Origin of the sequence: Sphingobium fluviale, from assembly GCF_004122115.1 — a bacterium.
In the GTDB taxonomy this organism is placed as follows: domain Bacteria; phylum Pseudomonadota; class Alphaproteobacteria; order Sphingomonadales; family Sphingomonadaceae; genus Sphingobium; species Sphingobium fluviale.
The window spans coordinates 388,376-445,702 of record NZ_SBKP01000001.1 but is presented as its reverse complement, the minus strand read 5'-3'; the positions used below and the strand labels follow the sequence as shown (position 1 = coordinate 445,702).

Below are 57,327 nucleotides of genomic sequence, written 5' to 3'. Positions count from 1 at the left end.
CGCGCCCTTGATGACCTTGCCGCCCTCCCGGATCGTATCGAGATGGTCGCTCCACCATTGCGCCATGCGGACGCGCTCATCCCAGTGTTTGCCGCGGTGATAAACGCCGCGAACGGCATTGCTGTCACCGTGGGCCAAACCGCGTTCAATCGCGTCTGGATTCCAGAGGCCGCTTTCGTTCAGCATGGTGGAGGCCGTAGCCCGAAGACCATGCGCGGTGACTTCGTCCTTCGTGAAACCCATCCGCCGGAAAGCGGCGTTCAAGGTGTTTTCGCTCATCGGGCGGACGGACGCGCGGGCTGACGGAAACACGTACCCTTCAGTGCCGACCATCTCGGCAAGCTCTTTGAGATACCCGACTACCTGTTTGGACAAAGGCACGGCATGAGGGCGGCGGGCCTTCATCTTTCCCTCTGGGATGCGCCAGACGCCTTCTTCTAGGTCGATCTCTTTCCAATCGGCATGCCGCAGCTCGCCAGGGCGTACAAAGACATGGGGTGCGATGAGCAGGGCGTACCGGGTGATGAAGTTGCCAGTGTAGTCCTGGATTGCGCGCAGCAGTCCACCGAGATCCTTCGGCTCAAGGATCGCTGCATAGTGCTTTGCCTTAGGCGTGATCAGCGCCCCGCGAAGCATGCTCGTTGGGTCGCCTTTGCAGCGCGTCGTAGCAACCCCATAGCGGAACACGCGGCTCGCAAAGGACCGGGTCTTTTTGGCGGTCTCATGCTTCCCCTTCGCCTCGAGGCGCTTGAGGGGAGCCAGCACTTCGAACGGCTCAATCTCGTCGATCGGACGGCTGCCGATGGCGGCCGTCAGCTGGTCGAGGAAGAAGTTGGCCTTGATGATGGTCGCATCCGCGCGACCGTTCTGCACCATCATCTCATCGATGTACTCGCGTGCCACCGCCTCGAACGTCTGGGCGGAAAGGAATTCCGAACGGATCTTCTGCTTTCGCTTCTCCATCGCCGGGTCACCGCCCGCCGCGACTTTGACCCGCGCCTCATAGGCCGCTTGGCGTGCGTCCTTGATATTGATTTCGGGATAGGAGCCGATTGAGAGCTTCTTTTCGACGGCGCCGATTCGATAGCGGAATCGCCAGAGTTTTCCGCCCGATGGGGACACCTCGATGTACAATCCGCGGTCGTCGGCGACCTTGTACGGTTTGTCCTTTGGCTTGAGTGCGCGAAGCCGGGTTTCGGTCAGAGGCATGGGCGGGCCTTTTCCCAATGTGGTTTTCGCAAAGGCCCGTAAAAGGCCCGCAAAAATGTGCGGAACCCCCGAGAAAAGGCGGGACGATCCGGCACGATCCAAGGGCCAATTCCCTTGGATTTCTGCGGGTTTAATACACTTGCTGGGTTCTTCTGAGAAGAACAAATGGTGCCCAGAAGAGGACTCGAACCTCCACGCCCTTGCGAGCGCCAGCACCTGAAGCTGGTGCGTCTACCAATTCCGCCATCTGGGCACGGGGTAGGCGGCGCGCTTAGCCTTTCGGGCCGCCGCTTGTCAATCGCGCATCCCATAAAATTATCCCTTTCGCGCCATGTCTGCACACTGGGCCATTGTCTCGCGCGCGGCCATGGTGCATTGGCAGGGCAGGCATTTGCAAAGAGCAGGGTGATTTCATGCTGGTAACGGTTTTCGGCGGGGGCGGCTTTCTGGGGCGCTATGTGGCGCAGGAGCTGCTGGGCAGGGGTTTTCGCGTGCGCGTGGCAGAGCGCGATCCCGCCAACGCGCTGCGGGTAAAGCCGCTCGGCAATCTCGGCCAGAGCCAGCTTGTTCATGCGGATGTGCGCAATCCCGCCAGCGTGGCGCGCGCGGTCGCGGGTGCGGATGCGGTGGTCAATCTCGTCGCGGTGCTCAAGGGCGATATGGATGGCATCAACCACAAGGGCGCGGCCAATGTGGCGAAGGCGGCGGCGGAAGCGGGCGTGAAGACGCTGGTGCACATCTCGGCCATCGGGTCTGATGCGCAGAGCCAGTCTGCTTATGGTCGCTCGAAAGGGCAGGGCGAGCAGGCGGTGCGCGCGGCGTTCCCTGCGGCAACGCTCATCCGCCCGTCTATCCTGTTTGGGCGGGAGGATCAGTTCACCAACCGCTTCGCCAACCTCATCCGCATGGCGCCAGTGCTGCCGATCATCGCGGGGGAAACGAAATTTCAGCCGGTTTATGTTGTCGATGTTGCGCGCGGCATAGCGACGGCGGTGGCGGATGCGGCCGCGCATGCGGGCAAGACCTATGAGCTGGGTGGGCCGCAGGTGATGAGCATGGCGCAGATCAATGCTTGGCTGGCGGACGCCATTGGCCACAAGCCCACGATGCTCGCGATGCCGGCCTGTGCATCGGAATGGCTGGCGCGCCTCACCGGCTGGCTGCCCGCCGCGCCGATCACGCTCGATCAGTGGCGCATGCTGCAATCGGACAATGTGGTCGCGCCCAAGGCGAAAGGGCTGACCGATCTGGGCGTATCGCCCACGCCGCTTGCCGCCGTGGCGGACCAGTGGCTGGTGCAATATCGCAAGCACGGCCGCTTCACCGCGCGCTCCAAGGCCTGAACCGCATGGCCGAGGATATTGCGACGCCCATCATATTGGGCATTGTCGAGGGTGTGACGGAATATCTTCCCGTCTCCTCTACCGGGCACCTGATCCTCGCGACCGAGTTGCTGGGATATAACGCCGAGAAATGGGCGCTGTTCAACATAGCGATCCAGCCGGGCGCGATTTTGGCGATTTTGGTGCTCTATTGGCGCACCTTCTGGGCAGTGTTGATCGGCATGATGAAGGCGGAGCGGCATGCCTTCGCGTTCGTCATCAACCTGCTGCTCGCCTTCATCCCGGCGGTGGTGCTGGGGCTGGCCTTTGGCGATGTGATTGAGCTGTTGCTCGAAAATGCCGTGGTGGTGGCGTGGGCGCTCATTATTGGCGGTTTCGCAATCCTGTGGGTGGAGCGGATCGCCAGGCCCAGGCATGCGGGCGGCATCGCGGATGTGGGCGCGCGCACGTCGCTGCTGATCGGGCTGGTGCAGTGCATCGCGATGATTCCGGGCGTCAGCCGTTCGGGCGCGACGATATTGGGCGCGATGGCCTTTGGCGTGGAGCGCAGGACTGCGGCGGAGTTCAGCTTCTTCCTCGCGGTGCCAACGCTCAGCGGCGCGACCGCGCTCCAGCTCTACAAGCATGGCGCAGAGCTGACGAACGACGATATGCAGGCGATCGGCATCGGTTTCGTTGTGTCGTTCATCGTCGCGCTGCTGGTGGTGAAGGGGTTCGTTGCGGTGGTGAGCCGCATCGGCTTTGCGCCGTTCGCCTGGTATCGGATAGTGGCGGGCGCGGCGGCTTTGGTGTGGCTGGGGATGCGATAGATCCGAAACGGTCTTATTATCCCACTGCGATGCGACGGGATGTGGTGCGTAGCCGCTGGCAGAATCGCAAATAGGTAATAATAACTTACCTAAATCGCATTTTTCGCGTGACTTTCGCGGAAAACATGCCTATGTGCGCGGCTCCACCCGAAAGGTAAGCAGGAGCTTGAGTGTTATGGGCGACAATCCCATGCTGAAATTCGTCGGCACCGCGCAGGATTATCCCTCCAAGCGCACGGCCAGCGAGCGCGCCCATGATTTCACCGAGATTTCCAGGTCTTTCCACGTGGAAAAAGCCGAGGAGCAAGCCTCGCGCTGCTCGCAGTGCGGCGTGCCTTATTGCTCCACCCATTGCCCGCTGCACAATCATATCCCGGACTGGCTGCGCCTCACCGCCGAAGGGCGGCTGCGCGAAGCCTATGAGCTGAGCAACGCCACCTCGACCATGCCGGAAATCTGCGGACGCATCTGCCCGCAGGACCGGCTGTGCGAAGGCAACTGCGTCATCGAGTTTTCGGGCCACGGTTCCGTCACCATCGGCTCGGTCGAAAAGTTCATCACCGATACCGCGTGGAAGGAAGGCTGGGTCGAGCCGCTGGTTCCCGGCAAGCCCACCGGCCAGTCCGTCGGCATCATCGGCGCGGGTCCGGCCGGGCTGACCACGGCGGAATATCTGCGCGCGGCGGGGCATGAGGTTCACGTCTATGACCGGCATGACCGCGCGGGCGGCCTGCTGACTTATGGCATCCCCGGCTTCAAGCTGGAGAAGGACGTCGTCATGCGCCGCGTCCAGCGCCTCAAGGACGGCGGCATCGTGTTTCACGAGGGCTTCGAGGTCGGCCGCGATGTCACGCTGGAGGAGCTGCGGCAAAGGCACGACGCGATCCTCATCGCCACCGGCGTCTACAAGGCGCGCGATATCAAGGCGCCGGGCGTGGGCGCGCCGGGCGTTGTCGCCGCGCTGGACTATCTGATCGCCTCCAACCGCGCGAGCTTTGGTGATGATGTGCCGGGCCATGCGGACGGCAGCCTGCTGGCGAAGGACAAGCATGTCGTCGTCATCGGCGGCGGCGACACGGCGATGGACTGCGTGCGCACGGCTGTCCGGCAAGGCGCGAAGTCGGTCAAGTGCCTCTACCGGCGGGATCGGGACAATATGCCCGGCTCGCAGCGCGAGGTGCAGAACGCCGAAGAAGAAGGCGTCGAGTTCGTATGGCTCTCCGCGCCGGTGGCGTTCGAGGGGGTCGATCATGTGTCCGGCGTCAAAGCGGTGAGGATGCGCCTCGGCCAACCGGATGCCAGCGGACGCCGCGCGCCGGAGCCGGAGCCGGGCAGCGAGTTCACGCTGGAGGCGGACCTCGTCATCAAGGCGCTGGGTTATGACCCCGAAGAGCTGCCCAAGCTGTTCGGATCGCAGGACCTCTCCGTTACCCGCTGGGGCACGCTGCGCGTCGATCACAAGAGCATGATGACTTCAGTTGACGGCGTGTTCGCGGCAGGAGACATCGTGCGTGGCGCAAGCCTCGTCGTCTGGGCCATCCGCGACGGCCGCGATGTGACCGAGCATATGCATCGCTATCTCAAGGCGAAGGCCAAGGCGGGGGTACATGCGCAGGAAAGGGAGCTGGCGTGAGACATATCTTTCTTTGGTCGCTACTGGGCTGTTTCTTCACGCAAGCACCTTTATATGCCCAATCTTTGTCCGCCACCGTGCCAAGCGAAAATGCGAAAGAATTAGCAAGACTGGTCAATCCAGACTCTCTCGTGCCTCCGGCGCGTTCTGACAAAGACTGGTCAAGGTTGGCGCAGGAAACGCTGTACAACCATCACATTGCCACTGATGGGGCAGATAACGAAATTCTCGCCTCTCAGCCCTGTGACCACAGTGTGCCGGAATGTGAAAATGTTGAAAAAGAAGTAGCGGCTAAGTTTATCAAAGATCGAAAGGCGTTTGACCAACGTGTGGCTCAACACTTTTATGCGCTGCATTTTGAACGAACGATGTCTCAAGATCAAATCAGCGCTGGTATAAAGTTCTTAAGAACAGTTGAAGGTAAGGCGTTGGCTTCAGCAATGTTGAGCGTTTTATCCGAGCTGACATACCTCGACTTGGCCAGCAATCCAGTTGGGCAATGGGATGACGCTCCATACATTAAAGAGTTTCGACAACGCACTTTGAACCTACCTAGAGATCCAATGCGCGGTCGCATCACACCTCCACCTCCGCCACCCTATCCCGTGCGCTAGGAGACCTATAAAATGACCAACGAATCCGAACGCCTCCGCCTCGCCGAAGTCGGCATGTATCGCCCGGAGTTCGAGTCCGATGCCTGCGGTGTCGGCCTTGTCGCCGCGACGGATGGCAAGCCCAGCCGCCGGGTCGTCGTCTCGGCCATCGATGCGCTCAAGGCAGTGTGGCATCGCGGCGCGGTCGATGCCGATGGCAAGACCGGCGACGGTGCGGGCATCCATGTCGATCTGCCGGTGCGCTTCTTTGACGACGCCATCGCCGCATCCGGCCACAAGCCGCTGCCCAATCGCCTTGCCGTCGGCATGATCTTTCTGCCGCGCACCGATCTGGGCGCGCAAGAAATGTGCCGCACCATCGTCGAGAGCGAGATCATTGCTGCGGGCTATACCATTTATGGCTGGCGTCAGGTGCCGGTCGATGTCTCCGTCATAGGCGAGAAGGCGCAGCGTACCCGCCCCGAAATCGAGCAGATCATGATCGCCGGGCCGATGCCCGAAGCGCAGGATATGGCGGAGTTTGAGAAGGAGCTGTATCTCATCCGCCGCAGGATCGAGAAGCAGGTCGTCGCCGCGCAGATCAACGACTTCTATGTCTGCAGCCTGTCGTGCCGCTCGATCATCTACAAGGGTCTGTTCCTCGCGGAGAGCCTGTCGGTCTTTTACCCGGACCTGACGGATGTGCGGTTCGAGAGCAGGGTGGCGATCTTTCATCAGCGCTATTCTACCAACACATTTCCGCAGTGGTGGCTGGCCCAGCCATTCCGCACGCTCGCCCACAATGGCGAGATAAATACCATTCGCGGCAACAAGAACTGGATGAAAAGCCACGAGATCAAGATGGCGGCACTGGCTTTTGGCGAGCGGTCCGAGGACATCAAGCCGGTGATCCCGGCGGGCGCGTCTGACACCGCCGCGCTCGATGCCGTGTTCGAAGCGATCTGCCGCGCCGGGCGCGATGCGCCGACGACCAAGCTGATGCTGGTGCCCGAAGCCTGGCAGGCGGGAGATGACCTGCCGCAGCCGCATAAGGATATGTATAATTACCTCGCCTCCGTGATGGAGCCGTGGGATGGCCCCGCCGCACTCGCCATGACGGATGGCCGCTGGGCCGTGGCAGGCGTGGACCGCAATGCACTGCGCCCGCTGCGCTATACTCTAACGTCCGACAACCTGCTGATCGTGGGTTCCGAGACCGGCATGGTCGTCGTGCCGGAATCGAGCGTGATCGAGAAGGGCCGTATGGGTCCGGGCCAGATGCTGGCGGTCGATCTGGCCGAGGGTAAGGTCTATACCGACCGCGCGATCAAGGATCGCATCGCGGCGGAGCGGCCCTATGGCGAGATGGTGAAGGGCTTCCGCGGACTAGCGGACCTGCCCGGCCCGGCAGATGATGCGCGCCCGGTCTATGACAGGGCTGACCTCGTCAAGCGCCAGATCGCGGCTAACATGACGCTGGAGGATATGGAGCTCCTTCTCTCGCCTATGGTGGAAGATGCGAAGGAAGCGGTCGGCTCGATGGGCGATGACACTCCCCTTGCCGTGATTTCCGACAAGCCGCGCACCGTCAGCCACTTCTTCCGCCAGAATTTCAGTCAAGTCACGAACCCGCCGATCGACTCATTGCGTGAACGCCATGTGATGAGTCTCAGAACGCGTTTCTCCAACCTCGCCAACATATTGGAGGAAGGTTCGCAAAACGCGCATGTGCTTGTGCTGGATTCTCCGGTGTTGTCTTGCGCGGATTGGAGCCGATTGAAGGCTGCGTTCGGCAAGGCGGTGGCAGAGATCGACTGCACCTATCCGGCGGACAGCGGCGCTGACGGGCTGCGAGCCGCCATTGCGCGCATTCGCGATGAGGCGGAGCAAGCCGTGCGCGCTGGGCAGAGCGAGCTGTTCCTGACGGACGAAGCAATAGGGCCAGAGCGGATCGGCATCGCTATGGTGCTGGCTGCCGCCGCTGTGCATACACATCTGGTGCGCAAGGGCTTGCGCTCCTATGCGTCAGTCAATGTCCGCTCGGCAGAGTGCCTTGATACGCATTATTTCGCGGTGTTGATCGGCGTTGGTGCCACCACGGTGAACGCGTATCTCGCGGAAGCCTCGATAGCGGATCGTCATGCGCGTGGCCTGTTTGGCGACATGAACCTCGACGCCTGCGTCGCCCGCTATCGCACTGCTGTGGATGAAGGCCTGCTCAAGATCATGTCGAAAATGGGCATCGCCGTCATCAGCAGCTATCGCGGCGGCTATAATTTCGAGGCCGTGGGTCTCTCCCGCGCGCTGGTGAATGATCTGTTCCCCGGCATGCCCTCGAAAATATCCGGTGAGGGGTATGCCTCGCTGCATTTCAGCGCGATGCTGAAGCACAAGGCGGCTTATGACAGTGCCGTGGCGCGCCTGCCTGTAGGTGGCTTCTATCGTCAGCGCGCTGGCGGCGAGGCGCATGCCTACAGTGCGCAACTCATGCACCTGCTCCAGACGGCGGTGGCGACGGATAGCTATTCCACCTACCTGCAATTTGCACGCGGGGTGAAGGATCTGCCTGCCGTGTATCTGCGCGATCTGCTGGAGTTCAACTACTCTAGCGAAGCCGTTCCGATCGACGAAGTCGAGGCGATCACCGAGATTCGCAAGCGCTTCGTGACGCCCGGCATGTCGCTGGGCGCACTCTCGCCAGAGGCGCACGAGACACTCGCCATTGCGATGAACCGCATCGGCGCGAAGGCGGTGTCCGGCGAGGGCGGCGAGGATTCGGCGCGCTTTAAGCCCTACGCCAATGGCGACAACGCCAATAGCAACATCAAGCAGATCGCCTCAGGCCGCTTTGGCGTAACGGCGGAGTATCTGGGTGCTTGCGAGGAGGTCGAGATCAAGGTCGCGCAGGGGGCAAAGCCCGGCGAGGGCGGCCAACTCCCCGGCTTCAAGGTGACTGAGTTCATCGCCCGCCTGCGTCATTCGACGCCGGGTGTGACGCTGATCTCGCCGCCGCCGCATCATGACATCTATTCAATCGAGGATCTGGCGCAGCTCATCTATGACCTGAAGCAGATCAACCCGCGCGCACGGGTCTGCGTCAAGCTTGTCAGCCAGTCCGGCATCGGCACGGTGGCAGCGGGTGTTGCGAAGGCGCATGCGGATGTGATCCTCGTCTCCGGCAACGTTGGCGGCACAGGCGCATCCCCGCAGACGAGCATCAAGTTCGCCGGCCTGCCGTGGGAGATGGGTCTTGCCGAGGCCAATCAGGTGCTCACCCTGAATGGCCTGCGCCATCGGGTCAAACTGCGTACAGACGGCGGCCTCAAGACGGGGCGGGACATTGTCATTGCCGCGATCCTCGGCGCAGAGGAGTTCGGTATCGGCACGCTGGCGCTGGTCGCTATGGGCTGCATCATGGTGCGCCAGTGCCACAGCAACACCTGCCCGGTCGGTGTGTGCGTGCAAGACGAGCGCCTGCGTGCCAAGTTCACCGGCACGCCGGAGAAGGTTATCAACCTCATGACCTTCATTGCTGAGGAAGTGCGTGAGATTTTGGCCCGGCTGGGTGTACGCAGCCTTGATGAGGTGGTCGGCCGCACAGAGCTGCTCCGGCAGGTTAATCGTGGTGCGGATCATCTGGACGACCTCGATCTCAACCCGATCCTCGCCAAAGTCGATGCGCCGGATGCTCATCGCCGGTTCAATATCCCTACCCATCGCAACGAGGTGCCGGACAGTCTCGATGCCCAGATTCTTGGCGATGCCAAGGCGGTGTTTGACCGGGGCGAGAAGATGCAACTCACCTACACGGTGCGCAACACGCATCGCGCGGTGGGCACGCGTTTCTCCGCGCGCATTACAGAGACGTTCGGCATGAACGCGCTGGCCGATGGTCATGTTCATATCCGTCTGCGCGGCTCTGCGGGGCAATCGCTGGGCGCGTTCCTGTGCAAGGGCGTGACGCTGGAGGTGTTCGGCGATGCCAATGACTATGTCGGCAAGGGGCTGTCAGGCGGTATCATCGCGGTGCGACCGATGGTCAGCTCGCCGCTCGAAAGCCAGAACAACACCATCATCGGCAATACTGTGCTCTATGGCGCAACGGCAGGCAAGCTGTTTGCGGCGGGGCAGGCGGGCGAGCGCTTCGCCGTGCGCAACTCTGGCGCGCAGGTGGTGGTAGAGGGCTGCGGCGCCAATGGCTGTGAGTACATGACCGGCGGCACTGCCGTGATCCTGGGCAAGGTTGGCGCGAATTTCGGCGCTGGCATGACCGGCGGCATGGCCTTCGTGCTGGATGATGACGGCAGCTTCGCCGCGCATGCCAACCCGGAAAGCATCGTCTGGCAGAGGCTGGACAGCGCCCATTGGGGAGGCGTGCTGCGAGATTTGATTGAAGAGCATGTCGAGAGGACGGGCAGCAAATGGTCTGCCGCGCTGTTGGAGGACTGGGAGCGCCGTCGCGGGCAGTTCTGGCAGGTTTGCCCCAAGGAGATGATTGCGCGGCTTGCTCAGCCACTGAGCGACCGGCCAGAGGTTGAGGCGGCGGAGTAGGCCTCGCTCCTCTCGCCGTTGCGCGTACCATATAAATGACCCGCCGCAGCCTGTTCAAGGCTGCGACGGGTCAAGACTTTCCTCCCCAGGAAAGATCGTGTCCGAGAGGGTCTGCGTGATTAGCTCAGGCGGCCCAGGCGGTGATAGAGGTTGGCGAACTTGGAAGAACGCGGATCGTCCTGAATTTTCTTGATGTAGTCCGCCACGGCTTCCTTCATCAGCTCAAAATCCTCGGTCGAAAAGACTGCACGTGAGCGTGCTGGTGTCGGCTGTTCGTCCATCGCTATTCTCCTGTGTGATGGTAGGATGGTTGGTGATTACCATCCCACATTATCATCAATTTTTGTCTATGCGAACCGGTCTGCCTGACTTTTTAGGCTGCGGCGAACTGGTTCCCACCGTGGCCTTTAGGCCGCGGCGAACTGATTCATCGTGTTATCCTTGCCCGCTGCCTTGAGGGCGGCTTCACCGGCGAAATACTCCTTGTGATCGTCGCCGATGTCGGAGCCGGACATGTTCTGATGCTTCACGCAGGCGATGCCCTGACGGATTTCCTGACGCTGTACGCCCAGAACATAACCCAGCATGCCAGAATCGCCAAAATATTCCTTGGCGAGGTTGTCGGTGCTTAGCGCCGCCGTGTGATAGGTCGGCAGGGTGATGAGGTGGTGGAAGATCCCCGCCTGTGCCGCCGCATCCTTCTGGAAAGTACGGATGCGCTCATCCGCCTCGGCAGACAGCTCGCTGCTGTCATAATCCACGCTCATCAGCTTTGCACGGTCATAGGCCGACATATCGCGTCCTTCGGCTGTCCAGGCATCGAACACCTGCTGGCGGAAGTTCAGCGTCCAGTTGAAGCTGGGGCTGTTGTTATAGACCAGCTTGGCGTTGGGGATGACCTCGCGGATGCGGTTCACCATGCCACCGATCTGGCCGATATGCGGCTTCTCGGTTTCGATCCACAGCAGGTCCGCGCCGTTTTGCAGCGAGGTGATGCAATCGAGCACGCAGCGGTCCTCGCCGGTTCCGGAGCGGAACTGGAACAGGTTGCTGGGCAGGCGCTTCGGGCGCATCAGCTTGCCGTCGCGGGCGATCAGCACATCGCCGTGGCCGACGTTGGAGGGGTCAACCTCGTCGCAGTCGAGGAAGCTGTTATACTGGTCGCCGATGTCGCCCGGCTCTTTCACATAAGCGATCTGTTTAGTGAGGCCGGCGCCGAGGCTGTCGGTGCGCGCAACGATGACGCCATCGTCAACGCCCAGCTCAAGGAAGGCATAGCGGACTGCGCGGATCTTCGCGAGGAAGTCCTCGTGCGGCACCGTGACCTTGCCGTCCTGGTGGCCGCACTGCTTTTCATCCGAAACCTGGTTCTCGATCTGGATGCAGCAGGCGCCCGCCTCGATGAATTTCTTGGCGAGGAGGTAGGTCGCCTCGGCGTTGCCGAAGCCCGCGTCGATGTCTGCGATGATCGGAACGACGTGCGTCTCGTAATTGTCGATGGCATGCTCGATCTGCTTGGCCTTGACCTGATCGCCCGACTCGCGCGCCGCGTCGAGATCACGGAACATCATGCCCAGCTCGCGCGCATCGGCCTGCTTCAGGAACGTGTACAGCTCCTCGATCAGGTCTGAGACAGAGGTCTTCTCGTGCATCGACTGATCGGGCAGGGGGCCGAACTCGCTACGCAGCGCGGCGACCATCCAGCCGGAGAGGTAGAGGTAACGGCGCTTGGTGGTGCCGAAGTGCTTCTTGATCGAAATCAGCTTCTGTTGGCCGATGAAACCGTGCCAGCAGCCCAGCGACTGGGTGTAGTTGGCGGGGTCGGCGTCATAGGCGGCCATGTCAGCGCGCATGATCTTCGCGGTGTATTTTGCGATATCGAGGCCGGTGTTGAAGCGGTTTTGCAGCTTCATGCGCGCGGCGGACTCGGCGCTGATGCCGTCCCACGGCGCGCCGTTGCTCTGGATCAGGCTGCCGGCCTTTGCGATTGTTTCCTGGTAGGACATGGATGCCTCCTTCACGCTGGATAAGTGTCTTTATAGGGCGCGTTATGCTGCCCTTGGTTGCGATGGTGCGCCGCAACATGGATTTGCGCTATCATTTTTGTAAAAAATATTGGCAATATAGTCGGATTTGTGGTAGTTAATTCTGTAAAGTTGTAAATATATTTACAGGATTTACGAATGGCTGAGCGCAAGATCTATGCAGGGCACGCCGTTAAGCGGCTGCGGCGTACAGCGGGTTTGACGCAGGTGGCACTGGCTGACGTGTTGGAGATTTCCCCCAGCTATCTGAACCTGGTCGAGAAGAACCAGCGGCCCCTTTCCGCCGCCCTGATGCTGCGGCTGGCCGAGCGGTTTGACTTTGATCCCCGCAAGCTTGGCGGCGACGCACCCGGCGGGGGAGTGGAAGGAATAAGGCGCCGTCTCGCTGACCCTCTCTTCGTGGATATAGCCATCGATAAAGCGGAGGTTGAGGAGTGGCTTGCCGCCGCGCCTGCCGGGGTGGAGGCGTTTGCGCGCGCGTTTGATCGCATGGGAGAGGGCGGCGCGCCGTCTGCTGCCTCAGTAGAAGCGCTACCGGTGATGAAGGTGCGGCGCGAGATCGAGCGCTGGCGCAATCATTTCCCGGATCTCGACGCGCAGGCAGAAGCCATGGCTGATGACTTACGCATAGCGACAGGCGATCTATACGGGGGCCTTGCAGAGCGTCTGCGCCAGAAGCATCAGCTCGCCATCCGCATATTGCCTACCGACGTGATGCCAGATCATGTGCGCCGGCTCGATTTGCATGCGCGCCAGCTCCAGCTTTCAGAGATGCTCGACAGCGCCTCGCGCACCTTCCACGCAGCCTTCTTGATTGCAGAGCTGGAGGCGCGGGCCGAAATCGACGCGCTGGTCCATGGCGCGGCGTTTGCGGATCGTCATGCGGAGCGCCTGTTCCGCCGCCACCTCACCAGCTATTTTGCCGCCGCGATCATGATGCCTTATGAACGCTTTTTGCGCGCCTGCGAGGCGAGCGGCTATGATCCGCTGCTGCTCCAGCGTCGTTTTGGTGCGGGTTATGAGCAGGTGGCACATCGGTTGACGACGCTCCAGCGTGTAGGCGCCCGTGGGCTCCCGTTCTTCATGGTGCGGATCGACCGGGCAGGGCAATCGTCCAAGCGCTATACCGGGGCGTCGGCCGCGCCTATGGTGGAAGCGGATAGCCGCTGCCCGCTCTGGGCTATCCACAGCGCGTTCGACCGGCCTGGAGAAATCGCGGCGCAACTGGTAGAGCTGGAAGACGGCGAACGCTGGTTTACTTTGAACCGAACCGTTGCGGGGCAGAGCGCGGGCTTACGCGCAGGGCAGGCGATTTTTTCCATCGCGCTGGGGTTGAAGGCCGATTATGCCCGGCCCCTGCTCCATGCACGCGGGCTTGATCTGGACAAGGGCGACGCCCAGCCGATCGGCCTTGGCTGCGTCTCCTGCACCCGCCCAACCTGCGCCCAACGCAGCGCCCCGCCACGCGGACGCGCGCTCCGCTTCAACGAGCGGGAGCGAGGCCTGACACCGTTCGAATTTGCGGCGGATTGATCACGCTGGGGGTGCCCCCAATTGTAAAAAATTCCGTCACCGTTCAACAATTGTTCGTGAATTTGCGCCATAGCTCCTAACCCTGTCGGGAAATCTTACAGCGGGCTGCCGCAGTGTAAGATATTCTCGAAAGTGGGTGAGAGGGCATGGTTCGGATTTTCAAACATTATGTGCCGCATGCGGTGCTGCTGGTGGGCCTGCTCGATTTCGTGCTGCTGATCTGTGCGGCGGAGGCGGCGTGGGTTATCCGTGCCCAGCAAATCCACATGGAGGTGGACTATATCTTCAACCGTGCGGTGCCGCTGCTCGGCTTCGCGGCGGCGCTGCAGGCGGCGATGGTCGCGGTCGGGGTATATAGTACGGAATCACTGCAATCGCTGCGCTATTCAGTGGCGCGGGTGCTGGTGGCGGTGTCGCTGGGGGTGATCCTTCACAGCGTCCTCTATTTCATGCTGCCGGGAATGGTGCTGTGGCGCTCCAACACCCTGTACGCGATGGTGCTGGCAACCGCAGCGCTGATCGGCTCCAGAGTGCTGCTCAGTTCCATCTTTGGTGGCGAGGTATTTCGCCGTCGCATCATTGTGCTGGGCGCGGGCGATCGGGCCAACCGTATTCGCCAGCTAGAGAAGCGCCCCGGCGGCAGCTTTTTCGTCGTCAGCTATATTTCCATGCGCGATAGTGAGAAGGGAAGCGAGCATGTGATCGAGGAGGCGATCCCGCGCAAGGCGATCCACAACCTTGCGGACTATGTCGTCCGGCTGGGCGCCAGCGAAGTGATCCTCGCCCTTCAGGAGCGGCGCAATGCTGTGCCGATGGAGGACTTGCTGCGGATCAAGACCACCGGCGTGCATGTGAACGATTTGTCGACCTTTCTGGAACGCGAGACGGGGCGCGTCGATCTGGACAGCGTCAACCCAAGCTGGCTGATCTTTTCCGACGGCTTTTCGTCTGGCCGCCGCCTTTCGACCATTTCCAAGCGACTGTTTGATCTAATCGTGAGCGCGATCCTGCTGGTGCTGACCGCGCCGCTGATTGCCTTCGCGGCGATCCTTGTGAAGCTCGACAGCAAGGGGCCGGCTTTTTATCGCCAGAAGCGGGTTGGCCTGTATGGCGTGGAGTTCTGGATTACCAAGCTGCGCACCATGCGCACCGATGCCGAGGTGGACGGGCAGGCGGTGTGGGCCGAAAAGGACGATCCGCGTATCACACGGCTCGGCTACTGGCTGCGCAAGCTGCGGATAGACGAGCTGCCGCAGTGCTGGGTAGTGCTGAAAGGCGATATGAGCTTCGTTGGCCCCCGGCCAGAGCGGATGCAGTTTGTCAAGGATCTGGAAAAGGACCTGCGTTTCTACGCTGAGCGGCACATGGTGAAGCCGGGTATTACTGGCTGGGCGCAGATTAATTATCCTTATGGCGCCAGCCTTGAGGATGCGCGCCACAAGCTCGAATATGATCTCTATTACGCCAAGAATTACACGCCGTTTCTGGACCTTTTGATCCTGCTCCAGACCGTGCGTGTGATTCTCTGGCATGATGGCGCGCGTTAGGCGGGGCAAAGCATGAGCCCAACGCTCCTCTTTTTCGGCGATTGGGGGCATGCCCTCGCTGCCGGGCTGTTTGCGGCGCTCACAATATGGATCGGCAGGCGCTTCGCCATGCAGCAAGCTGGCAAGCTGCTGGTCGTCGCGCTAGCGCTCACATCGACATGGCTGCTGTCCGTGGCGTTTGCCGGCGTCGACCGGCTTGAGACCGGCATATTGGAGAGCCTGCGCAACTGCAGTTGGCTGGTGTGTCTGTTCGTGCTTCCCGCGCAGTTCGGCCACCGGGCTTCGCGGCAGGCTCGCGGCGCAAGGCCGCTGTATCTGGTGTTGGCGTTACTTCTTATTGCGCAATCTGGGCTCGATATTCTTGCGAATATCAGGGCATCGGGCAGAATGGTGTTTGCCGGATCTTTCGAAAGCACAATCGTGCTGCGCATGCTGTGGGCAATCGGCGCGTTGCTGTTGACGCAGCGCATTTATACGGCGTGCAGTAAGCAGGTTCGCGCGACGATCGCGCCTGTCGCGGCCGCATTGGCCGCTATGTGGAGCTATGACCTTTTCCTTTACAGCACTGCTTTCAGCCGGGCAGAGGGGCTTACATCTCTGTTGTTCGCGTTGCGCGGGCTTAACATGGCAGCGTTGACGCCGGTGATCGCGCTTGTTGGGCACACCGGCCGCAGCGCTATAGTAGCTCCATCCCGTACGCTCGCGCTGCGTGGGCTGGGCGTGGCTATTGGGCTGGCGCTCGCGATGCTGATGCTCGGCGCGATGCTCGCACTGGATGATCTGGCTAGCCCAGTTGTAAAAGCGGTGGCGAGTGCTGCACTGTTTGTATCGGTTGCGGGGGGTCTGCTGTTTGTGCCGGCCACACGGCTGCATCGCGCGGCGAAGGTGCTGGCGACCAAGCATCTTTTCCGCCATCGCTATGACTATCGCGAACAATGGATGGCCTTTGCCGATACTCTGGGACGCGGCGCGGGTATGGGTGAAGCGGACGACATGCACAGTCGCGTCATTCGGGCGATGGCAGACATCACCCAGTCGTCTTGCGGGGTGCTGTTGCTCGCAGCAGACGAACCGGCGCAGTTTATGTGGCACACAGACTGGAACTGGAAGGGCGAGCACCCTCGCACCCTCCTATTCTCGCGCTCGATGGCTGACCAGATGCGAAGCAGAGGCTGGATCACTGACCTTGCAGAGGCGCGGAGCGGCGCAGACGATATACCCTTGTGGCTGCGCGATGAGCAGGCCGGTTGGGCCTTGGTTCCGCTGGTGCATTTCGATGAGCTGGTCGGTCTGATGCTGCTGGGGCATCCTCCTATCGTTCGTGCACTCGACTGGGAAGATTTTGATATGCTACGTGCCGCGGCCCGGCAAGTGGCAAGCTATTTATCGGAAGCGCGCGGGCAGGCGGCACTGGCGGAGGCACGGCGTTTCGAGGAGTTCAACCAGCGCTTTGCTTTCATCATGCACGATATCAAGAACCTTGTGAGCCAGATTGCGCTCACCGCCCGCAATGCAGAGCGTCATGCTGACAACCCTGCGTTTCGCGCGGATATGATCCTGACGCTTCAGGACTGCGCAGAGCGGATGAACACTCTGTTGGCAAGACTTTCAAAGCATGGTGGAGTTACCGAGCCTCTTGTTGCCGCAGATGTAGCGCTAGGCGATGTCCTGGTGTTGGTGGCAGGGCGCCATGGAGCAACCCATCCTGTCCTGATCGAGGGAGATCGCAACCTCCTTGTTTTCGCCAACAGATCAAGGCTGGAGCAGGTCATTGGCCATCTGCTCCAAAACGCGGTCGACGCGTCGGACCCTGCCTCTCCGGTTGTCCTGCGTGCCGAGGCGGAGGAAGGCAGTGTTGTGCTTCATGTCATCGACCATGGTTGTGGCATGAGCGCTGACTATGTACGCGACGAGCTGTTCCGGCCCTTTTCCTCCACAAAGCAAGGCGGCTTCGGCATTGGTGCCTATGAGGCGCGGGAGCTGGTGCGCACCATGGGCGGCAGTCTCGGCGTTACAAGCGCGCCAGGCAAGGGGACGACTTTTACACTTCGTTTGCCACTGGCCGATAAAACTGTTTCTTTGCCGCCTCTTGGCGGCGGCAGGGAAAGGGCCGCCTGATGCGTGACGCGACCGAGATCGAGACGCGCCCGAAGCTGTTGATCGTTGAAGACGATCTTGGACTACAGCGCCAGTTGCGATGGGCGTATGAGGATGTGGACGTGGTGTGTGCTTCGTCGCGCGCCGAGGCGATAGAGATGCTGCGTGCGCATGAGCCGGATGTGGTGACACTTGATCTTGGCCTGCCGCCTGATCCCGATGGCACCAGTGAAGGCTTTGCGACGCTTGCGGAAATATTGGCGCTCAAGCCCGACACCAGAGTGATTGTAGCGTCTGGTCATGGTGCGCGCGAAAGTGCCCTGCGCGCGATCGCATCTGGCGCGTGGGACTTTTATCAGAAGCCGATCGATATAGACACGCTGGGCATGATCGTGCGCCGCGCTTTTCATGTGCATGCGCTGGAGCGTGAAAATGCCCGCCTTGCTGCGCGCGGGGCAGGCGATGCGCCGGTGCTGGGCCGCATCATCACCGCCGCGCCGGAGATGCTCAAGGTAGCGCGGACCATCGAGCGGGTTGCGGCCGCCAATGTCTCCGTGATGCTGCTGGGTGCAAGCGGCACGGGCAAGGAGCTGTTGGCCCGCGGGCTTCATGACGCCAGCCAGAGCAAAGAGGGGGCTTTCATCGCGATCAACTGTGCGGCGATCCCGGAGACGCTGCTTGAGTCCGAGCTGTTCGGCCATGAGAAGGGCGCGTTCACAGGGGCGGTGAAGACCACGCCGGGCAAGATCGAGTTGGCGGAAGGCGGTACGCTCTTTCTGGACGAGGTGGGAGACATCCCGCTGCCGCTTCAGGTGAAGCTGCTGCGCTTTTTGCAGGAGCGGGTGGTCGAACGCATCGGCGGGCGGCAGCCCATCCCGGTCGATACCCGCATCGTTTGCGCCACCCACCAGAATCTGGAGGAGATGATCGCTGCGGGGTCATTCCGCGAGGATCTCTATTATCGCCTCGCCGAGATCGTCGTGCGCATCCCGTCGTTGGCGGAACGCGCTGGCGATGCGGTGTTGCTGGCGCGACATTTCCTCACCCGCTTTGCCGACGAGATGAAACGGCCAGCCACGGGCTTTGCGCCCGATGCGCTGGCCGCGCTCGATAGCTGGAACTGGCCCGGCAATGTGCGCGAGCTGGAAAACCGGATGAAGCGGGCGGTCATCATGGCGGACGGCAAGCTCATTACCGCGGCCGATCTCGATCTGATCCAGACAGAGGAAGCAGGCGGTAACATCCTCAACTTAAAGAGCGCACGCGAGGTGGCGGACCGCGCCGCCATATCCCGCGCGATTGCTCGCAGCCAGGGCAATATTTCCGGGGCGGCCAAGATGCTGGGTATCAGCCGCCCGACGCTCTACGATCTGATGCGCAATTATGATATCGGTTCGTAGAAGGCTTTTTCCATGTGGAATGATGGTGCTGTGCCTCGCGGTTATGCCGGTGCAGGCGGGGCCGGGCGAGGACGCGCGGGCGGGGCTGGCGCGGGCACAGGCCGCGCTCCAACAGGATGACCCAAGGACGGCGCGGGTCGAGCTGATGAACGCGATCAAGGCCGATCCAACACTGGCCGAGGCGCGGATCCTACAGGCGCGCGTGCTGCTGATGCTCGGCAACGGGCGCGGCGCGCAGGACGAGCTGGACCGCGCTGGCCAGCTTGGCGCGCCGCTGGGGCCGATGCGGCATTTGCGCGCCCACGCGGCGCTTCTGAACGGCGATCCGGAAGCCGCCATCCGGGAAGCTTCCGCGCCGGATGCCGACCCGCGCGAAATCCTGTTCCGCACCCGCATCGAGGCGCAGGCCTATCAGGCGCTTGGCCGCTTTGCCGAGGCGGCGCAGGCGTTTGACCGCGCACTCGCGCTTGCGCCGCAAGACAGCGCGCTGTGGGCGGACATCGCCCGCTATCGCATCGCCACAGGCGACATGGCGGCGGCGCTCGCCGCGTCTGACCGCGCGATTTCCCTCGCCCCGAAAAGCGTCGATGCGCTGACGCTGAAAGCCGTGCTGGCGCGCGATCAATATGGCCTCACCGAGTCCACCCGCTGGTTCGACGCGGCGCTGAAACGCAACCCCGATTATGTGCCCGCGCTCACCGAATATGCCGCCACGCTGGCCGATATGGGCCGCGCGTCTCAGGCCGTTGCGCTCACCCGCCGCGCGCTCAGCAACGCCCCCGGCCTGCCGCGTGCCTATTTCATTCAGGCGCTGATCGCCGCGCGCGCGGGCAATTATACGCTCGCGCGCAGCCTGCTTGCGCGCACGCATGGCGCGCTCGACGGGCAGGCGGCGACCCGCCTGTTGCGCGGGGTGCTGCATATGGAGGGCGGCAACGCGACGCTCGCCATAGCGGAGCTGAAGCCGCTGCTCGCCGCGCAACCGCTCAACATTCGTGCGCGCCTGTTGCTGGCGCGAGCCTATGCCGCCGATGCGCAATATCAGGATGCGGAGGCAACGCTGTTTCCCTTGGTGGAGCGAGCGGATGCGGGCACCTATGCGCTCTCCCTCGCCGCGCATATCCACACCGCACTGGGCAATGCGGATGTCGCCACACGTTTCAGCGCCCGCGCCGCCGCCATGACGCCGGGGCCATCGCTCGTTTATCGCGGGGCAGGAACGCTGGGCGAAACCGCGCCTGCCGCCAATGCCAACCCAAAGGCTGCCGCGCCCAATCTGCGCTATATCCGCGCTCTGCTGGAGGCGGGGCAGGGGCCAGCGGCGCTGGCGCGCGCAAGGGCGCTTCAGGCGGCCAATCCTGGCGCGCCTGCGGCGGCCATCGCGCTGGGTGATACGCTGATCGCCGCCGGCAAGCCCGCCGATGCGGGCCAAGCCTATGCGGCGGCGGGCAACCTCCGCTTTGATGAAGACACCGCGCTGCGGCTCGCCGATGCGTGGCGCCGGGCGGGCAGGCGCGAGCGCGCGGAATATGCGCTGCGCCTGCTGCTCTGGCAAAACCCTGAATCCGTGGCGGGCCAGCGGCTGGCCGCGACCTACTGGCTGGCGGCGGGCCATCATGAGCGCGCTCTGTGGGTGTTGGAAGGGCTGCGTGAGCGGCTGGGCGCGCGCGATGCGTTGCTGATGGCGAACTTGGCGCATGCCTATATCGGCGCGGGCGACGCGCAGGCGGCGCTTCCCTATGCGGTGCATGCCTATCGCTTGCTACCGGGCAGTGCAGTGACCAGCGATGCGCTCGGCTGGGCGCTGTTCAACGCCGCACCGGGAGACGAACGCGCGATTGAGCTGCTGGAAAAGGCGGAATCTCTGGCGCCCGCCGAGCCGCTGGTGAAGCGGCATCTGGCGGAAGCGCGCGCTGCCGGTTAGGAAAGACGCGCCTTTGCCAGCCGATCATGCGCCACAAGATCGGCGAGGAGCGCGGCGAGATCACGCACAGGCACCATGTTCGGCCCATCGCTCGGCGCGTTGTCTGGATTCTCGTGCGTCTCGATGAACACCGCCGCTACGCCGACGGCACAGGCGGCGCGGGCGAGCGGGGCGACGAACTGCCGCTGCCCGCCAGACGAGCCGCCCTGTCCGCCGGGGAGCTGCACGCTGTGCGTCGCATCGAACACCACCGGCCAGCCGCTTTCCGCCATGATCGGCAGCGCGCGCATGTCACTCACCAGATTATTGTAGCCAAAGCTCGCGCCGCGCTCGGTCAGCAAGATGCGCTCGTTTCCGGTCGAGGCGATCTTGGCGGCGACATGGGCCATATCCCACGGGGCAAGGAACTGGCCCTTTTTCACGTTGACAGCCGCGCCCGTTTCTCCGGCGGCGAGCAGCAGGTCCGTCTGGCGGCAGAGGAACGCGGGGATCTGCAACACATCGACCGCCTGCGCCGCGCGGGCACACTGGCCTGTCTCGTGCACATCGGTCAGCACCGGGCAGCCGAATTCCTCGCGGATGCGCGCCAATATCTCCAGCCCCGCCTCAATGCCCAGCCCCCGCGTGGCGGAGAGGGACGTGCGGTTCGCCTTGTCATAGGATGCCTTGAAGATGAAGCGGGTGCCGGTGGGTGCACAGGCCTGCGCGATCTTTTCGGCCATCATGCGGGCATGATCGCGGCTTTCGAGCTGGCACGGCCCCGCGATCAGCAGCAGCGGTTCGGCATTGCCGATGCGGATGTCGCTAATGGTTACGATACGGCCGGGCATGCCATCTCCCTCAGTGCCTGCTCAATGCGGGGGATATCCGCGGGGTTGTTGAGTTCCCAGAACACGCGCCCGCGCGCCTCCACCTCTACGCAGCGTATGCTGTGCCCATGTTCGAGGAAACGCAACTGCTCAAGCCCCTCCAGCTCCTCCAGCCTGCCCGGCGGCAGCGCGCTATAGGCGGCGAGCGCCGCGCGCGTATAGGCATAGACGCCAACATGATGCCATACCGGCGGGGCGGCTGTGTCGGCCAACCTGGCTGGGTCGAGCCACGGGATCACTTCCTTGGAGAAATAGAGGGCATCGCCCTGCGCGCCGAACACCGCCGTGGTGCCGCCAACGCGCCCGGCGCGGCGATCCTCGGTGAAATGCGCGTAGGTCTGCGCGTCGCAGCGCAGCACCGGGGTCGCGATGGCGCAGTCGCTGTTCTGCATCGCCTCGATCAGCGCGGTAAGGAACCAGGGCGGAGTCAGTGGCGCATCGCCCTGAAGGTTGACGATGATGTCCGCCTCGATCCGCGCATTGGTCACCGCCTCGGCGCAGCGCTCCGTGCCGTTGCGACATTCGGGCGCGGTCATGACGATCTGCGCGCCAAACTCCGCGCAATGGCTGGCGATGCGGTCATCATCGGTGGCGACATAGACATCTTCACGCGCCGCTACGGCACAGGCGGCGTCCCAGCTCATGCGGATGAGGGTCTTGCGCGATCCATCGGGCAGCGTCAGTTCCGCGAGCGGCTTGCCGGGATAGCGGGTCGAGGCATAACGCGCCGGAATGAGGATGGCGGCGCGCTTCACCGGATGAGCTTAGGCCACGCCCGCGCGCAGCAGATCATGCACATGCAGCACGCCGACCGGAAGCCCGGCGTCGTCCACCACCGGCAGCACCGAGATGGCGCGCCGGTTCATCAGCGCCAGCGCCTCGGCGGCGAGCGTGTCAGGCTTGACCGAGGCGGGCGCACGGGTTGCGATCTCGCCCGCCGTGCGGTCCATCAGGCCGGCCATGTTGCGCCGCAAATCGCCGTCGGTGACGACGCCGGCCAGCCTGCCGCGCTCCGGCTCGACCACGATCGCCATGCCGAACCCGCGCGATGTCATGGCGAGCAGAGTTTCGGCCATGTTTTCATCGAGCTGCACAAGCGGCAGCTCCTCGTTGCCGTGCATGAGGTCCGCCACCCTGCTCATCTGTGCACCAAGGCGGCCGCCGGGGTGAAGCTGGCGGAAATTTTCGACGGCAAAGCCGCGCGCTTCCATCAGGGCGATGGCAAGCGCATCGCCCAGCGCGAGCATAAGAGTGGTGGAAGTCGTAGGGGCAAGGCCGTTGGAGCAGGCTTCGGGAGCATCCGGCAACAGCAGCTTGAAATCTGCCGCCCGCATCAGCGCGCTGTTGCTGCGGGCTGAGATAGCGATCAGCGGAATCTCGAACCGGCGCACATAGGCCAATATATCGCGCAGTTCCGCCGTCTCGCCAGAGTTGGAGAGCATGACGCACACGTCATCCGGGGTTATCATGCCCAGGTCGCCATGGCTCGCCTCTGCGGCGTGCAGAAAAAAGGATGGCGTGCCGGTAGACGAAAGGGTGGACGAAATCTTGCGGCCGATATGACCGGATTTGCCGATGCCAGTAACGATGATACGCCCCGGCGCATTGCGCATGGCCTCTACCGCCCGCTCGAATTCGAGGGGAATGTTATCCGCCAGCATTTTCAAAGCGGCGGCTTCAGTTGCCAAAACCCGCCGTGCAGTGGCGAGAATCTGGGCGTCCGGGTTCTTGACCAGCTCTATCATTACCGCCCTTCTAGGTCAGGACGCCGGTGCTTACAAGTTTTTGCAGTGCGGTATGAAGGTGGATGGAGCGTTCAGCGCGGCGGGATGAGCTTCCGAAACATAGCGAGGATCGCCTCCAGCTCGGCCTGCGCCGAGGGGATGGCCGCGCGCATCGTCAGGAACCCGTGCGTCATGCCTGCCGCCTCATGCGCTATGACCGACACGCCCGCCTGTTCGAGCGCGGCGGCAAAGGCGCGGCCCTGATCGCGCAGTGGATCGAGCTGGGTCGTCACCACGAGGGCAGGGGGCAGGCCTTCGAGCTTTCCCGCCATGGGCGAGGCGCGAAAATCGGTATCATCCGGGCGGAAATGCTCGGCGAACCAGCGCATCAGATGCTTGTCGAGCAGATAGCCGGTCGCGAATTCGCGAAAGGAGGGATAGCGTGTGGCGATGTCAGCCGATGGGTAGAAGATGAGCTGTGAGGCGACCGGAATGGCGGCTGGCGCATCGCGCAGCGCCATCGCGGTGCTGATCGCATAGGCGCCGCCACAGCTATCGCCAGCGAGGATAAGCGAGGTGGGGGTGATGGGTAGCGCGGAGGGGGTGGTCGCGATCCAGCGCGCCGCGGCCTCGCAGTCCATCTGGCCGGTGGGGGAAGGGTGTTCCGGTGCGCGGCGATATTCCACGGACAGGACCGGCAGATCGAGCGCGCGGGCTATCTCGGCGCACACGGGCGCGTAGATGTCCACATCGCCCAGCACCCAGCCGCCGCCGTGAAAATACAGTATCGCCGGGCCGGGAAGGCGATTCGCCACGGTATCGAACAGGCGCAGGCCGATGGTGCCGTCCTCCGCCAGCGGCACCTCCAGCCAGCGGTCGACCGCCACCGGCTGCAGAGGCAGGTCCGTCTTGCGCGCCAGCCTGCGCACGACGCGACGCGCGACATCCACCGGCATGTCGTGCAGGCGCGGGCGGGCTATCGCGTTATCGGCCGCGACATAGGCGGCGACATCGGGTCTCATCGGTGGGGCGCTCATGGGATGATGGCATAGCGGCAGGAGAGGGCGGGGTGAAGTGGGGCGAGGCAACAGGCGCTCTGGTGCAGCGGGTCATCCCGCGCTAACAGGCGGCATGACAGACTTTACCGACGAAGAGCTGACGCTCGACCCCGATTTCGCCGCGCGTTTCGAGCGTGACATGCGCCGCCCGCCATGCCAGCTCTATCTCATCTCCCCGCCCGACATCGATGCGGGTTTCGAGGATGCGCTAAAGGCCGCGTTTGACGGCGGGCCGGTCGCGGCGTTTCAGCTGCGGCTCAAGGGGCTGGACGAACACGCCATCGCCCGCGCGGCGGAGCCACTGCAAAAGCTGTGTGCCGATCATGACTGCGCGTTCATCATCAACGACAGCATGGCGCTCGCCAAAAGACTCGGTGCGGATGGCGTGCATCTGGGGCAGGGGGATGGCGACCCGCGCGAGGCGCGCGCGCTGCTCGGCCCAGCGGCGCAGATCGGCGTCACCTGCCATGACAGCCGCCATCTGGCGATGGAGGCGGGAGAGGCGGGCGCGGACTATGTTGCGTTTGGCGCGTTCTACCCCACGCAGACCAAGGAGACGCAGCACCGGCCCGATCCTTCCATCCTTTCGTGGTGGACTACGCTGTTCGGCCTGCCCTGCGTCGCGATAGGCGGGATTACGGCGGAAAACGCCGCGCCTTTGGTGCGGGCGGGTGCGGATTTCATCGCCGTCAGCAGCGCAGTGTGGGCACATGGGCAAGGCGCGGCCAAAGCAGTTGCGGAATTTGCCATAACCTTATCAAAATCTTGAAAAACATGGTTAATGTGCAGGGATGAAACAGTTTGTAATGGTGCGATGCACAGTATGGAGTTGGTAACGACTTCGTGGTATTTGCTCATGCTTGGGGACGACGGAATTCGAAGAGGCGGGCCGGGTGGCAATGTCCTATAGTCCATTGGTGCGTTTGCGGCGCTTTATGCACGGCTTTCTGGTCGTGAAGTGCGTCAACTGGTATTATCGTACGGTCTGGGGGATGCATATCGGCCCGGATTGCCGCATCTCGCTCTCGGCCAAGCTCGACAAGGCGAACCCCGATGGCATCGTCATCGGCAAATCGACCGCGATCACCTTCGGCGCGGCGATCCTCAGCCATGATTTCGTCAACAACGTCCATTCCACCACGCGCATCGGCGATTATTGCTTCATCGGCGCGCATGCCGTCATCATGCCCGGCATCACCGTGGGCGATCACAGCATCGTCGCAACCGGCGCGATCGTGATGCGCGATGTGCCGCCGCATACCGTGGTGATGGGCAATCCCGCCCGCCCGATCGAGCAGAATATCCAGACCGGGCGCTGGGGCATCCGCATCCGCGATCCGCAGAATGTGCCGCCCAATGTCGCGGTGCCCGCCTCGCCCGACAAGCCAGACCTGAAGGCCGTGTCATGACCCAGATGTGGGCACCTTTCGCAGGAGACGGCCAGCCGCTGATCCTCACGCCAGACGAGCTGCGCGCGCGCATCACCGCGCTGTTCAACGAGATGTGGCGCGAGGACCGCGAGGACGAACCGCCCGCGCTGGTGGATGATACAGTGCTGCTCGAAACCGGGTTCGACAGCATGGCCTTTGCGGTGCTGGTCGCGCGGCTGGACGACGAGCTGGGCTTTGATCCGTTCACCATGGTCGAAGAGCCTGTCTATCCTCAGACCTTCGCGGAATTCGTCGCCTTCTACGCGCAATGCGCGCCCAAGCCGGAGTGACGGCACCGCTGGCGCAGGCGATTGCCGCGCTCGATCTGCCAGACGACCATGTGCTGATCCGTTCGCCTGAGCGGGAAGTGAGCGCGGGCGATGTGCGCCTGATCGCGCAGATGGGCGTGGTGCTGGCCGGTATGGGAGTGGCGCTGTGCATCGCCGAGCCGTTCGAGATGCTGCGCGCGCTGCTGAGCCTCGATGGCCGGGTGGCGGCGCTGTTGCTGCTCGCGCCCGATCTGCCCGCCGAAGCCGCGCAGACCGTGATGCGCGAGGCGGGCGTGGAGCGGGTAGTGACAGAGCGCACCGATCTGCCCGGCGCCGTGACTCTCGATGCGCTGCTGGCAGAAGGCGGGGAGGGCGCGCCGCTCGCCACGCAATGGCTGCTCACCACGTCGGGCACCACCGGAGTCCCCAAGCTGGTGCGGCATGAGCGCGATACGATCTTCCGCGCTGTCAAAACGCCTCGCGCCGCCGCAGGCGCTGACCGCTGGGCCATGCTCTATGACCCCAGCCGGTTCGCGGGCACGCAGGTGATGGCGCAGGCGCTGCTCGGCGGCGCGTGCCTGCTCACCCCGCGCTCCGGCATGACCACCGGCGAGACGGTCGACTGGCTGGTGGAACAGGGCTGCACCCATGTTTCGGCCACGCCCTCGCTCTGGCGCAGGCTGCTGATGGCCCCCGGCTCGATGCGCCTGCCGTTACGGCAGATCACGCTGGGCGGAGAGATTGCGGACGACGCCATCCTCGGCGCGCTCCGGGCGCGCTTTCCCAAGGCGCGCGTCACCCATATCTATGCCTCGACCGAGGCGGGCACCGGCTTTGCCGTGCGCGATGGCAAGGCGGGCTTCCCGGCGGACTGGCTGGCGGAAAATGCGGAGATAGACGGCGCGCGCCTTTCTGTGCGGGATGGCCTGTTGTGGCTGCGCCCGGCGGGCGAAGCAAGCTCTACCGCCGCGCATATCGTGCGGGACGATGGCGGGTTCATCCGCACCGGCGACCGCATCGCCATAGAGGATGGCCGCGCGCGCTTTGCCGGGCGCGAGGACGCGACGCTCAACGTCGGCGGCATCAAGGTGCAGGTCGAGGCGGTGGAGGAAATCGTCCACGCCCACCCGGCGGTCGCGCAATGCCGCATCACCGCCAAGCCGAGCGCGATGATGGGCAGCCTGCTGACCCTCTCGGTCGTGCCGCGCGCGGAGGTGGTGACTGACCCCGCCACCCTGCGTCAGGAGATCGCCCTGTGGTGCAAGAGCCGCCTGCCGCCGCCCGCGCGCCCGGCGACGATCCGCATCGTGCAGGAACTGCCGCTCAGCATCGCGGGCAAGACGGAGCGCACGGGGGCATAATGAAGAAGGTACTCGTCACCGGCGTCTCGCGCGGGCTGGGGCTTGCGCTGGCGAAAGCGCTGTTGGAAGCGGGCTATGGCGTGATTGGCCTTGGGCGGGGGGAAAGCCCGGCCTTCCGCGCGCTGGAGGCGAAGCATCCCGGCCAGACCGCCTATGTGCAGGGCGACATGGCGGATATCGCCGCGCTCTCCGACATCGCGCGCACCATCACCAAATCCTATGGGCCGGTCTATGGCCTCGTCAACAATGCAGCCATCGGCGGCGCGGGCGTGCTCGCCACCATGCACCAGGCGGATATGGAGCGGATCATGGCCACCAACCTGATGGGGCCGATGACGCTGACCAAATATCTGATGCGGTCCATGCTGGCGCGCAAGGAGGGGCGGATCATCAACATCAGCTCCATCTCGGCGCAGAGCGGCTTTCACGCCATGTCCGTTTATGCCGCGAGCAAGGCGGGGCTGGAGGGGTTCAGCCGCGCCCTCTCGCGCGAGGCGGGGAAATATGGAGTGACCGTAAACTGCGTAGCGCCCGGATTTCTGGAAACGGAGATGACCGAAGGCTTCGGCGACGACGCACTAGCCTCCATCCGCCGCCGCGCGCCACTGGGCCTGCCGACCTCGGAGCAGGTAGCCGGCGCCGTGCTGTATCTGCTGTCCGACGCCGCCGCGCGGGTTACGGGCACGGTGATGACGGTGGATGGGGGGAGTACGGCTTAGGAATTTGGGGCGTAATGGGATATGATCGCGGGGCATTATTCTACAGTCAGGGGGGATGGCTGAGCGGAACGTATTCGCTGGTTATTGCACCTGTCGCCGCAATTCATACGAGATCAGATAAAATGGAGAAAATAAATGCGTAAGCTGTTAATAGTGTTAGCAGGAACCGTTATATCGTTTTCAATTCCAGTTATTGGATATGCACAAAAAAGAAAGGTGTCCTCGGGCGCCGTTCCGGCAAATTTAATCGGGACATCCATGTATTGCTCGGTGCATACCTATAACCAAGAATTATTTGGCGGAGCAACACGGCGTCGGGACGCACAGCCAGATGAGTTTCGTGTGCTCTTCACAGGGCCCAACGAGATCACCATTCGTGGTTCGGATGGATATGCGAACGGCGTCAGACATGTGCGGCGCGAAGGACGTGATCTCGTAATATCCTTCAACGCTAACCCTCAACCCGGTCCTTTGGGTAGTACGATAGGATGGGAATCATTTCCAAAGTTAAACTTGGATACATTTGAATGGGAGGGCCAATGGTATACTATTATTATGGGCGTTAAAGGGATGAAGTATGATCAGGGCAGCTGCGAATAGCTTTAGGTGCGTAAGCGTTATAAGCGCACAGTGACCACGAACACCCAGTTCTACAGCCCGCCCCCCCTGATACACCACCTCCCAAGGTCCATCGTCCCCGCCTTCCGCTTGGTCGCGCCTCACCCCCCCCTCTGCCATGGGCGCGTAACATTGGCATGTCATGCTCGGCGCATGAGCATGAACGCGCGAGATTGCGGAACGTGCACCTTGTGCTGCAAGGTGCTGGGGGTTGATGGCATCGGCAAGGCGAAACACCAGTGGTGCGCGCATTGCGGGGTCGGCAAGGGCTGTGCCATCTATGCCGAGCGGCCCGGCGAATGTAGGGAGTTCAACTGCCTGTATGTGATCAACGAGGCGCTGGGCGAACACTGGTTTCCCGCCCGCTCCAAGATGATCGTCTGCCCCAACCCGCAGGTGGGGCGTCTGGAAATCCATGTCGATGGCGGGCGCGAGAACGCATGGCGCGCCGAGCCGTTTTACAGCGAGATCAAGCAATGGTCGCGCGCGGCGGCGCGGGACAAAGGGCAGATTCTCGTCTGCCTGCCGGACCGCACGATCGTGGTGCTGCCGCATGCCGATGTCGACCTCGGCAAGCTGGAAGAGGATGACCGCATACTCTGCCTTGAGGTGATGACGCCGGAAGGGCTGGTGCCAGAGGTGCGCAAGGTGAAGGCGGATACCATCGCGCCCTGAGGTGCGCGCTGCGCTGTCGATTCAGCGCCGCAACTTGGCGATACCGCTTAAGCCCAGCACGATCACCCCGCCCAGCACAAGGCCGCTCACCGCCGCCAGCGCCGCGCCGGTCAGCCAGCCCAGCACGCTGCCCAATCCTCCGCCCATCGCCCCGGCCTGCTCGGCCAGATGGGCGATCGGATGGCCGGGGAAGGGAAGGCCCAGCTCCTCTAGCCCATGCACCACGATCCCGCCGCCGACCCATAGCATCGCCGCCGTGCCCACCACGGTGAGGCCAGCGAGCAGCGGCGGCATCGCGTTGACGAGGAAGGTGCCGATGCTGTGCGCTGCGCCCCCGGTCTTGTCGCGGCTGAGGTGCAGGCCGATGTCGTCCAGCTTCACGATCAGCGCCACCACGCCATAGACCGCCACCGTGATCAGCAGGCTCACCACCACGAGGATAAGCCCCTGTTCCCACAAAGGCGTATCGGCAACGGTGGACAGCGCGATTGCCATGATCTCCGCCGAGAGGATGAAGTCGGTGCGGATCGCGCCCTTGATCGTCGATTGCTCTACCTGCGCCGGGTCTGTCGGCTGCACCAGCGCCTCGGCCGCGTGCGCCTCGTGCGGCAGCCATTTCTCGATCAGCTTCTCCGCCCCCTCAAAGCACAGATACGCCCCGCCCAGCATCAACAGCGGCGTGAGCGCCCAGGGCGCGAGCGCGCTCAGCAGCAGCGCGGCGGGCAGCAGGAACAGCAGCTTGTTGCGCAACGAGCCGAGCGCGATGCGATAGACGATCGGCAGCTCCCGGTCCGGCGTCAGGCCCGTGACATAGCGCGGGGTGACGGCGGCGTCGTCTATCACCACGCCCGCCGCCTTGGCGCTGGCCTTGGCGGCGGCGGCGCCGACATCGTCTATCGAGGCAGCGGCGAGCTTCGCCATCGCGGCGATATCATCGAGCAGGGCTATCAGGCCTACGGACATGGGTAACACCTCGAAACTGTGGGATGCTCCATGTGCGGCAAGCAGGCAGCAGGGTCAATGATCGACGAGCTGAAGTGCGCCGCATCGTTTTGTCGCTTGTCAGGGGCGGTATGTCGGGTAGGAATTGGTGCGCCCCCCGGAGACACTCCCATGTTTCGCGCCGCCTTCCTTCTCTCCCTTGCCGGAGCCATGCTGATGACACAACCGCTTGCCGCGAAGAGCAAGAAGCCCGCCGCGCCGCCGCCTTCGCCGCTCGCCATGCCTGCGCAAAAGCCGCTTACGCTGGAGCGCATCTTCGCCAGCCCTGACCTTGCGGGCAGCCAGCCGCGCGCGATGAAGCTCTCGCCCGATGGCAAGCTCGTCACGCTGCTCAGGAACCGGGCGAACGACAAGGACCGCTTTGATCTGTGGGCCATCGATACGGTGACGGGCAAGGAGCGGATGCTGGTCGATTCGCTGAAGCTGGGGAGTGGGGCGGCGCTCTCCGAAGCGGAAAAGATGCAGCGCGAGCGCGCGCGCATCGGCGGCACGCGCGGGATCGTGTCCTATGATTGGTCGCCCGATGGCAAGCGCATCCTTGTGCCGCTGGATGGCGAGCTGTTCCTCGCCGCGCTGGAGGGGGAGGCGGTGCGCCTCGGCGCGGCGGGTGCGCTCAACCCGGCGGTCAGCCCCAAGGGACGCTATCTCTCGTTCGTGCGCGGCGGCAACATGATCGTGCTCGATATCGCAACCCGGCAGGAGAAACAGCTCACAAATGGCGCGAGCGATACGGTGAGCTGGGGCGTGGCGGAGTTCGTGGCGCAGGAGGAGATGGACCGGCAGGCGGGATACTGGTGGTCGCCCGATGATGCGCATATCGTCGTGGCGCGGGTGGACGAGAGCGGCGTGGCCATCGTCAACCGCGCGGCGATTGGCGCGGAGGGGACCAAGATCTATCCCCAGCGCTATCCGCTGGCGGGCACAGCCAACGCGGTGGTCGAGCTGTATGTGATGGACCCGCTCGGAGAGCGCCAGATCAAGGTCGATCTGGGGGACGACAAGGACATCTACCTCGCCCGCGTTGCGTGGGCGAAAGACGGCAAGACGCTCTATGTCCAGCGCCAGAGCCGGGACCAAAAGCGCCTCGATCTGCTTGCCGTCGATCCCGCGACCGGCGCGGCAAAGGTGATCCTCAGCGAAACGGCGAAAACGTGGCTCAACCTGCACAACAATTTCCGTGCGCTGTCAGACGGCAGCTTTCTGTGGTGGTCGGAAAAGTCCGGCCACGGCCATCTCTATCGCGTCAGTGGTGCCAAATGGACCGCGCTCACCAGCGGGGCGTGGCAGGTGCGCGACGTTATCGGGCTGGATGAAAAGCGCGGGGTGGTGTGGTTCACTGGCAACCGCGAGACGCCGCTGGAACAGCATGTCTACAGCGCGCCACTCTCCGGCAAGGGTGAGATCAAGCTTCTGACTGAGCCGGGCTGGTGGAACGGCGGGGTGATGGACAGCGCGGCGGGCAGGATCATCGTCAGCCGTTCTAGCTCAGAGCAACCGGCGCAGACCTATCTGGCGGACAAGGATGGCAAGCGCCTGCGCTGGCTCTCGGAAAATGCGATCAATGGCACACATCCTTATGCGCCCTATCGCGCCGCCCATGCGGCCACGCGCTTTGGCTCTATCAAGGCGAAGGACGGCAGCGACCTCTATTACAAGCTGCTGACGCCAAAGCTGGAGCCGGGCAGGCGCTTTCCGGTCTTCATGATCCATTATGGCGGGCCGGGCGCGGGGCGTCAGGTGACGAAGGGCTGGGGCGGCGCGTTGCAGCAATATCTGGTCCAGCGCGGGTGGATCGTGTTCGCTATCGACAATCGCGGTACGCCTGACCGGGGTAAGGCATTTGAAGACCAGATATATCGCGCGATGGGCGGCGTGGAGGTGGAGGATCAGCTCGCCGGAGTGGAATGGCTGAAAGGGCAGCCCTTCGTCGATCCTGAGCGTATCGCCACCTATGGCTGGTCTTATGGCGGCTATATGACATTGAAGCTGCTGCAAAAGGCGCCCGGTGTCTTTGCGGCGGGCATAGCGGGCGCGCCGGTGACGAAATGGGAGCTGTATGACACCCATTACACCGAGCGCTATCTGGGCGACCCCAACGCCAAGCGCAGCGCCTATCCGGCGGCCAACGCCATCGCCGAGGCGGGCAGGATCACGGACCCGCTGCTGCTGATGCACGGCATGGCGGATGACAATGTGGTGCTGGAACACTCCACCGCGTTCATGACGGCAATGCAGGAGGCAGCGCGCCCGTTTGATCTGATGCTCTATCCCGGCCAGACTCACCGCTTTGCCGGTGAAGGGGTGAATATCCATGAATGGCAGATGATTGAGCGCTTTCTGGGCCAGATCGGGCCGGAAAAACGATAGCGGTCCACCCGCCAGCATAGTATCCCATCCGCTTTTGCAATGGATTTAAGACCATGACGACCATAGCGGCGATATCCGCTTCGCCATCATCCCCCTTCGCTGGGCTGCACCATCAACCAGGCGATGCGTTGCTCTCGCTGATCGCCAGCTATGCCGCCGATCCGCGATCCGACAAGATGGACCTGGGCGTCGGCATCTATCGCGACGAGCAGGGAAACACACCTGTGCTGCAAAGCGTCAAACTGGCTGAGCAGCAGCTGATGCAAGAGCAGGGCACCAAATCCTATCTGGGGGCGGAGGGCAACAAGGCGTACGTGGCGCTGCTGGGTGATCTGGTGTTCGGCCCGGACATGGGCGGTCGCCCGTTTCATGCAGCGCTACAGACGCCCGGCGGCACGGGCGCGCTGTGTATGGGGGCAGAGCTGATCGTGCGCGGCAGTCCGGGCCGAAGCATCTGGCTCGGCGAGCCGACATGGCCCAACCACGCGCCGATCTTTCAGAAGGCGGGCGTGCCGATCGAGCGCTATGATTATTATGACGTGGCGGGCATGACCGTCCGGTACGATGCGCTGCTTCAGGCGATGGAGTGCGCGCAGCCGGGCGACATATTTCTGCTACATGGATGCTGCCACAACCCTACGGGCGCCGATCTCTCCCCGGCGCAATGGCAGGAAATCGCTGGCATCATGGGTGCGCGCGGCCTCGTGCCGTTCGTGGACCTCGCCTATCAGGGGCTGGGCGACGGGCTGGAGGAAGACGCGGCAGGGGTCCGCGCCTTCCTGAACGCTGTGCCGCAGGCGATCGTCGCGGTCAGTTGCAGCAAGAATTTCGGGCTGTACCGCGAGCGCACCGGCGCGCTGTACGTGATCGCGGATGCGGCGGACGAGGCGGCGCGGTGCCTTGAGAACCTGATCTCGTTGAGCCGGGTCTTCTGGTCAATGCCGCCAGATCATGGCGCGGCAGTGGTTGCGGCGATCCTTGCCGACCCCTCGCTCACCGCACTGTGGCAGACAGAGCTGGCGGACATGCGCCAGCGCCTTAATGGGCTGAGGGCGCAGCTGGCCGCCACGCATCCAGCGCTCGCTCCCCTGGCCAGCCAGCGCGGCATGTTTGCTACGCTCCCGCTCAGCCCTGAGGCGGTAGGCTCCCTGCGCGAGCGATTTGGCGTCTATATGCCGTTGTCTGGCCGTATAAACATTGCCGGCCTGCGGGCCGAAACTGTATCCCACTTCGCCGAGCTCATTCTGCCGCTGCTTTCCCGCCGGAGCGCATAGCCGCGCTCGCCGCCCTCAGTTGTCGTTGGCAGGTGGCGGGGGCACATAAGGCGGGACAGGTGGCAGGCTCTCTTTGCGGTCCTGGCTCACCGGCATCAGCTCTTTCCAGGGCTGATCGGCGCGGGCGCGGCCATAGTTCATCAGGCAGGCCATGAAATCGGGGTCGAAGATCCGGCCTTTCTTCTTCGCGCTGTCATAAAGCGTTTTGCAGGTGGCGGGCTGTCCCCTCAGCAGAAATTCGTGCCGTTCCCATCCGTCTGCAGTGACGAAACGGATCGGGCCGCTGGGTTTTTGCAGGCGTAGACCCGCTATGGAGCCGACCTCAAGCTGGTTGGTGACGATCGCCTGTGCGCGTTGCGCGGCGGTGATGGCATCGGGCGAGGTGTCGGCCCCGCCATTGTCGTTGGAGAGCGCCGTGGGCCCGTTGCGGATAACATAGAAGGGCAGATCGTTGATGCTCTCCAGCGGGCGCTTCGTTTCGTAGGCGCGCACGGCCCGCCCCAGTTGCTCTGCCCAGTTGGCGAAGACGGATTGCCGCACTCCGCCATCATAATAGGCGCGGCCGTTGATCCGCACCTGCTGGAAAGTAACCGGCATGGCTGAGGAGGCGAGGGCGGTGCCCGCTATGCAGGCGCGGGCGTTGCCGGGCGCAGTGCCAGCCGCGATCTGGTGGATATCGGAATAAAAGAAGTCGCCTGAATGTGCCTCGATATAGCCGACGAGGATCTGGCGATCGGCCCGGCTCAATGCCTCGATTGCCGGGCAGTCCGGCGTGCCGCACAGCGCTTCCTCTATCCGCCCGCGCAGGGGAGACAGCCCCGCGAACGATCCGGTAAACAGCGCGCGCCACTTGGCGTTGCGCCGCACGACCCTGCTCTCCTTGTCGATTGTGTAGGCTGCCTTCAGCCACTGCCATTTGTCGGGATGGTCTGACCCAACGAACATGGCCTGCATGCTCCCCGTCGATACGCCAGTGATGACGAAGAAATTCGGAACCTCTCCTTTTTCGGCGAGGCGCGAGAGATAGCCTGCGCCAAAGGCGCCCCATTGCCCGCCGCCTGAGAGCAGCAGCACGGCCGGTTCGCCCAGAGCAGGGTTGTCCTTCAGCGGGTCCGCCTCATGCAGCTTTTGCCGGAACGCCGCCTTCTGATAGGCGTAGAGGGTGCGGGTGAGGAGGCCGCTTTCGGTCTGGCCGTCACCCAGCGGGCCGGGGTTGTCATCCAGCCCCCGTATCTGCCGCTCGATCGGTGAAAGCGGGAGCGGATGCCGGAATGCGACGGTGCCCGGCGCCGCTTCGGTGAAGCCCGTGCAGGACACATCGAGCGAACCGCGCGTTGCGCAGGCCGGGAGCAAAAGCAGCATGAAAAAAAGCAGAGCTGAACGACGCATGGTCTGGCGCTTCCCCCGATACACCCCCAGTAACGATGCGACCCTGCCTTTTGGCTGTTGTATGAACGATATAGCCCCTTTGCTTTCGCAGGCGCAATAGGCCAGACCATTTTCAAGATGACCGAAAAGCGGTCATCGGCTCGGAAAATGGTCCGGTTTTCAGTAGTAGAGCATTTTCAGACGCAAAACCGGTTTCCACTTTTGCTGAAAATGCTCTATGGGCGCGCGCTTGAGTGTCAATCCTGACCGAAATGGAGTTTGGAAATTGGGGTATCGTGTCGTTGTCGTCGGGGCCACCGGAAATGTAGGCCGCGAAATGCTCAACATCCTTGCCGAGCGGGAGTTCCCCGCTGACGAGATCGCTGCGGTCGCTTCGCCGCGCTCTACCGGCATGGAGATTGAATATGGCGACACGGGCAAAAAGCTCAAGGTCAAGAACATAGAGCATTTCGACTTTGCCGGCTGGGATATGGCGCTGTTTGCCGCGGGTTCCGGCCCGACGCAGATCTATGCGCCCAAGGCGGCGGCGGCAGGATGCGTCGTGATCGACAACAGCTCGCTCTATCGCATGGACCCTGACGTGCCGCTGATCGTGCCGGAAGTGAATCCTGACGCGATCGATGGCTACAAGGCGCGCAACATCATCGCCAACCCCAATTGCTCAACCGCGCAGATGGTCGTGGCGCTGAAGCCGCTGCATGACGCCGCAACGATCAAGCGTGTGGTGGTGTCCACCTATCAGTCCGTCTCCGGTGCGGGCAAGGAAGGCATGGACGAGTTGTTCGAGCAATCGCGCAACATCTTCGTGGGTGATCCCGCAGAAGCGAAGAAGTTCACCAAGCAGATCGCCTTCAACGTGATCCCGCATATCGATGTCTTCCTGGACGATGGCTATACCAAGGAAGAGTGGAAGATGGTGGTCGAGACCAAGAAGATCCTCGATTCCAAGATCAAGGTGACGGCCACCTGTGTGCGTGTGCCGGTGTTTGTCGGCCACAGTGAAGCGATCAACATCGAGTTCGAGAACGAGATCAGCGCGAAGAAAGCACAGTCGATCCTGCGCGAGGCGCCGGGCGTCATGCTCGTCGACAAGCGCGAGAACGGCGGATACGTGACCCCGGTTGAGTGCGTGGGCGATTACGCCACGTTCGTCAGCCGCGTGCGTGAGGACCCGACGGTGGACAACGGCCTCGTGCTGTGGTGCGTGTCTGACAACCTCCGCAAGGGTGCAGCGCTGAACGCGGTGCAGATCGCGGAGCTGCTGGGGCGCAGGCACCTCAAGAAGGGGTGAGGCAAACCTTGTCACTGTGCTATCATCATGATAGCATGGCGACATGGGACAGATTTTGATCCGACAACTGGATGATGCCGCCATCGCGAGGCTGAAGTCTCGAGCCAAGGCTCAAGGTACCTCTGTCGAAGCTTTGGCGCGCGAGGCAGTGCAGCGTGCAGCTTCGCTCACTGTCGAGGAAAAGGTGGCATTGGCGCATGCCATGCAGGCTTGGAGCAAGCAGGCTATGGTTCCCGGCGTTCCGCAGACCGAAGGTTGGAAGCTGATCCGTGAGGATCGCGACGACAGATGATCGTCGATGCCAGCGTCGCGTTTAAATGGTTGGTGACGGAGGACGGCAGCAGCGAGGCAATCGCGCTGCTGGCCGAAGACAATATACAGGCGCCTTCCTGGCTGGTGATGGAGGTGGGTAACGCTTTGTGGAAGCGTATCGCGCGGGGGGAAATGAACGACCCTGAGGGTGCAATCGAGCAAATCGCGCGGCTCCCGGACATGGTATTCTTGGTAGACGGAAAGTCACTTGCAAGCGATGCATTGAGGATCGCATGCGAGCTCAAGCACCCTGTATATGATTGCCTTTACCTAGCCCTCGCGGAAAATCAGGACGATATTCTCGTGACCGCCGATCAACGCTTTCTGGCGAAAGCCAGAGGAACGCGGTTTGAGCCGCTTGTGCGGCCACTTGCAGGAGGGGCAACTGAGTAACCTCCACACCACTACGCTCCCCGGCTTCGATGGCGCGGCGCTGGCTGTTCACGAGGTGGGGGATGCGGGCGCGCGGCCGTTGCTGTTGCTGCATGGGCTGTTCTCCAGCGCAGAGGTCAACTGGATCAAATATGGCCATGCGGCCTGCCTCGCGGAGGCGGGTTTTCGCGTCATCATGCCGGACCTGCGCGCGCATGGGCAAAGCGCGGCGCCGCACGAGGAGGCCGCCTATCCGCATAATGTGCTGGTGCGCGATGCACAGGCGCTGATCGCGGCGCTGGGGCTGGAAGATTTCGACCTCGGCGGCTTTTCTCTGGGCGCACGCACGACTGCGGCGTTGCTGGCGCAAGGGCTGCGCCCGCGCCGGGCCATTCTGGCGGGCATGGGGCAGGAGGGGCTTTCGGCATGGTCCGGCCGGCGGCAATTCTTCCTCGATGCCATAGACAAGCGCGAGACCGTGACGCGTGACGATCCGCATTTCATGGCGGTGATGTTCATGAAGACGATGAAGATCGATGCGGTGGCAGCGCGATTATTGCTGTGCGCAGGGATCGAGGTTGATCTTGCGGCGCTGGTGGCGACGGATGTGCCTATCGGCGTTATCTGTGGCGATGAGGATCAGGATAATGGCAGCGCGCCCGCACTGGCGCGCCAGCTGGCGCATGGCCGCTATATCGAGGTGCCGGGCACCCATATGAGCTGCATCGCCCGCCCCGAACTGGGGCAGGCGATACGGGATTATCTGTTGGAACGTTAAAGCTGACCCAGCATATGCTCGGCGCTGGAGACCTTGAATTCGCCCGGCGCTTCGACATTCAGCTCCTCGACCACGCCATCGTTGACGATCATCGAAAAGCGCTGGCCGCGTGTGCCCATGCCGAATTTGCTGCCGTCCATTTCCAGACCAACTGCCTTGGCAAATGCGCCGTTGCCGTCAGCCAGCATCGTCACGCTGCCGTCGGCACTGGCGGACTTGCCCCATGCGCCCATGACGAACGCATCGTTGACGGCTGTGCAGGCGATCTCGTCTACGCCCTTGGCCTTCAATTCTGCCGCCTTTTCAACGAAGCCGGGGAGGTGCTTGGCCGAGCAGGTCGGCGTGAACGCGCCGGGGACAGAGAACAGCGCAACCTTGCGGCCTGCAAAGAAGGCGCTGGTTTCAACGGGTTCCGGGCCGTTTTCGGTCATCTTGATGAAGGTTGCGGCGGGGATCTTGTCGCCTTTGGCAATGGTCATGGGAAATACTCCTCGGCTTTTACGGTGTGAATGCATGGCTCAAGTGGGGGATAATCGCGCCAAGTCAAGCGTTCATACGCCGGTTGTTTGCAATTTGGGCTGGCGCGCGCTGGCGATGCGGGATTAGGATGATGAGATGACAGCCGCACAGGATGAAGACACCAGCACGAATAGCCCCCGTTTCTATGGCGGGCGGATGCTGCTCGCTATGCCGGGTATGGCTGACCCCAATTTCAGCCGGGCCGTTATCGCGCTGTGTGTGCATGACGAGCATGGCGCGATGGGGCTGGATGTCGGCCATGCGATCGAGGGGCTGAGCGTTGCCGAGCTGATGGCCGGCTTCGGCATTGATGCGGCGCATCTCGCGCATGTGCCGGTGATGCGCGGCGGGCCGGTGGAGGCGCAGCGCGGCTTTGTGCTCCATGGCGGAGACTGGGGCGGGCAGGATAGCCTCGCCATAGCCGATGACTGGCATCTTTCCGGCTCTATGGACATTCTGAAAGCGATTGCAGCGGGGGAGGGGCCATCGCGATATATCGTCGCCCTGGGCTATTCCGGCTGGAGCGCAGGCCAGCTTGAGCATGAAATGCACGCGCATGGCTGGTTTCTTGGCGGACCTGTCTTGCCAGACCTCGCCCGCCTCGCGCCGGGGCAGCGGTGGGATCAGTGTTATGCCGCCTGCGGGGTGGATAGCAGGCTGCTTAGCGGGGCCATGGGGCAGGCATGATCATGTGTCTTGTAAGAGCATTATTGCCGTTTCCGTTCGTCTTGGATGGACACCACTTCGTCGGATGAAAATTGCGTTTACTGTGTTTAGTCAGCCACTGGTCAGGCGTTATGGGCCAATCTGCATCATGTCGGTCAGAGCGGGGAAGATATGAAATCTATGATTGCTATGCTGGCTGCAGGGCTGGCGCTTGTTTCGGGCGAGGCTCAGGCAGCAGCGAACTGTTGGAGCGACACGGCCTATGAGGCCGCGCAACTGCGCGATATGGACATGATGCTGATGGTGGCGACTCTGCGGTGCCGCATGAAAGGCACGGATTTCAGCACCGACTATAATAAATTTGTGGTCGATAAGCGGCCAATTCTCGCTGCGGCCAATATCGAGATTCAAACAGAATTCGCAAAGTCTGTGGGCAAGGCCAAGGCGCTTGGCGCCTATGACGACTTCATGACCAAGATTGCCAACAGCTATGGCAACGGCATGACCGGCATGGCGTGCCAGGATTTTGCGGCGCTGGCCCGCACTGCGGCCGAGGCACCTGCCGTGCGCGCAAGTCTGGTGACGCTGGCGAACGAGATCGGATCGAAGCCGCCGGTTCCGATCGCGCGCTGTTCCGCTACTGTCGCGATGGCTTCCGGCAACTAACCGGCCACCTACTTAAAGAAAACTTTATATTGCCTTGATAGGTACGGCGGCGATTGCTAATGGGCGATCAGCCGCAGCGCACTTTGCCGTGCGCGCCGTTTGACGCATTTCAGGGAGAATATTCCGTGTCCACCGCCGTGCTTGAGAAGGATTATGTGATCGCCGACATCGGTCTGGCGGATTTTGGCCGCGCCGAGATCGCGATTGCAGAGACGGAAATGCCCGGCCTGATGGCGCTGCGTCAGGAATTTGGCGCGAGCCAGCCGCTCAAGGGCGCGCGCATCACCGGCAGCCTGCACATGACGATCCAGACAGCCGTGCTGATCGAGACGCTGGTGGCGCTGGGCGCCGAAGTGCGCTGGGCGACGTGCAACATCTTCTCGACGCAGGACCACGCCGCCGCCGCCATCGCCGCCGCGGGTATCCCGGTGTTCGCTGTGAAGGGCGAGAGCCTTGCCGAATATTGGGATTATGTCGGCAGCATCTTCGACTGGAGCGATGCTACCTGCAACATGATCCTTGATGACGGCGGCGACGCCACCATGTTCGCGCTGTGGGGCGCGCGGGTGGAGGCAGGCGAGACGCTGTTCGAGCCGGGCAATGCCGAGGAGCAGGAGTTCGTGCGCGCACTCAACGCCTTCCTCAAGGCCAAGCCGGGCTATCTCACGCAGACAGTGAAAAACATCAAGGGTGTGTCCGAAGAGACGACGACGGGCGTGCATCGCCTCTATCAGATCGCCAAGGAGGGCAAGCTGCCTTTCCCGGCGATCAACGTCAATGACAGCGTGACCAAGAGCAAGTTCGACAATCTCTATGGCTGCAAGGAAAGTCTGGTCGATGCGATCCGCCGCGCGACCGACGTGATGCTGGCCGGCAAGGTCGCCTGCGTCGCGGGCTTCGGCGATGTCGGCAAGGGCAGCGCCGCCTCGCTGCGTCAGGGCGGCGCGCGCGTGATGGTGACGGAGGTTGACCCGATCTGCGCGCTGCAGGCGGCGATGGAGGGCTATGAGGTCGTGACGATGGAAGAGGCGGTCAACCGCTGCGACATCTTCGTCACCGCCACCGGCAACGAGGACGTGATCACCGCCGAGCATATGAAGGCCATGAAGCCGATGAGCATCGTCTGCAACATCGGCCATTTCGACAGCGAAATCCAGATCGCTGCGCTCTCCAACTATAAGTGGACCGAGGTGAAGCCCGGCACCGATCTGGTGGAGTTCCCGGACGGCAAGCAGATCATCATCCTTGCCAAGGGCCGCCTCGTCAATCTGGGCTGCGCCACCGGCCACCCCAGCTTTGTGATGTCCTCCAGCTTCACCAACCAGACACTGGCGCAGATTGAGCTGTTCACCAAGGCGGACCAGTATAAGAACGAGGTCTATGTGCTGCCCAAGCACCTCGACGAGAAGGTCGCGGCGCTGCATCTGGAGAAGCTGGGCGTGAAGCTGACGACGCTGACGCCCAAGCAGGCCGCCTATATCGGTGTTTCGCAGGCCGGGCCGTTCAAGGCGGATCATTACCGCTATTGAGTTTCGTGCGGCCATCCAAAACGCAGCATAGCTGCCTGTTTTGGATCAAACCAGACAAGGGGCGGGTGCTGCACTCGCCCCTTTTTCGTATCCGCTTGAAGCAGATGCTTTGCGCGCCTTTCCATTTGCGCTAGTCCGCTCAGCATGGTGCAGGTTTCAGCGACGGTGATGGTGGTGGCAGGCGCATTGATGGCGCTGTGGCTGGCCGCTGCCGTTTATGTGTTGGTTACGGGCCTCAAGCTGAGGCGGCGCGGGCATCATCAGCGCGAGCAGGCGGACCGGCTCGCCGCGCTGTTGCAATCCGCCCCCGCCGTCCCGATGCTGATCCGGCCCGATGGGCGTATAGAGGCGCCTGCGCGGCTGGCGGGGTGGCTCGGTTTGCCTGCGGTGCCCGCCTATCTCTCGGAGCTGACGAGCGAGGGCGGATGCTTTGATGTGGCGGACAGCGCGGCGCTCTCTGACGATATTCTCTCTGCCCAGCGCGGGGCCAAGAACTTTTCCCGTGCAGTCACGGTGCGGGGGTCGAGCCGCGCGCTGCTGGTGAAAGGCGCGCCCGCCGGGCCGGATCTCGCCAACCCCGGCGCCGCGATCCTGTGGTTGTTCGACGCGACCGAGAGCCAGACGCGAATCGCCACGCTGGAGCGCGAGGGCGCGCTGCTGCATGACGCGCTGGAGGCGCTTTCGGGCCTGATCGAGGCAGCGCCCTTGCCGATGTGGCACCGCACTGCCGACCTGAAGCTCAGCCTTGTGAACAGCGCCTATGTCCGTGCGGTGGAAGCGCAGAGCGCAGCCGATGTCATCGGCCAGCAGATCGAGCTGTTCGAGACGATTGACGGTTTGCCGCCGCCCGAAGCCGCGCGCATCGCGCTGGACAAGGGCGAGGTGCTCACCCGCGTGGTGCCTGCGACGCTGGGGGGCGAGCGGCGCATGATGCAGGTGGTCGAGGTGCCGATGGGCCGCGCGGGCGTGGCGGGCTATGCCATCGACAAGCAAGACTATGAGAGCGCGCGCACCGAGCAGGCGCGCACCGTTGCCTCGCAACGCGACATGCTGGACCGGCTTACGGCGGCGGTGGCGCAGTTTGGGCCAGACAAGTCTCTGGTGTTCTGGAACAAGGCGTTCGTCAGCCTGTTTGCGCTGAAGCCAGAGCATCTGGTCGATCGGCCGGAGTTCGAGCGGGTGCTGGACCGTATGCGCGAGGGCGAGCGCATCCCTGAACATCGTGATTTCCCGGCGTGGCGATCGGAACGGCGGGGGTGGTTCACGGCGCAGGAGGCGAGCGAAGAGAACTGGCTGCTGGCCGATGGCACGCATCTGCGCGTATTCGCCCAGCCGATGCCCGATGGCGGGTTGTTGCTGGTGTTCGAGGACCGGACGGAGCATATCCAGCTTTCCAGCGCGCGCGACACATTGCTGCGCGTCCGCACCGCGACGTTCGATAGCCTGTTCGAGGGGAGCGGCGTGTTCGCCGCCGATGGACGCCTGCACCTGTGGAACAACCGCTTCCGCGCTATCTGGGGCGTGGAGGAGGAAGTGCTGGCCGCCCATCCGCGCATCGACGACTTCATGACGTCGCTCGCCAACCGGCTTGAGCGCCCGCCGCAGGCCAGCCTGGTGCGCGAGCTGATGCGCTCCTGCACCGTGGATCGCAAGCAGCGCAATGGCCGCATCGGCTTTGCCGACGGGCGCACGTTCGATTTCGCGGCAATCCCGCTGCCCGATGGCAATGCGCTGTTCACCATGCTGGACGTGACCGACAGCCGCCGGATCGAGCATGTGCTGCGCGAGCAGAATGAAGCACTGGCCGAGGCGGACAAGGTGAAAACCGCCTTCCTCGCCAATATGAGCTATGACCTGCGCACGCCGCTCACCTCCATCGGCGGTTTTGCCGAGATGATGAAGGCGGGCTATGCGGGCGAGCTGCCGGATACGGCGCAGGAGTATGTCGCGGCGATCATCGAGGCGAGCGCCAAGCTCTCTGGCCTCATAGACACCGTGCTGGACCTCACGCAGGGCGAGGCAGGCACATTGCCGATGGAGCGAGCGCCGCTTGATCTGTCAGCCTTCATCGCCGCCTGCCGTGACAGGTGGGCTGTGGCTACCGCCGCCAAGAAGATCGAGCTGGTGGTGGACATCAAGCCCTCCACCGGGCGTATTATGGCCGATGAACGGCGGCTGGTGCAGGCGCTCGACAAGCTTATGGAAAACGCGGTGCGCGTGGTGCCCGAAGGGGGGCGCATCTCGCTCCATTCCGATGGACAGGTGGGAGGCGCGCGGCTCATCGTGTCAGACAACGGCCCTGGAATGGACGCCAAGAGCCAGGCGCGCGCGTTCGACCGGTTCAGCCGCATGAACGATGCCGAGCGCGGCGATGCGCAGGGGCTGGGCCTGCCGCTCGCCCGCCAGCTGGTCGAGGCGCATGGCGGAACACTCTCGCTGATCTCCGAGCCGGGCGAAGGGACGGTGTTCACGATGGAGCTGCCGCGCGGCGATTTGCCCCGGCTGGGGAAATAGCAGGCATGGCCGATGTGATCGCGCGCTCTGAGGCGGAGATGCTTGGCCTGGGCGCGGCGCTGGCGCGGGTGCTGCGCGCGGGCGATGTTATCGCGCTCTCTGGCGGGCTGGGTGCGGGCAAGACGACGCTGGCGCGCGGGCTGCTCGCCGCGCTGGGGCTGGCCGAGGAAGCGCCCAGCCCGACCTTCGCGATTGTTCAGCCCTATGCGCCGCCGGAAGTGCGCCTGCCTGTTGCGCATGTCGATCTTTATCGGCTCGACGACCCGGCAGAAGCCGAGGAGCTTGGGCTGGAGGAATATCTGGCCGATGGCGCGCTGCTGATCGAATGGCCGGAGCGGATGGGCGACCGAATGTGGCCGGAGGCGCTTTTGCTCCAGCTTGATTTCCTTGATGATGGCGCGCGACGCTTGACAGCATCTCTGCCGCCGTCTTGGAAGGACCGATGGCCCTTTCCATGATTCCTCCCGCCGCCGCGCCTGCGTTCCTTGCCTCGATTGGCTGGGAAGGGGCGGAGATCAGCCCCTTGGCGGGCGACGCCTCGTTCCGCCGCTATTTCCGCGTGACGGATGGCGCGCGCAAGGCAGTGCTGATGGATGCGCCGCCGCCGCACGAAGACCCGCGACCTTTTCTCAAGATTGCGCGCTATCTCTCTGATAATGCATTTGCTGCGCCCGCAATCTACGGGCAGGATCTGGACCACGGCCTCGTGCTGCTGGAGGACTTCGGCGATGCGCGGGTGCGGGATTGGCTGGATGCGAATCCGACCGATGAAACGGCCATCTACGCCCGCGCGGTGGCGCTGCTGGCAGACCTGCACAAGCTGCCTCCCGCTGACGCCCCGCCCTATGACCGTGCGGCGTATACCCGCGAGGTCGATCTGCTGACCGAATGGTATTGCCCGGCAATGGGGCTTGAGGTTGACCTGCCCGGCTATCGCGCCGCATGGGAGGCGGTGTTGCCGCTGGTGGAGCAGGATGACGCCCCGCGCGTAACGGTGCTGCGCGATTATCATGCCGAGAACATCATGCTGATCGAGGGGCGACCCGATAGTCACGACCTCGGCCTGCTCGATTTTCAGGACGCGCTGATTGGCCACCCGGCCTATGATCTCGTCTCGCTGCTTCAGGATGCACGGCGCGATGTGTCGCCGGAGCTGGAAGCGGCGATGCTCGTGCACTACAAGGCGCTCGCCGCACCCGGCGCGGGGTTTGACGCCGCCTATGCAGTGCTGGGCGCACAGCGCAACGCCAAGATCATCGGCATTTTTACCCGGCTGTGGCAGCGCGACGGCAAGCCACGTTATCTCTCCTTCCTGCCACGCATGTGGGGCTTGCTGGAGCGGGATCTGACGCACCCGGCGCTCGCACCCGTGGCGGAATGGTTCGCGCATAACATCCCGGCGGAGGTGCGCTCCCGTTCGCCAGAGGACCACGCCGCCGCATGAGCGCCAAGCTCTCCACCGCGATGCTGATGGCAGCCGGGCTGGGCAAGCGCATGCGCCCGCTCACCGCGACGCGCCCAAAGCCGCTGGTGCGCGTTGCGGGCAAGGCGCTGATCGACCATGCGCTCGAAAAGATCGAGGCGGCGGGGATTTGGCGCGTTATCGTCAATGTCCATTATCTCCCGGATAGCGTGATCGCCCATCTGAACGCGCGCAAATGCGGCGCGGAGTATCTGATCTCTGACGAGCGGGACAAGCTGCTGGAAACGGGCGGCGGGCTGATGAAGGCGGCGTCCTTACTGGGCGATCAGCCTTTTCTGTGCGCCAACAGCGACAACCTGTGGGTCGATGGCCCGCGCGACTCGATCCTGATGCTCGCCGAGCTGTGGGACGACGCGAAGATGGACGCGTTGTTGCTGATGATCCCGCACGCGCGCGCCACCTGCCACACCGGCCCCGGCGATTTTCATATGGCGCCGGACGGGCGGCTTTCACGCCGCAAGCCGGGGCATGTTGCGCCGTTCGTCTATACTGGTGTGCAGATTCTTTCGCCGCGCGTGCTGGTTGATCCGCCGGCTGAGATATTTTCGACCAATATCTTCTGGAACCGGGCGATGGCGGCGGGCCGGCTTTACGGTGCCTCGCACCCCGGTCTGTGGTTCGATGTCGGCACGCCGCAGGCTATTCCCGTGGTCGAGGCCGAGCTGGGGCATGGCTGAGGGCCATAAGCCCTCCATCCATACGATCCCGGCGCACCGGGCCTTTGCCGACGCCCTCGCCATCGGAATTATCGCGCGGCATGGCAAGGATGTGCTGGCGCTGGCGCGCGGTATCGTGCTGCTGCCCAACAAACGCGCGGTGCGGGCGCTGAGCGAGGCCTTTGTGCGCGCGTCTGGCGGCGGGCTTTTGATGCCCCGGCTTGTGCCAATCGGTGACGAGGAACTGGGCGAGCGGCTCGGCAATGCGCTTGACCCTATCGGCGCGGGGGCGGAGATCCCGCCCGCCATTCCCACGATGGAGCGCCAGATGATCCTCGCCCGCTTGGTGAGTCAGGTGCGCGCTGAACACCGCCAGCCGGTCGATGCTGGCGAGGCGATGCGGCTGGGGCAGGCGCTGGGCGCGACGATAGACCAGCTCTATGTCGCGCAGGTCGATCCGCGCGCCTTGGCCGAGCTGGATTTGAGCGATGCCCTCTCCAGCCACTGGAATGCGTCGCTGAGGCTGCTGGAAATATTGCTGGACCGCTGGCCCGAAGAACTCGCGCGCTTCGGCATGATCGATATGGCGGACAGGCGCAACCGGCTGCTCGGCCATGTGGCAAGGCGCTGGCGTGAGGCGCTGCCTGCCGGGTTCGTGATCGCGGCGGGCATCGCCACCTCCGCGCCCGCCATTTGCGCGGTGTTGCGCACGGTGGCGTTTATGCCGGGGGGAGACGTGGTGCTCTCGGCGCTCGATCAGCATATGAGCGGGGAAGAGTGGGACAGCATCGGCCCGTTCGAGCCTGACCCCGTCACCGGCCGCCGCCCGCGCGCGGAGGAGAGCCACCCGCAATTCCAGCTCAAGCTGATGCTCGATCAGATCGGCGTGGCGCGGGATGAGGTGGCGTTATGGCGTTGGGGCGGGGGGCATGACGCCCGCGCCGCGCGCAGCCGCAACATTTCCAACGCGATGCTGCCGCCGGTCCATACCGGCAAATGGCGCGGACTGAAGGCCGACGAGCGCACCCTGAACGGCGTGCGCCTGCTGGAGGCCGCGACCCCGGCGCAGGAGGCGCAGGCGATCGCGCTGCTGCTGCGCGAGGCGGTGGAGACGCCGGAGCGCACTGCCGCGCTGGTAACGCCGGACCGGGAGCTGGCGACCCGTGTTTCGGCGCATCTGGCGCGCTGGGGCATCGCAGCGGATGACAGCGCCGGGCAGGCGCTTCATCTCACCCCGCCGGGCACGCTGATGCTCGCTATCGCGCGGGTGGCGGCGGAAGGTTTCGCGCCGGTGCCGTTGCTCGATCTGTTGAAGCACCCGCTGGTGCGCAAGGGGGAGGGGCGGCTCGACTGGCTGGAGCAGGTGCGCGGGCTGGACTTGCTGCTGCGCGGCCCACGGCCCGGCCCCGGCATGGCCGGGTTGAGGGCGTTGCTTGAGTCTCGCGATGATGACCGGCAGGCGGCGTTGCGCGCGCGCGCGGGCGCGTGGTGGGCGCAGGAGTGCGCTGTCCTCGCCCCGCTCGATACCCTCGCCGATGGTCCGCCCGCTACGATGATCGGCCTGTTACGCGAGATCGCTTCGGTGCTGACCGCCGATCAGGTCTGGGCTGGCTATCAGGGCCGGGCGCTGGCCGAGCGTTTTGCCGAGATGGAGCGCGCCGCGCCGCATGGTCCAGCAACGGTAGAGGTTCGTGCGCTGCCCGATCTGCTGGAGCGGATATTGGAGCAATGCGCGGTCCGCCCGCCACAGGGCGGCCATCCGCGTGTCGCGATCTATGGCCTGCTGGAGGCGCGGCTGCAACAGGCGGACCTGATGATCCTTGCAGGGTTGAACGAGGGCACCTGGCCGGGCCTGCCCGCGCCCGATCCGTGGCTCGCGCCGCGCATCCGGCAAGAGCTTGGCCTGCCGGGGCTGGAGCAGCGCATTGGCCTCGCCGCGCATGATTTCGCCTCAGCCTTAGGCGCGCCGGAGGTGGTGGTGACGCGCTCGCGTCGTTCGGGTAATGCACCGGCCATCGCTTCCCGCCTTTGGCTGCGGATGGAGGCGATTGCGGGCGAGAACCTGCGCCATGCCAGCGAGGTATTGCACTGGGCGGACGCGCTCGACGACCCCGGCGTGCCTCAGCCTGCCGCGCGTCCCGCGCCCCAGCCTCCACTTGCGCTGCGCCCATCCAGCATCGCGGTCACGCAGGCTGACCGGCTGGCGGCGGACCCCTATGCCTTTTACGCCGCGCGCATCCTCAAACTGCAAAAGCTGGAGATGGTCGATGCCGATCCCGGCCCGGCATGGCGCGGCACTCTGGTGCACAGGGCGCTGGAGCTGTGGTTTCGCGAGGACAAGTGCGATCCTGAAAAACTGGTGACGCGCACAGCGGATATGGTGGGCGGGATCGACTCTCACCCCATCGTGCGGGCGCTGTGGCTGCCGCGCGTACTGGAGTCGGTGCGCTGGCTGGGGGAGCAGGTGGCGCAGGATGCAGCAGAGGGGCGGCATATCGTTGCTGTCGAAACGAAGGGCGAGATGATGCTCGGCGGCATTACCGTCAACGGCACGGCGGACCGGATCGACCGGCTGGCGGACGGCAGCTTCGGTATCGTCGATTACAAGACCGGCAAGCCTCCGGGCGCAAAACAGGTGTTTGAGGGCTTTGCGCTCCAGCTTGGCCTGCTGGGCGCGATTGCGGAGGCGGGCGGCTTTGCTGAGGTAAAGGCAGGGGCGACGGCCAGCGCCTTCGAATATTGGTCGCTGGCCAAAGGCAGGAGTGGCTTCGGCTATCGTATCAGCCCCGTTAAGCCGGGCGGCGGCGAAAAGACCGTCGCTACCGAGGAACTTGTCAGCCATGCGGCGAGCAAATTCCTGATCGCCGCCGGCAAATGGCTTACCGGCGAAGAGCCGTTCACCGCGCAGCTGAACCCTGAGCTGCCGAGCTATGGCGATTATGACCAGCTGATGCGGCTGGAGGAATGGTATGGCCGCGCGGGTGGAACGGGGGGCGAAATATGAGCCGCGCCGCCAACGCCCTGATGCCTTTGAAAGGCGCGCAGGCGCGCGCATCTGCGCCTGATGCCCATGTCTGGCTCTCGGCATCGGCGGGGACGGGCAAGACCCATGTATTGACCGCGCGGGTGTTTCGACTGCTGTTGGGCGGGGTGGACCCGGAGCATATCCTCTGCCTCACCTTCACCAAGGCGGGCGCATCGGAAATGGCGGAGCGGGTGCATGCGCGCCTCGCCGCCTGGGTGCAGATGAGCGACGCCGATCTGGCGGCAGACCTGCATGCGCTGGGCGAGGACATTAGCCCGCCGGTGCGTGAGCGGGCGCGGCGGCTGTTCGCGCGGGTGCTGGAGGCGACCGGTGGCGGCCTTTCGATCCAGACGATCCACAGCTTTTGTCAGCAGTTGCTCGGCTCCTTCCCGCTGGAGGCAGGCCTTGTGCCGGGCTTTCGCGCGCTGGAAGAGCGCGAGCAGCAGGAGCTGGCCCGCCTCGCGCTGGAGGAGATGGTGGTCGATGCCGAGGCGCTGGGCGATCAGACGCTGATCGACGCGCTACATGCGCTGGCGCTGCGGCTGGGTGAGGCGGGGGCGGAGAGCTATCTGCGGCGCTGCGCGCGTTCGCATGATGCCTTTACCAATGTACCGGAGGACATCCGCGGCTGGCTGTTCGCCGCGCTGGATTTGCCGACGGGAGACATTGAGGAGGCTATCGCAGCGGCCTGCGCGGATGAGGCGTTTGACGGCGCGGCATTGCGGCGGCTGGCAAAGGCCAATGCGGATTGGGGGACAAAGACCGGGCTTGGCCATGCGGATCGCATCGGCGCATGGCTTGGGGCATCGGCGCCGGTCCGCGCGGCCACGCTGGATGACCTCGGCAAATCTTTCCTGACCGGCAAAGGAGAGCCGCGCGCGGTGACAGCCGGCCAGATCAAGGCGGATAAGGAATATCAATATCTTGCATCCGATATTTGCGAATGGATATCGGAACTGCTCGCGCTGCGCACCCGCGCTGCCTATGCCGAAGGTGCGGCGCAAGCGCTCTATGCCGGGCGCGCTTATGCCCGCGCCTATGAGGCGGCGAAGCGGCGCACAGGCTCGGTCGATTTCGATGATCTGATCGCGCATGGCGCCGCGCTCCTCTCCGCCGAGGGCATAGCGGACTGGATTCGCTACAAGCTCGATGCACGCATAGACCACATCCTTGTCGATGAGGCGCAGGATACCAACAGCCGCCAGTGGGCAATCATCGGCGCGCTGGTGGACGAGTTTTTCAGCGGCGAGGGCGCGCGCGGGGAGCGGTTTCGCACGCTGTTCACGGTGGGGGACCGCAAGCAGGCGATCTTTGGCTTTCAGGGCACCAGCCCGCGCGCCTTCGCCGACGCGCGTGATCATTTCCGCGCGCGGGCACAGGCGGCAAGGCACCTGTTTCACGATCTCTCGCTGGACGAGAGCTTCCGCTCGACCCCGGCGGTGCTGGAGGTGGTGGACGCCTGCGTGGAGGCCATCGGACCAGAGGCGCTCGGCCTGCCGGAAGGGGCGGTGCATCATGAAAGCCGCAACCGCTATCCGGGCCGGGTGGCGCTGTTAAAGCCGATCAGCGCGGTGCCGATGGAGGGCGACGCGGCGGAAGACAGTGAAGCGGACGGCGAGGAAGACTGGCTTTCGGATCAGGACCGGCTGCTGGCCGAGCGCATCGCGCGACAGATCAAGGACTGGCTGGATGACGGCATGATGCTGGCATCGAAGGGGCGGGCGGTTGGCCCCGGAGACATCATGATCCTGCTGCGCAAGCGTGGCGACCTGGCGCGTCTCATCGTTGCGCGGCTCTATGAGGCCGGGGTGCCGGTGGCGGGGGTGGATAGGCTGCGGCTTCAGGCGCCGCTCGGCGTGCAGGATCTGATGGCAGCGCTGCGGTTTGCCGCCCAGCCGGAAGATGACCTCGGCCTTGCTTGCCTGCTCGTTTCGCCGCTCTTCGGCTGGTCGCAGGATGAACTGTGGCAACGCGCGGTCCCGCGGAAGGGCAGCTTGTGGCGGCAGGTGCGCGAGGGCGGACTGACCCCGGCGGAGGATATTGCCGCGCTTCAGGACATATTGAACAACGCCGATTTCATAACGCCCTATCGCTTGCTGGAACATATCCTCTCCGGCCCGATGCAGGGGCGGCGCAGGCTGGTGAAGCGGCTGGGCGCACAGGCGCTGGATAGCATCGAGGAGCTGTTGAACGCCGCGTTGAGATATGAGCAGCAGGAGCAGCCCTCGCTCCAGCGCTTCATCGACTGGTTCGACAGGGAGCAGGGCGACATCAAGCGCGAGAGCGAGGGCGGGGGAGACGCAGTGCGCATCCTCACCGTACATGGCGCGAAGGGATTGCAGGCGCCGGTGGTTATCCTCGCCGATGCGTGTGCCGACCCGGACGCCGCGCGGCGGCGCGAGGCGCTGGAAATTCCGCTGGGCGACGACATCGCGCTGCCGCTCTTGCCGCCGCGCAAGGAGGAACGCTGGGGACTCATTGAAGATGCCGCGTTCATTGCCAGTGAGACCGAGCGGCAGGAGCACTGGCGCTTGCTCTACGTGGCGATGACGCGCGCAGAGGAGCAGCTTTACGTCACCGGCGCGCTGGGGCCGCGCGCCAAGGGGGTGGTGGCGGAAGCAAGCTGGTATGCCGCCGTGGAGCGCGGGCTGCTGAACCTTGGGGCAGAGTGGCAGGCCGATGCAGATTGGGGCGCAGCGCTGGAATGGCACGGTGCAGAGCGGCTTCCATCTAAAGCGCCTGCCCGGAAAGACGCGCGCGAGCAACTCGCACCTACCCCTTTGCCGAAGTGGGCGCACCGTCCCGCGCCAGACGAGGCACGCCCCTCGCGCCCGCTTGCGCCCACAGCGCCGGGCGAGGATGATATGCCTTACCCGCCACCATCTCCGGCAATGCGCCAGGCTGCCGAGCGCGGGCAATTGCTCCACAGCCTGTTCGAGCGGTTGCCGGATGTGGTGCCAGAGGAACGGCGTGACGCCGCCCTGCGCTGGCTGGAGCGGCAGGGCGGCGTTGCAGACGCGCAGGAGCGGGCTGCGCTGGCCGATCTGGCGCTTGGCATCATTAACGACCCGCAACTCGACGGCCTGTTTAGCTCGGATGCCCTCGCCGAAGCGCCGATTGCGGCAGTGGTGGGCGAGGATGTGGTGCATGGGGTGATCGACCGGCTGGTGATCGGGCCAGACGTCGTGCGGCTGATCGATTTCAAGACCGGGCGGGTGCCGGACAATGCTGACGCCATTCCGGTGCCGCATCTGCGCCAGATGGCCGCCTATGTCGCCGCGCTGGCGGCGGTGTTCCCCGATCGGAGGATAGAGGCGGCGTTGCTCTATACCGCCGGACCAAAGCTCATCAGCCTTACCGAGGCCCGCCTTGCGCCCCACAAGCCCGGCTTTTTGGTGCCACAGTAATCCTATCTGCGGCGAACCGTTGTGATGCGTGGACTGCAGCCCTACATAGCTTTCCAGAAAAGGAGATTCCCATGGCGACCAAAGCGATCAGCGACAGCAGTTTTCAGGCGGACGTGCTCGGCTCCGATGTGCCCGTACTCGTCGATTTCTGGGCCGAATGGTGCGGCCCTTGCAAGATGATCGGCCCGGCACTTGAGGAAATTTCGGATGAGCTGGCTGGCAAGGTCGTTATCGCCAAGCATAATATCGATGACCACCCGGATATGCCAGGCAAGCTGGGCGTGCGCGGCATACCGACCATGATCTTGTTCAAGGGCGGCGAAGCCGTCGCCACCAAGGTTGGTGCGGCGCCTAAGAGCCAGCTAAAACAGTGGCTTGAGAGTCAGCTTTAATATTTCGCTTTAACAAAGTATAATCCGTCCGGCGGCGCGTTGAGACCCAGCGCGCCCCGGTCTTTGGCGGTCAACGCGGCGGCCATGTCGGCGGGCGTCCAGCTTCCCATGCCCACCAGCGCGAGGCAGCCGACCATAGATCGCACCTGATGATGCAGAAAGCTGCGCGCCTCGGCATGGACGGCAATGCGATCCCCCTCGCGCACCACATCCAGCCGATCGAGCGACTTGACCGGGCTTTCCGCCTGGCAATGCGCGGAACGAAAGGTCGTGAAATCATGCCGCCCGATGAGGTACGCGGCGCCCTCTGCCATCGCGATTGCGTCCAGCGGCTGGGGCACCTGCCACACCAGCCCTTTCTCGAAGGTCAGCGGCGCGCGACGGTTGAGGATGTGATAGACATAGGCGCGGCCCACGCAGGAAAAACGGGCGTGCCAGTCGTCCGCGACCACCTCACACGCCAATATCGCCACCGGATCGGGCTTCAGATGTGCGTTGAGTGCCTCCATCAGTCTAAACGGCGTGATGTCCTTCGCAATATCGGCATGGGCGCGCATCGCGAGGCCGTGGACGCCCGCATCGGTGCGCCCGGCGCAGTGCAGCACGGCCCGCTCGCTCGTAATCCGCTCCAGCGCTTCCTCGATTGCCTGCTGCACGGAGGGGCCGTGCGCCTGCCGTTGCCACCCCATGAACGGGCGGCCATCAAACTCGACCGTGAAGGCAAAGCGCGTCACGAAAGGCGCGTTCCGGCAGGTAGGGCGAAGCCGCGCAACAGCTCGTCCACGCTCATTGCCCCGCGCCCTGCGCGCTGGATGAGGGTGGGGCGTATGCTATCCGCGCCGCAGCCGATGGTGAGGCGCTCATCGAGCACGAGGCCCGGCTCGCCTGCCTGATCCACCACGTCCGCCGCCAGCACCTTGAACCGTTCCTCGCCCAGCGTGAAAAACGCGCCCGGCGCCGGGTTGAAGGCGCGTACCTGCCGCTCGGCCTGAATAGCGCCCGCCGTAAAGTCGATCCGCGCTTCGTCCTTGGTGATCTTGGCGGCATAGGTGACGCCCTCGGCGGATTGGGGCTGCGGCGGGTAAGCGGCAAGATCGGCCAAAACGTCCACAATGAGCGCCGCGCCCATCTGCGCCAGCTCTCCGCCCAGCGCGCCTGCCGTCTTGCCGTCGATAGATGTCCGCGCGGTGGCGCGAACCGGGCCGGTATCCAGTCCTGCCTCCATCTGCATCACTTGAACGCCCGTCTCCGCATCGCCTGCGAGAATCGCCCGCTGGATCGGTGCCGCCCCGCGCCAGCGGGGGAGCAGCGAGCCGTGGAGGTTGAGGCAGCCATGCACGGGCGCGTCGAGAATCGCCTGCGGCAGGATCAAGCCATAAGCCGCGACCACCGCGACATCCGCCGCTAGTGCCGCAAACGAAGCCTGCTCCTCCGCGCCTTTCAGCGACACCGGTGTGCGCACCTCCAGCCCCATCGCCTCGGCGCGGGCATGGACGGGAGAGTGGCGCAGAGCCTTGCCGCGCCCGGCGGGCCGTGGCGGCTGGCTATACACCGCGACAATCCCGTGCCCCGCATCGCGCAACGCTTCCAGCGCCGGAACCGCGAAATCAGGGGTGCCCATGTAGATTATTCTCATGTGCCTCTCTCAACCTCTTGTGCCTTCGCGATGCAAGCCCTTATGTGTTGCCAGAGACTGTGAATTTAGGGTCAGGCGGAGCCGAGAATGGTAGATTTCGAGAACCGGAGCGCAGCCTGCTTTAAGGTAGGTGAGCACCGGAAGCGCAGAAAGCTGGTATTCGCAGGCCCGAATGGCCCTGAGGTTCGCGGTCTCTGATGGCATCTCCAGAGATCGAGGCACTGACGCAGGCGCTTTCCCGCCTCCCCGGATTGGGGCCGCGCTCTGCCCGGCGCGCGGTGCTCTATCTGCTCAAGAAGCGGGAGAGCGCGCTTGGCCCGCTGCTCAATGCGCTGGAAAAGGTGAACGAGCGGCTCTCAACATGCTCCATATGCGGCAATGTCGACACCACCAACCCCTGCGGCATCTGCGCCGACCCCCGGCGTGATGCGCGCGCGCTGTGCGTGGTGGAGGATGTGCCGGACCTGTGGGCGCTCGATAAATCCCGCCTGTTTCCGGGGCGTTTTCATGTGCTGGGTGGGCGGCTTTCCGCGCTGGAGGGTGTGCGGCCGGAGGATCTGGGGATAGACAGCCTGCTCGCGCGCGTATCGGCGGGCGGGATCGACGAGGTGGTGCTGGCGATGAACGCGACGCTGGAAGGGCAGACGACCGCGCACTATATCGCAGAGCGGCTGGAAGGCCTGCCGATCCGCCTGACCCAGCTTGCCCACGGCCTGCCAGTGGGCGGAGAGCTGGACTATCTCGATGAGGGTACGCTGGCGCAGGCGTTGCGCGCGCGCAGGCCCATCGCCTGATCCCCTTGATAATCGCGCTTTGTTCCCATATCTGAAGGCTATGGCTATTCTACCGATCATCGAGGCGCCCGATCCCGTCCTGCGCACCATTTCCACGCCGGTGGAGTCAATCGACGACGCGCTCCAGCAGCTGATCGACGATATGTTCGAGACGATGTATGCCGCGCCGGGCATCGGCCTTGCCGCTATACAGGTGGGCGTGCCCAAGCGCCTGCTGGTGATGGACCTGCAGGAGCCGGAAAGCGACGCGGAGGATGCGCCTCCGGTCAAAAACCCGCGCGTATTCATCAATCCGCAGATCCTCGAAGGGTCTGAGCAACTTTCGATCTATAACGAGGGCTGCCTTTCCGTGCCCGATCAGTTTGCCGAGGTCGAGCGCCCGGCGACCATCCGCGCGAGCTGGCTGGACAGGGAAGGGCGCATCCACGAACAGACATTGGATGGCCTGCTCGCTACCTGCCTCCAGCACGAGATGGATCACCTGAACGGTGTGCTGTTCATCGACCATCTCTCGCGGTTAAAGCGCGATATGTTGTTGAAAAAACTGGAGAAAGCGCGCAGGGCGGCGTGAGTCTATCTTCGCGCTTGCGCGGCGGGATGACAGGCGATATGTTCCCATTTCGTTCTCTCTGACGGAAATGGACTCGCGTGGATTCGCTCGCCTTTGGTTTCAGCCTTGTTGCGCTCTTTGCAGGCCTTGCGCTGGGCTGGTTTTTCGGCGCGCGACCGGTGGCGGAGCTGCGGCGGCGAGAGCGGGAGGCGGCGGACGGGCTGGTCCGTGCCGAGGAACAACGCAACGCCGCACTGCGCGACATTACCGAGGAACAGCGCCGCGCTGAGGGACTTCGCGCCGAGGTTATGGCGCTGCGCGAGGATCGCGATGCCGTGCGCACCCGGCTTGCCGCGCTGGAGGCGGATGCGCTGGCGCGGGCCGAGGGGCTGGAGGCGCAGCTCCGCGCGCTGGGCGAGGCGAAGGAGCAGCTTTCGGCGCAATTCAGCGAGATCGGCGGCAAATTGCTGGGCGAGGCGCAGCGCGCTTTCCTTGAGCGCGCCGATCAGCGCCTTTCGCAGCAGCATGAGCGATCCGAGGCGCAGCTGAAGGCGCTGCTGCATCCTGTGGGAGAGCAGATCAAGAGCTATGACGCGCGTATTACTGACATAGAGCGCGCTCGCACCGAGGCCTATGGCGAGCTGAAAGGCCTGATGGATTCGATGCGCGCCGGGCAGGAGCGGGTGCAGGCCGAGGCGCAAAGGCTGGTCACATCGCTGCGTGCCGCGCCCAAGGCGCGCGGTCGCTGGGGTGAACAGCAGCTCCGTAACGTATTGGAAATGGCCGGAATGTCCGAACATGCCGATTTCCAGACCGAGGTGAGTGTCGAGGGGCAGGACGGACGGCTGCGACCGGACGTGATCGTTCGCCTGCCCGGCGGCCGCTCGCTGGTGATTGATGCCAAGGTATCGCTGAACGCCTATCAGGATGCGTTCGAGGCCGATGGCGAAGCCCTGCGCGCCGAGTGCCTGATGCGCCATGTCGCCTCGATGCGCACCCATGTCGATGCGCTTGGCCGCAAGGATTATCAGGCGCAGTTTTCCGATACGCCAGACTATGTCATCATGTTTGTGCCGGGCGAACATTTCCTTACCGCCGCGCTGGATGCAGAGCCGGGCCTGTGGGAATATGCCCATTCCAAGCGTGTGCTGCTGGCGACGCCGACCAACCTCATCGCGATCGCCCGCACGGTTGCCGCGGTGTGGCGGCAGGAAAAAATGGCGCAGGAAGCGAAGCAGATCGGCCATCTCGGCAAGGAAATCTACGAGCGGCTGGCGGTCGCGGCCTCTGGTCTCAAG

At 63.8% G+C, this 57,327-nt stretch carries 48 protein-coding genes and 1 tRNA gene (2 of these 49 only partly in view); 36 read left to right on the top strand and 13 right to left on the bottom strand.

Features of this window, described 5'->3' with window-relative positions; translation table 11 throughout:
* On the bottom strand, positions 1–1,209 hold the 5' portion of the coding sequence (locus tag EQG66_RS02295; RefSeq protein ID WP_129402889.1) for a tyrosine-type recombinase/integrase. Its footprint begins 18 nt before the window's first position; 1,209 of the gene's 1,227 nt are visible here — the first part of the coding sequence; the start codon lies at positions 1,207–1,209; its stop codon lies beyond the left edge, outside the window.
* Between the two features lie 166 nt (positions 1,210–1,375).
* A tRNA-Leu gene (locus EQG66_RS02290) sits at positions 1,376–1,462 on the bottom strand.
* A 160-nt stretch (positions 1,463–1,622) separates the two neighbouring features.
* Here EQG66_RS02290 and EQG66_RS02285 point away from each other — a divergent pair.
* The 5 genes from EQG66_RS02285 (at position 1,623) to gltB (ending at position 10,138) form a co-directional block, all read left to right on the top strand.
* Positions 1,623–2,552 (top strand): complex I NDUFA9 subunit family protein, encoded by a 930-nt coding sequence (locus EQG66_RS02285; RefSeq protein WP_129402888.1) that lies wholly within the window; start codon positions 1,623–1,625, stop codon positions 2,550–2,552.
* Positions 2,553–2,557: 5 nt separating this feature from the next.
* Entirely contained in the window at positions 2,558–3,361 is an 804-nt protein-coding gene (locus tag EQG66_RS02280; protein WP_129402887.1) for an undecaprenyl-diphosphate phosphatase, read from the top strand.
* A gap of 175 nt (positions 3,362–3,536) precedes the next feature.
* Complete coding sequence (locus EQG66_RS02275) at positions 3,537–4,994, top strand: NAD(P)-dependent oxidoreductase (protein ID WP_129402886.1); 1,458 nt, start codon at positions 3,537–3,539, stop codon at positions 4,992–4,994.
* Positions 4,991–5,608, top strand: a complete 618-nt coding sequence (locus tag EQG66_RS02270; protein WP_129402885.1) for a hypothetical protein — start codon at positions 4,991–4,993, stop codon at positions 5,606–5,608. The genes EQG66_RS02275 and EQG66_RS02270 overlap by 4 nt, the downstream gene beginning before the upstream one ends.
* A gap of 12 nt (positions 5,609–5,620) precedes the next feature.
* A complete protein-coding gene (gene gltB, locus EQG66_RS02265; RefSeq protein WP_129402884.1) occupies positions 5,621–10,138 on the top strand; it encodes a glutamate synthase large subunit in 4,518 nt (1,505 codons plus the stop codon).
* A gap of 119 nt (positions 10,139–10,257) precedes the next feature.
* Here the strand turns inward: gltB and EQG66_RS15245 are convergent, their stop codons facing one another.
* Together EQG66_RS15245 and EQG66_RS02260 are read right to left on the bottom strand one after the other, a co-directional pair.
* Positions 10,258–10,419 (bottom strand): hypothetical protein, encoded by a 162-nt coding sequence (locus EQG66_RS15245; protein WP_164975560.1) that lies wholly within the window; start codon positions 10,417–10,419, stop codon positions 10,258–10,260.
* 126 nt (positions 10,420–10,545) lie between these two features.
* Positions 10,546–12,144: an isocitrate lyase gene (locus EQG66_RS02260; protein WP_129402883.1), complete on the bottom strand. Its 1,599-nt coding sequence runs from the start codon at positions 12,142–12,144 to the stop codon at positions 10,546–10,548.
* Between the two features lie 177 nt (positions 12,145–12,321).
* Between EQG66_RS02260 and EQG66_RS02255 the strand changes: the two genes are divergently transcribed.
* The 5 genes from EQG66_RS02255 (at position 12,322) to EQG66_RS02235 (ending at position 20,684) form a co-directional block, all read left to right on the top strand.
* On the top strand, positions 12,322–13,716 hold the full coding sequence (locus tag EQG66_RS02255) for a helix-turn-helix domain-containing protein (protein WP_129402882.1): 1,395 nt from the start codon (positions 12,322–12,324) through the stop codon (positions 13,714–13,716).
* 146 nt (positions 13,717–13,862) lie between these two features.
* Entirely contained in the window at positions 13,863–15,263 is a 1,401-nt protein-coding gene (locus EQG66_RS02250; RefSeq protein ID WP_129402881.1) for a TIGR03013 family XrtA/PEP-CTERM system glycosyltransferase, read from the top strand.
* Between the two features lie 12 nt (positions 15,264–15,275).
* A complete protein-coding gene (gene prsK / locus EQG66_RS02245) occupies positions 15,276–17,381 on the top strand; it encodes an XrtA/PEP-CTERM system histidine kinase PrsK (RefSeq protein ID WP_129402880.1) in 2,106 nt (701 codons plus the stop codon).
* A complete protein-coding gene (gene prsR / locus EQG66_RS02240) occupies positions 17,381–18,760 on the top strand; it encodes a PEP-CTERM-box response regulator transcription factor (protein WP_129402879.1) in 1,380 nt (459 codons plus the stop codon). The genes prsK and prsR overlap by 1 nt, the downstream gene beginning before the upstream one ends.
* Before the next feature lie 19 nt (positions 18,761–18,779).
* Entirely contained in the window at positions 18,780–20,684 is a 1,905-nt protein-coding gene (locus tag EQG66_RS02235) for a tetratricopeptide repeat protein (RefSeq protein ID WP_129402878.1), read from the top strand.
* On the opposite strand, the gene kdsA is transcribed toward EQG66_RS02235, so the two are convergent.
* From kdsA to EQG66_RS02215, 4 genes are all read right to left on the bottom strand, one after another.
* A complete protein-coding gene (gene kdsA / locus EQG66_RS02230) occupies positions 20,681–21,514 on the bottom strand; it encodes a 3-deoxy-8-phosphooctulonate synthase (protein WP_129402877.1) in 834 nt (277 codons plus the stop codon). The two genes, EQG66_RS02235 and kdsA, sit on opposite strands and share 4 nt — an antisense overlap.
* Positions 21,496–22,308 (bottom strand): 3-deoxy-manno-octulosonate cytidylyltransferase, encoded by an 813-nt coding sequence (locus tag EQG66_RS02225; RefSeq protein ID WP_129402876.1) that lies wholly within the window; start codon positions 22,306–22,308, stop codon positions 21,496–21,498. Before EQG66_RS02225 ends, kdsA begins: the two co-directional genes overlap by 19 nt.
* A 9-nt stretch (positions 22,309–22,317) precedes the next feature.
* Positions 22,318–23,298: a KpsF/GutQ family sugar-phosphate isomerase gene (locus tag EQG66_RS02220; RefSeq protein ID WP_129402875.1), complete on the bottom strand. Its 981-nt coding sequence runs from the start codon at positions 23,296–23,298 to the stop codon at positions 22,318–22,320.
* 71 nt (positions 23,299–23,369) lie between these two features.
* Positions 23,370–24,299 (bottom strand): alpha/beta hydrolase, encoded by a 930-nt coding sequence (locus EQG66_RS02215; protein ID WP_245987781.1) that lies wholly within the window; start codon positions 24,297–24,299, stop codon positions 23,370–23,372.
* A gap of 109 nt (positions 24,300–24,408) precedes the next feature.
* On the opposite strand from EQG66_RS02215, the gene thiE reads away from it, so the two are divergent.
* The 7 genes from thiE to EQG66_RS02180 all read left to right on the top strand — a co-directional run bounded on the left by thiE (position 24,409) and on the right by EQG66_RS02180 (position 29,407).
* Positions 24,409–25,104 carry a thiamine phosphate synthase gene (gene thiE / locus EQG66_RS02210; RefSeq protein ID WP_129402873.1) on the top strand — a complete coding sequence of 232 codons (696 nt, stop codon included), beginning with the start codon at positions 24,409–24,411 and terminating at the stop codon, positions 25,102–25,104.
* A gap of 130 nt (positions 25,105–25,234) precedes the next feature.
* Positions 25,235–25,744, top strand: a complete 510-nt coding sequence (locus EQG66_RS02205; RefSeq protein ID WP_129402955.1) for an acyltransferase — start codon at positions 25,235–25,237, stop codon at positions 25,742–25,744.
* Positions 25,741–26,055 (top strand): acyl carrier protein, encoded by a 315-nt coding sequence (locus EQG66_RS02200; protein WP_220428620.1) that lies wholly within the window; start codon positions 25,741–25,743, stop codon positions 26,053–26,055. The genes EQG66_RS02205 and EQG66_RS02200 overlap by 4 nt, the downstream gene beginning before the upstream one ends.
* Positions 26,052–27,395 (top strand): AMP-binding protein, encoded by a 1,344-nt coding sequence (locus EQG66_RS02195; protein ID WP_220428619.1) that lies wholly within the window; start codon positions 26,052–26,054, stop codon positions 27,393–27,395. The genes EQG66_RS02200 and EQG66_RS02195 overlap by 4 nt, the downstream gene beginning before the upstream one ends.
* Positions 27,395–28,114 (top strand): SDR family NAD(P)-dependent oxidoreductase, encoded by a 720-nt coding sequence (locus EQG66_RS02190; RefSeq protein ID WP_220428618.1) that lies wholly within the window; start codon positions 27,395–27,397, stop codon positions 28,112–28,114. Before EQG66_RS02195 ends, EQG66_RS02190 begins: the two co-directional genes overlap by 1 nt.
* Before the next feature lie 135 nt (positions 28,115–28,249).
* Complete coding sequence (locus EQG66_RS02185; RefSeq protein ID WP_129402871.1) at positions 28,250–28,714, top strand: hypothetical protein; 465 nt, start codon at positions 28,250–28,252, stop codon at positions 28,712–28,714.
* Positions 28,715–28,891: 177 nt separating this feature from the next.
* Positions 28,892–29,407 (top strand): hypothetical protein, encoded by a 516-nt coding sequence (locus EQG66_RS02180; RefSeq protein ID WP_129402870.1) that lies wholly within the window; start codon positions 28,892–28,894, stop codon positions 29,405–29,407.
* A gap of 21 nt (positions 29,408–29,428) precedes the next feature.
* Here the strand turns inward: EQG66_RS02180 and EQG66_RS02175 are convergent, their stop codons facing one another.
* Positions 29,429–30,370, bottom strand: coding sequence for a DUF808 domain-containing protein (locus EQG66_RS02175; RefSeq protein ID WP_129402869.1), 942 nt, complete (start codon positions 30,368–30,370; stop codon positions 29,429–29,431).
* A 195-nt stretch (positions 30,371–30,565) separates the two neighbouring features.
* Here EQG66_RS02175 and EQG66_RS02170 point away from each other — a divergent pair, with 195 nt between their 5' ends.
* Positions 30,566–32,776, top strand: a complete 2,211-nt coding sequence (locus EQG66_RS02170) for a S9 family peptidase (protein ID WP_129402952.1) — start codon at positions 30,566–30,568, stop codon at positions 32,774–32,776.
* Between the two features lie 53 nt (positions 32,777–32,829).
* The gene (locus EQG66_RS02165; protein ID WP_129402868.1) at positions 32,830–34,050 is read left to right on the top strand and encodes an amino acid aminotransferase; all 1,221 of its coding nucleotides are present in this window, start codon (positions 32,830–32,832) and stop codon (positions 34,048–34,050) included.
* 15 nt (positions 34,051–34,065) lie between these two features.
* On the opposite strand, the gene EQG66_RS02160 is transcribed toward EQG66_RS02165, so the two are convergent.
* Positions 34,066–35,439 carry a patatin-like phospholipase family protein gene (locus tag EQG66_RS02160; RefSeq protein WP_129402867.1) on the bottom strand — a complete coding sequence of 458 codons (1,374 nt, stop codon included), beginning with the start codon at positions 35,437–35,439 and terminating at the stop codon, positions 34,066–34,068.
* A 265-nt stretch (positions 35,440–35,704) separates the two neighbouring features.
* Here EQG66_RS02160 and EQG66_RS02155 point away from each other — a divergent pair, with 265 nt between their 5' ends.
* Genes EQG66_RS02155 through EQG66_RS02140 form a run of 4 tightly spaced genes read left to right on the top strand, consistent with a single transcriptional unit; the run spans position 35,705 to position 38,192 of the window.
* On the top strand, positions 35,705–36,730 hold the full coding sequence (locus tag EQG66_RS02155; RefSeq protein WP_129402866.1) for an aspartate-semialdehyde dehydrogenase: 1,026 nt from the start codon (positions 35,705–35,707) through the stop codon (positions 36,728–36,730).
* A gap of 43 nt (positions 36,731–36,773) precedes the next feature.
* On the top strand, positions 36,774–37,022 hold the full coding sequence (locus EQG66_RS02150) for a FitA-like ribbon-helix-helix domain-containing protein (protein WP_129402865.1): 249 nt from the start codon (positions 36,774–36,776) through the stop codon (positions 37,020–37,022).
* A complete protein-coding gene (locus tag EQG66_RS02145) occupies positions 37,019–37,435 on the top strand; it encodes a type II toxin-antitoxin system VapC family toxin (RefSeq protein ID WP_129402864.1) in 417 nt (138 codons plus the stop codon). Before EQG66_RS02150 ends, EQG66_RS02145 begins: the two co-directional genes overlap by 4 nt.
* The gene (locus EQG66_RS02140) at positions 37,392–38,192 is read left to right on the top strand and encodes an alpha/beta fold hydrolase (RefSeq protein ID WP_342775096.1); all 801 of its coding nucleotides are present in this window, start codon (positions 37,392–37,394) and stop codon (positions 38,190–38,192) included. The genes EQG66_RS02145 and EQG66_RS02140 overlap by 44 nt, the downstream gene beginning before the upstream one ends.
* Here EQG66_RS02140 and EQG66_RS02135 read toward each other — a convergent pair.
* Positions 38,189–38,671 carry a peroxiredoxin gene (locus EQG66_RS02135; protein ID WP_129402863.1) on the bottom strand — a complete coding sequence of 161 codons (483 nt, stop codon included), beginning with the start codon at positions 38,669–38,671 and terminating at the stop codon, positions 38,189–38,191. The two genes, EQG66_RS02140 and EQG66_RS02135, sit on opposite strands and share 4 nt — an antisense overlap.
* 136 nt (positions 38,672–38,807) lie before the next feature.
* Here EQG66_RS02135 and EQG66_RS02130 point away from each other — a divergent pair, with 136 nt between their 5' ends.
* From EQG66_RS02130 to trxA, 10 genes are all read left to right on the top strand, one after another.
* The gene (locus EQG66_RS02130) at positions 38,808–39,398 is read left to right on the top strand and encodes a YqgE/AlgH family protein (RefSeq protein ID WP_129402862.1); all 591 of its coding nucleotides are present in this window, start codon (positions 38,808–38,810) and stop codon (positions 39,396–39,398) included.
* A 150-nt stretch (positions 39,399–39,548) separates the two neighbouring features.
* Positions 39,549–40,043, top strand: coding sequence for a hypothetical protein (locus tag EQG66_RS02125; RefSeq protein WP_129402861.1), 495 nt, complete (start codon positions 39,549–39,551; stop codon positions 40,041–40,043).
* 125 nt (positions 40,044–40,168) lie between these two features.
* Entirely contained in the window at positions 40,169–41,572 is a 1,404-nt protein-coding gene (ahcY, locus tag EQG66_RS02120; protein WP_181951768.1) for an adenosylhomocysteinase, read from the top strand.
* 144 nt (positions 41,573–41,716) lie between these two features.
* A complete protein-coding gene (locus EQG66_RS02115) occupies positions 41,717–44,086 on the top strand; it encodes a sensor histidine kinase (RefSeq protein ID WP_220428617.1) in 2,370 nt (789 codons plus the stop codon).
* Between the two features lie 5 nt (positions 44,087–44,091).
* A complete protein-coding gene (tsaE, locus tag EQG66_RS02110; protein ID WP_129402860.1) occupies positions 44,092–44,544 on the top strand; it encodes a tRNA (adenosine(37)-N6)-threonylcarbamoyltransferase complex ATPase subunit type 1 TsaE in 453 nt (150 codons plus the stop codon).
* Positions 44,541–45,530, top strand: coding sequence for an aminoglycoside phosphotransferase family protein (locus EQG66_RS02105; protein ID WP_129402948.1), 990 nt, complete (start codon positions 44,541–44,543; stop codon positions 45,528–45,530). Before tsaE ends, EQG66_RS02105 begins: the two co-directional genes overlap by 4 nt.
* A complete protein-coding gene (locus EQG66_RS02100) occupies positions 45,527–46,246 on the top strand; it encodes a nucleotidyltransferase family protein (RefSeq protein WP_129402859.1) in 720 nt (239 codons plus the stop codon). The genes EQG66_RS02105 and EQG66_RS02100 overlap by 4 nt, the downstream gene beginning before the upstream one ends.
* Positions 46,239–49,229 carry a double-strand break repair protein AddB gene (gene addB / locus EQG66_RS02095; protein WP_129402858.1) on the top strand — a complete coding sequence of 997 codons (2,991 nt, stop codon included), beginning with the start codon at positions 46,239–46,241 and terminating at the stop codon, positions 49,227–49,229. The genes EQG66_RS02100 and addB overlap by 8 nt, the downstream gene beginning before the upstream one ends.
* Complete coding sequence (gene addA, locus EQG66_RS02090) at positions 49,226–52,657, top strand: double-strand break repair helicase AddA (protein WP_129402857.1); 3,432 nt, start codon at positions 49,226–49,228, stop codon at positions 52,655–52,657. Before addB ends, addA begins: the two co-directional genes overlap by 4 nt.
* Positions 52,658–52,728: 71 nt before the next feature.
* Positions 52,729–53,049 (top strand): thioredoxin, encoded by a 321-nt coding sequence (trxA, locus tag EQG66_RS02085; RefSeq protein WP_129402856.1) that lies wholly within the window; start codon positions 52,729–52,731, stop codon positions 53,047–53,049.
* Here the strand turns inward: trxA and truA are convergent.
* Together truA and fmt are read right to left on the bottom strand one after the other, a co-directional pair.
* On the bottom strand, positions 53,046–53,783 hold the full coding sequence (gene truA, locus EQG66_RS02080; RefSeq protein WP_129402855.1) for a tRNA pseudouridine(38-40) synthase TruA: 738 nt from the start codon (positions 53,781–53,783) through the stop codon (positions 53,046–53,048). The two genes, trxA and truA, sit on opposite strands and share 4 nt — an antisense overlap.
* Positions 53,780–54,685: a methionyl-tRNA formyltransferase gene (fmt, locus tag EQG66_RS02075; protein WP_129402854.1), complete on the bottom strand. Its 906-nt coding sequence runs from the start codon at positions 54,683–54,685 to the stop codon at positions 53,780–53,782. The genes truA and fmt overlap by 4 nt, the downstream gene beginning before the upstream one ends.
* Positions 54,686–54,882: 197 nt before the next feature.
* Here fmt and recR point away from each other — a divergent pair, with 197 nt between their 5' ends.
* The 3 genes from recR to EQG66_RS02055 all read left to right on the top strand — a co-directional run.
* A complete protein-coding gene (recR, locus tag EQG66_RS02065; RefSeq protein WP_129402852.1) occupies positions 54,883–55,479 on the top strand; it encodes a recombination mediator RecR in 597 nt (198 codons plus the stop codon).
* Positions 55,480–55,519: 40 nt separating this feature from the next.
* Complete coding sequence (gene def / locus EQG66_RS02060; RefSeq protein WP_129402851.1) at positions 55,520–56,050, top strand: peptide deformylase; 531 nt, start codon at positions 55,520–55,522, stop codon at positions 56,048–56,050.
* 77 nt (positions 56,051–56,127) lie between these two features.
* Positions 56,128–57,327: the 5' portion of a DNA recombination protein RmuC gene (locus EQG66_RS02055; protein ID WP_129402850.1), read on the top strand. The gene runs 288 nt beyond the window's last position; 1,200 of the gene's 1,488 nt are visible here — the first part of the coding sequence; its start codon is at positions 56,128–56,130; its stop codon lies off the right edge, out of view.

What these genes read in the sequence shown, in the direction of transcription:
- EQG66_RS02170 (WP_129402952.1), top strand. Translation starts at nt 30,566, where the DNA reads ATGACACAACCGCTTGCCGCGAAGAGCAAGAAGCCCGCCGCGCCGCCG.
- EQG66_RS02285 (WP_129402888.1), top strand. Translation starts at nt 1,623, where the DNA reads ATGCTGGTAACGGTTTTCGGCGGGGGCGGCTTTCTGGGGCGCTATGTG.
- addB (WP_129402858.1), top strand. Translation starts at nt 46,239, where the DNA reads ATGGCTGAGGGCCATAAGCCCTCCATCCATACGATCCCGGCGCACCGG.
- EQG66_RS02200 (WP_220428620.1), top strand. Translation starts at nt 25,741, where the DNA reads ATGACCCAGATGTGGGCACCTTTCGCAGGAGACGGCCAGCCGCTGATC.
- trxA (WP_129402856.1), top strand. Translation starts at nt 52,729, where the DNA reads ATGGCGACCAAAGCGATCAGCGACAGCAGTTTTCAGGCGGACGTGCTC.
- EQG66_RS02160 (WP_129402867.1), bottom strand. Translation starts at nt 35,439, where the DNA reads ATGCGTCGTTCAGCTCTGCTTTTTTTCATGCTGCTTTTGCTCCCGGCC.
- EQG66_RS02190 (WP_220428618.1), top strand. Translation starts at nt 27,395, where the DNA reads ATGAAGAAGGTACTCGTCACCGGCGTCTCGCGCGGGCTGGGGCTTGCG.
- prsK (WP_129402880.1), top strand. Translation starts at nt 15,276, where the DNA reads ATGAGCCCAACGCTCCTCTTTTTCGGCGATTGGGGGCATGCCCTCGCT.
- EQG66_RS02205 (WP_129402955.1), top strand. Translation starts at nt 25,235, where the DNA reads ATGTCCTATAGTCCATTGGTGCGTTTGCGGCGCTTTATGCACGGCTTT.
- EQG66_RS02150 (WP_129402865.1), top strand. Translation starts at nt 36,774, where the DNA reads ATGGGACAGATTTTGATCCGACAACTGGATGATGCCGCCATCGCGAGG.
- EQG66_RS02130 (WP_129402862.1), top strand. Translation starts at nt 38,808, where the DNA reads ATGACAGCCGCACAGGATGAAGACACCAGCACGAATAGCCCCCGTTTC.
- EQG66_RS02260 (WP_129402883.1), bottom strand. Translation starts at nt 12,144, where the DNA reads ATGTCCTACCAGGAAACAATCGCAAAGGCCGGCAGCCTGATCCAGAGC.
- EQG66_RS02125 (WP_129402861.1), top strand. Translation starts at nt 39,549, where the DNA reads ATGAAATCTATGATTGCTATGCTGGCTGCAGGGCTGGCGCTTGTTTCG.
- EQG66_RS02180 (WP_129402870.1), top strand. Translation starts at nt 28,892, where the DNA reads ATGAACGCGCGAGATTGCGGAACGTGCACCTTGTGCTGCAAGGTGCTG.
- EQG66_RS02115 (WP_220428617.1), top strand. Translation starts at nt 41,717, where the DNA reads ATGGTGCAGGTTTCAGCGACGGTGATGGTGGTGGCAGGCGCATTGATG.
- EQG66_RS02255 (WP_129402882.1), top strand. Translation starts at nt 12,322, where the DNA reads ATGGCTGAGCGCAAGATCTATGCAGGGCACGCCGTTAAGCGGCTGCGG.
- EQG66_RS02215 (WP_245987781.1), bottom strand. Translation starts at nt 24,299, where the DNA reads ATGAGACCCGATGTCGCCGCCTATGTCGCGGCCGATAACGCGATAGCC.
- EQG66_RS02135 (WP_129402863.1), bottom strand. Translation starts at nt 38,671, where the DNA reads ATGACCATTGCCAAAGGCGACAAGATCCCCGCCGCAACCTTCATCAAG.
- EQG66_RS15245 (WP_164975560.1), bottom strand. Translation starts at nt 10,419, where the DNA reads ATGGACGAACAGCCGACACCAGCACGCTCACGTGCAGTCTTTTCGACC.
- thiE (WP_129402873.1), top strand. Translation starts at nt 24,409, where the DNA reads ATGACAGACTTTACCGACGAAGAGCTGACGCTCGACCCCGATTTCGCC.
- addA (WP_129402857.1), top strand. Translation starts at nt 49,226, where the DNA reads ATGAGCCGCGCCGCCAACGCCCTGATGCCTTTGAAAGGCGCGCAGGCG.
- EQG66_RS02275 (WP_129402886.1), top strand. Translation starts at nt 3,537, where the DNA reads ATGGGCGACAATCCCATGCTGAAATTCGTCGGCACCGCGCAGGATTAT.
- def (WP_129402851.1), top strand. Translation starts at nt 55,520, where the DNA reads ATGGCTATTCTACCGATCATCGAGGCGCCCGATCCCGTCCTGCGCACC.
- EQG66_RS02145 (WP_129402864.1), top strand. Translation starts at nt 37,019, where the DNA reads ATGATCGTCGATGCCAGCGTCGCGTTTAAATGGTTGGTGACGGAGGAC.
- EQG66_RS02185 (WP_129402871.1), top strand. Translation starts at nt 28,250, where the DNA reads ATGCGTAAGCTGTTAATAGTGTTAGCAGGAACCGTTATATCGTTTTCA.
- kdsA (WP_129402877.1), bottom strand. Translation starts at nt 21,514, where the DNA reads ATGCCCGGCCGTATCGTAACCATTAGCGACATCCGCATCGGCAATGCC.
- EQG66_RS02100 (WP_129402859.1), top strand. Translation starts at nt 45,527, where the DNA reads ATGAGCGCCAAGCTCTCCACCGCGATGCTGATGGCAGCCGGGCTGGGC.
- EQG66_RS02235 (WP_129402878.1), top strand. Translation starts at nt 18,780, where the DNA reads ATGATGGTGCTGTGCCTCGCGGTTATGCCGGTGCAGGCGGGGCCGGGC.
- fmt (WP_129402854.1), bottom strand. Translation starts at nt 54,685, where the DNA reads ATGAGAATAATCTACATGGGCACCCCTGATTTCGCGGTTCCGGCGCTG.
- EQG66_RS02175 (WP_129402869.1), bottom strand. Translation starts at nt 30,370, where the DNA reads ATGTCCGTAGGCCTGATAGCCCTGCTCGATGATATCGCCGCGATGGCG.
- EQG66_RS02165 (WP_129402868.1), top strand. Translation starts at nt 32,830, where the DNA reads ATGACGACCATAGCGGCGATATCCGCTTCGCCATCATCCCCCTTCGCT.
- EQG66_RS02250 (WP_129402881.1), top strand. Translation starts at nt 13,863, where the DNA reads ATGGTTCGGATTTTCAAACATTATGTGCCGCATGCGGTGCTGCTGGTG.
- recR (WP_129402852.1), top strand. Translation starts at nt 54,883, where the DNA reads ATGGCATCTCCAGAGATCGAGGCACTGACGCAGGCGCTTTCCCGCCTC.
- EQG66_RS02105 (WP_129402948.1), top strand. Translation starts at nt 44,541, where the DNA reads ATGATTCCTCCCGCCGCCGCGCCTGCGTTCCTTGCCTCGATTGGCTGG.
- EQG66_RS02220 (WP_129402875.1), bottom strand. Translation starts at nt 23,298, where the DNA reads ATGATAGAGCTGGTCAAGAACCCGGACGCCCAGATTCTCGCCACTGCA.
- prsR (WP_129402879.1), top strand. Translation starts at nt 17,381, where the DNA reads ATGCGTGACGCGACCGAGATCGAGACGCGCCCGAAGCTGTTGATCGTT.
- EQG66_RS02280 (WP_129402887.1), top strand. Translation starts at nt 2,558, where the DNA reads ATGGCCGAGGATATTGCGACGCCCATCATATTGGGCATTGTCGAGGGT.
- gltB (WP_129402884.1), top strand. Translation starts at nt 5,621, where the DNA reads ATGACCAACGAATCCGAACGCCTCCGCCTCGCCGAAGTCGGCATGTAT.
- tsaE (WP_129402860.1), top strand. Translation starts at nt 44,092, where the DNA reads ATGGCCGATGTGATCGCGCGCTCTGAGGCGGAGATGCTTGGCCTGGGC.